A 43,550-nucleotide genomic window follows, 5' to 3' on the forward strand; every position below is an offset into this window, starting at 1 on the left:
TCCCGAATATGAAGAAGCTGCTCTTCTCGAAAGATTAACTGAACCTGAAAGAGGAGTAACTTTCAGAGTTGTTTGGGTTGACGATGCTGGTAAAGTACAGGTTAATAAAGGATACAGATACCAGTTCAACAGTGCAATCGGACCTTACAAAGGCGGTCTCAGATTCGCGCCAAACGTATATCCCGGAATCATCAAATTCCTCGGATTTGAGCAGATTTTCAAAAACAGCTTAACAGGGCTTCCTATCGGCGGCGGCAAGGGCGGTTCCGACTTTGATCCTAACGGAAAGTCAGACGCTGAAGTAATGAGATTCTGTCAGGCATTCATGACTGAATTATACAGACACATCGGACCTAACACTGATGTCCCTGCAGGAGACCTCGGTGTCGGCGCCAGAGAAATAGGTTACCTTTTCGGACAGTATAAGAGAATCGTTGACAGATATGAAGGCGTTCTCACCGGCAAAGGAATTCCTTACGGCGGACTCCTCGGAAGAGCAGAAGCTACAGGATTCGGTATCGTATGGTATGCTGAAGAAATGCTAAAGGCCAATGGCGAAGACATTAAAGGAAAAGATGTTGTTATCTCAGGATTTGGTAATGTGGCATGGGGTGCTGCATGGAAACTGCAGCAGTTAGGCGCTAACCTGATTGCATTCTCAGGTCCGGACGGATACATTTATGACCCTGACGGCATCAACACTGATGAAAAGGTTGATTTCCTTCTTGAACTCAGAGCATCAGGTAAAAACATCTGCTCACCTTATGCTGAAAAATTCCCTAATGCTAAGTTCACTGCAGGCAAAAAGCCTTGGGGCGTTCATCAGGACTTCGGAGCTAATGTTGATTTGTTCATCCCATGTGCAATGCAGAACGACGTACATATGGAAGATGCTAAAAACATTGTTGAATCAGGCTGCAAATTCTATTGCGAAGGTGCTAACATGCCTACAACTAACGATGCTCTCGTTTATCTGATGGATAAAATGATTGCTGTAGGACCTTCTAAAGCTGCTAATGCTGGCGGCGTTGCCTGCTCATGCATCGAAATGGGTCAGAACGCAGGACACACTGTATTCCAGCATGAAGACGTTTATGCACAGCTGCACCAGATTATAAAGAATATCTACAGCGCTTGTGCAAAAGCCGGAGAAACTTATTTTGGCAATAAAAACGCTCTGGTACAGGGTGCTAACATCGCCGGTTTCGAAAGAGTCGCTGAAGCTATGATGGCTCAGGGATTAGTATAAACCAATAGCCATTCAAAAAATATCAGCCCAGTTCAATTAATTTTGAACTGGGCTTTAATAATATAGTAAAACTTATTTCACAACACAGCTACTCCCCGTCATTTTATAATATTTGTTTAATTTTTGAGCAGCTCCTTTTACCAAAACTCCACCTGCCAAACTCAGACAAGCACATATTACAATCATAGGGATAAATTGAACGGATAATCCCAACTGAGGGCCTATAGCGCCGACTACAGCATATGATATTCCTATCAGCCCCAATATGGTTCCCATATCTTTTATGCTATAGCTGTCGGTTATCATAATCGGATTAAGTGTTGTCATGCCGTTATATGTAAATCCCTGTATTATGCATATAACAGCATATGCCGTAAAACTATTTACTCCGAGAACTACAAACCCTATCAATAATATGCCATTTATTATTCCGAGAAAAAAAGTTGTCCTATATGGCCCTATCTTATCTGAAACGATACCTATGATAATTCCTCCCAATCCGGCACCTACTCCGAATGCAGAAACCACCCACGCAGAACCCATTTCATTGATACCATATATATTTTCTGCCAGAACAGCAATATCAGTTACCAACACATTACCTATCATCTGAATGGTAATAATTGAAAAGAAAATCATGTAAAACGCCGGGTGAGTCAATGCCTTTTTCCAGCCCATAGACGGCAATGCCTTCTCGTCTCTGCCTGCAATGGTCTCTGCTATTTCCTGTTCATCTGCCGCTTTTTGGATCTCTGCCTGCAATTTTTTATCTCCTTGTGTAGGATCGTATACCAACATAGTGGCAATAAGCAAAACTATGGTAAATACTGCACCTTCTCCCACAAGAACGCTGCTAACCGGAAAGGACTGTATATAATATGCCAATACAGGAGATATTACAATGCTCCCTATTCCCTGTGCACCAAACATAATACCCATAACAAGCCCTTTATTACGAGGAAACAAGGAATTTATAAGCGCTACATTACATATATACACACCATACATTGCCAATCCTGCCATAATTCCCTGCATAATCGCAAATATCATAACATTTGATGTCAGTCCGCTTATAATTATTGCCACACCATAAAGTATGCCTGATGTTACCTGTACTTTTTTCACACCGAATTTATTCATAAACCATCCGCCTATTAAAAATGCAGGAAACTCACAAAACATAGTTAATGTATATGCCAAGACTATTTTATTTTCAGACCAACCGTAAGCCTCATTTAACGGTCCGACAAAGACTGCCAATGAATAAACAGAACATATACATAATTCCATCAAAATAATCATTACAAGTGATATAGCTTTTCTACTTTTGGGAACCTTTAATTGAATCATTGAAGTAACCATAATACTTCCTCCTTAATATGATTTTTATAATTCTTTCAGTTCTTTATCTATTGCTGCTAAAACTTCCCTGTTAAGTTTAGAACCGACAAAAGGGGCAACAGATTTAAGCTTCATACCCATCGCCATATCTATACGCGGATCCTTTGTAAGGCCTGGCGCATATTTTTCGATTATCCTTACCGCCTCCTCATTTGATAATATTTCTTTTACCGTATTTGATATACCTTTAGAAAATTCCTCTGTACCTTTTTTTTCTTTTGAATTTTGATTAACCTTTCCTGTTCCTGCAGCTGCCTCAAGCGCAATTTCCGCAAAAGCTTTACCGACAGGTTCCAGCTGATCAATAGGAATTCTGTCAGGTTTATCAGACGGATGATAAATATACATCTGAGGAGAGACCATGCTGACTATGGGAATTCCATCTTCATTAAAACAATATGCATCCGATATTACTTCGTTTTCTGAAAACTCATATTCTTCCTGATCAAGACCTCTCCCTACATCTGTTTTAACAAACAGAGTTTTATCAAGACCATACTTAACATATTTTTCCTTTACGATATCATACAAGCCGGATTGATTAGATACATACACAATTCTAAATTCAGGTTCTCCTGTTTCATATTCATTGTAATTTTCATCAAAAGCAGTTTCTTTTCCTATATGTTCAATACAAAGATCGAGTATAAGCTTTTCACCATTGGAATGTCTTGTACGTATGAATTCTTCATGCCCGACATAATTAGCATAATGAGTATCTGTAGCTGCAAACATCATAGTTTTCTTGCGTTCTTCCTCAGGTATCTGAGAAAAATATTTAGCAAGAGCCATCATCTCCGATATCCCTGAACCATCCTGAACCGCGCCTGTGAAAACAGCATCATGATGTGAATGAACCAGTATTATCTCATCAGATTGACCCGGCAGTTTTCCGCTTACATTCCTTGCAGTTCTGTAATTATAATCAGAACGCAGTTTCATAACTCCCTTCAGCACTTCTTTTTTCCTGAATTTGTCTCTGAGAATATTTCCGCTGCTTCTTGATATCCAAACTGCCGGCAAAGCCATATATTCCGTTTCCAAAGGAAGTCCGATATCCGTATAATCTTCATTGTACCAATACGGATCATCATAATAATCATCCAATATCCCTATAAAACCTTTTGCTCCTGCTTTAGAAGCATTGATATAATTAAAAGGCCATGTTCCCGGAGTAAAAATATTGTATTTTTTCAGCGTTTTTTTAAGCTTTCCTTCAGGATCAAAAAGCTCCGCCTCTTCAAAGATATCCATACGCATATCAGCACTCATTTTCTGAAAACGCATATCACTGACAACAATTTTCCCGGTCAGATCTAAATCTTTTACATCTTCCTCACTACCTTCTCCTATATATACGAATTCTGCTTCCGATCCGTCAATTCCAATCTCAAAAATACCTGTCTCTGCTTTTCTGTTAGTTCCATTTCCCGCAAAACATTCAAAATCATCGCCGTCTATATTCAAACTGCATATATCGGTATTTAGAAACACTGCGGGAACCTCCTCGATTTTGATATCCTCAAGTCCAAATTCATTGAATTTGGAAGCAATATATTCAGCTGACTTTCGCCCTTCCTCTGAGCCTGTTTTTCTGTGCCCCCACTGCGATAAATCACATATCCATGAAAAAATTTCTTCTTTTTTAGGAAATAATTTTTCTTTAAACTTTATTTTCATCTTTTAATCCTTTCTTAATATTTTAAGCACCCTTCTTCAACAACTACTTTTCCATTTTGTATTACATAACGAATATTTGAATTATCACATAATATTTCTATATCTTCTGCAGGATTCTTTATAAGTACCAAGATATCTGCTAATTTCCCCACTTCTAAAGTTCCTGTCTTATGATCCATTCCTAACGCTTTTGCAGAATTCAGCGTAGCAGAAGTAATTATTTCCGAAACAGTCATCCCTATATGCTTCAAGGCCTTATATTCCTGCATAGTATATTCTCCATACGGAGTCACTGGTTCGTATACAGTATCCGAACCCATCGCTATCTTCACACCCTTTTCCTTTGCCTTGGAAAAATTGTCGATAATCATATTAGTATACATTTCAAGTTCTTCATCTGAATACAAAGATGTTTCAGGGCCACCATCACTTCTCTGATGAAATGCAAATGTCCTTATGGGTTTTTCCTCTTCTGAACCCAAATCAAAACTGCCGCTTGCATTTGTCAGAAGATTTATCGTTGGAACAAGAATAATTCCTCTTTCAATCATTAGCTCCATACATTCCTCATCTAACATTTCTCCATGTTCTATTGTATCTACTCCTGCTTTTATACACTGTTTAATTGATTCCAGGTTCTCAGCATGAGCACACACCATAGTTCCACTGATTTTATGTGCTTCATCACATATCATTTTCATTTCTTCAAAAGTATAATGTACATCAAATACATTATCTGTAGCCCAATTCCCACCTCCTGAAGCCCAAAACTTTATCTGATCTGCACCTTGCCTGAGTATCCTTCTCACCCATTTGCGGCATTCCTCGGGACCATCTGCCAGCACAGCCCACTGATGCCGTTTTTGCACCATCTCCTCAGAAAACTGAAATGTATCACAGTGTCCGCCTGTTCTCGCAAGACCCGGACCACAAGCTATGATTCTCGGCCCCACTATGCGTTCCTCTCTGAAAATTCTTTTTAAATAAAGGCCATTCCACGAAATATCCCTGCACGATGTAATTCCGCTTTTCAGCAACGTCTGAGCATCTCCAACAGAACGCATTCCTCTCATAAGATTCGGTTCTGAAATAATATCTCCATCCAAATAAAGTCCTTCTCCACGTCCTCCTGATAGATGAATATGTGCATCTATCAGCCCCGGCATCACATAATGACCTGCAAGTTCAATTTCCTGAAATACGTTGTCTGCTTTGTATTCAGACATATCATCAATCTGCATGATGTGTCGCCCGCTTACCGCTACAAACATATTTTCTTTTATTTCTTTTCCGTAACCATCAATCAAGTTTACATTTTTCAACACATAATTTTCCTTCAATTCCATGAAACCCTCCGCTTTAAATAGATTCCTTTAAACACCTTATCATTTTTATGCCTTTTTTTATGGTTTTGAATTCTCTCTTTAATTCGATGATGAACCTTATCATTTCCCTGCGTATCGCTTTGCGCATCATCTTTATTTCCTCTTTAAAATCTTCATCCCCATTTTCAATTTTTTGTTTTAACTGTGTCATCAAAGGATAAAAAGTATAACAATTCAGCTCCTTTCCTGATGCCCACGTTCTTCTTTTTTCATACTCTTTTCCATTTATCTGATGACACATTTTCTCAGATATCATCTCGCTGAAGTAATATGAAATCCCCGCCATATCAACTTGAAAAAGACACTGTTTTGCCTTTTCAGGTTCTTTATTTCTTAAAAATTCCTCCGCTTCCTCCATTAGCCCTATGTTCATAAGATATTTTCCGCTTCTGGAAATGAGAAAATCCGACGGAGCAACCGCATCTATTTTAGTTTGAAAAAAGTCGAATATCTTCAAGATATACGAATTATATCTGCGAGCATTATCATAAAACTCTCTCTGCTTATCTGTGTCAATTCCAGAATCCACTTCCATAAAATATTTTTGATTTTTATCCTTTAATTCTTTAAGCAATATTTTCGAAGCATCTTCTAAAAGTTTAAGCTTATATTGCATTCTTCCCGTTTTTATCCCCTGTTCTTCCAGAGAATCAAAATCTGATTCAACACGTATACGTTTAGACTGTGCCGAAAAATCAATTTCCAGATATGGAAGCGAATCCAAATATATCCCTAATCCCCCATAGTACCGAATTGAATCTCTTAATGCATCTGGATTGTAGCTTTCCCAGTTATCATGATTTGAATGGTCTCTGCCTATATATGCTGATTTTCCCTCAAGCTGTTCTGTAATAATATCATTGGTATATACCGGAATTCCCGCTGTGCAGTATGAAATCCCGTCACACCAGGATAAACCATTATATAGCTGTGAACCCGTGCCTGCTGATTTTTTTTCGAAACCTCCGGTAAGCTCCGGAGAATAATTGATATAATCAAACAAATTAATCTCATTCCCTATTGTGGTAACAGCCTTCAATTCTTCAAGAGCAAGAGCTGCATATTCAAAATTGATATCAGCAATCACTTTATTTTTCCATTCTGTCATCTTCTTTTTTATAGTCTCGTATGAGCCGGTAATATAAGGATATTTTGTATCAATCATCCCACACTCATGTGCCCCATGAAAAGCAAAGATCATACTCCTCTTCGGTCTGTATCCTGAACGCATAACGGCATGAGCTATACCCAGCAAAGCTGCACATGACGATATATTATCCTGAATACAGCGAAAAAAATGGTCAAGATGAGCAGAAAAGACTATTTTTTCTTCACTCATACTCCCCGGTATTTCTCCCAGCACATTATATGTAACTCCTACATCAGGAGTATAAACAGCATCTACAGTCAAATTGAGTTCTATTTCTCCGACTTTTTTCAAAATACCTTTCAAATAATTAGCATGTTTTAAACTAATACCCATTATAGGAATAGGCGATTTATTCATGGGCGTCTGTACACGTATCGTTTCTTCATTGAGTACACCCTCCCCTGCATAAATCAACAGTGCGGCAGCTTTATTTATTACAGTTTCCTCAATCTGTGCTATCAGATTCCCAGCTTCTAAAACATCCATGCCGCAAAAAAGTGCTATCTTACCCTCTATATTCAAATTTTTCAGTTCATCTCTCGTTGCTGTACCTACATCTACCAAGCTTGCAGTTATACCGTTGCTGCCTGTTCCCGGAGATCGATAACCATAAGGTCTAATTTCCATATGTTCAATATTATCGATATCTGAAATCACACGAAGCCGGGCATCATTAAACTGATATTTGCTTACAGGGGTTTCTACAATTTCTACTTTTTCTACCCCTATACTGCGAAGCTGCTGCGCTATATATTCAGCACCTGCATGTTCAGCATCACTGCCTCCATGTTTTCCGCCATAAATCAAACTGTCTCCTATAGCTGAATAATCTCTGACAAATTCTGTCCACCGGTCAGTATCAACCTTACTGCAATAACGTTCAATATTCTGTTTCAGTGTCTTACATTCCAAATTATCACTCCTTTCTCATATGCAGCCTCTTTCAAAACTACACACTCATAATATTCCGAAAAATCTTTTTTTAAACATATGTTGATTATTTTTTGTGATCTTATTATAATTAAGATCTGACGTAAAAACCATATTCAATATCAACCGAAAATGTCAATTAGCAGACAGTTAAACAATCCTCTGTCTATTAACATGTTTTAAAAGGAAAAAAGGAGTACAATATGAACAATTCCGACAGACGTGTAAAAAGAACAAAAAGACTCCTCAAAGAGTCTCTTTCAAAATTATTGCAAACAAAGGAACTACATAATATTTCTGTCAAAGAGCTGACAGATCTCGCAGATGTTTCACGAGGAGCTTTTTATACCCATTACCAAGATATCTATGATTTATATGATCAGATGGAAAGCGATCTGTTTAAAGAAATAAATAATATTATTATTAAAGAACCCACCCATAAATATAATGAAGTGTATAAAACTCTGATCAATTACATATATGATAACGCCAATATATGCCGCATTTTTATGTTAAGAAATTCTCCCGGAACCTTTAGAAATAAGATGACAAATTTTTTTGAAGAAAAATTCCACTCTATCGTCCTCTATGAGATGGATATGCCTGAAATGAAAGAAGAGTGGAAATTCATATCACGATATCAAAACGAAGGATTTATTTCAGTATTAAGTCTTTGGCTTGAAACAGATCTTATTTATCCAAAAGAAAAATTATTAAGATTACTTATAGATATAGATTCAGTCTGTGATCCTCTATATACATAAAAAACGATACTTTTATAGGTATCGTTTTTTACATATTTATTTTATCGCTTATTTCACTCCTGCCTGAAAAATAACTGTTCCGTCTTTCAGCTTACCTACTATTATCGTTTCCTTATTTTGAACCTCCGTGTACAGAAGAATCTCATCCCCCAGCATTGCTTCTTTCGAAAAGTTCATGATAAAACTGCCATAATTGTTTTTTCCCAGTACGCCACTTATAATATCAGCATATCTACAATTATTGACATGTCTGTTAACATCAAGATCCGCTTCTGTTACAACATGACTGCCTGCCTTCACAGGATCTACAGCCTTTATCTTTTCTATTCCTTCCTCAAAAGGAACGTGATCTATATATTCTCCGTCAAAATTTATATCTGTTTTCTCCAGCTTTCTTGTCCTGAAATTTATTATACACCAGTGACTCATTCCTGCTGCTGTAAGAATACCCTCACCATCACGAAGGTAATAATCCCTAAAAAAAGTCAATCCCTTTTTGGGCCTTGGGTATGTGGAGAGTATATACTCCTTCTCCGAGATGAGCTTATCATATATCTTAAATTTCAGTTTAGACAAGACCCATATCCTGTCGTCTCTGATTAACCCATCATACCCATACCCCAGAGAATCAGCATGATGAGATGCAATCTCCTGAAAATGATACATTATACTCGAGGCTTTCACATTGCCATTCTCATCCAGATCTGATCTGTTAAAACTTATTTTCTCTTTTAGTTCAAGCATATTTCCTCCAGAATTTTTTAATAAAACTTTATTCTATTCCGCAGATTTCAAAGCTTCTGCCATATTTATCCGCTTAAGCTTCTGCCTCAGTATCACATCTACTATAAAAGCGAATCCTAAAACTACAACTACAGTCAAACCGAAACTGACAGGCTCTATTACCTCATTAAAGGACACAGCATCAACTACTATCCTGCTCATAATAAACTTATGAAGAGCAAATCCCGAAGGCAAGCCTGCCGCTATTCCCAAAAGTACAAGGATAAAATTCTCACGAAAAACATAAGAGCCTGTTTCCCTCGGATAAAATCCCAACACCTCTATAGTAGCTATTTCACGCTCTCTTTCTGTTATATTTATATTCCCAAGATTAAAAAGCACGATAAAGGCCAAAGCTCCGGCGCATCCGATCACCAATATTATTATATAATTCAGACTTACCATCATATCATCTACACGGCTTTTGGCATCTTCATTTATGGATATACCTATAACTCCATCAAACTCATTGATACTCTCTGATATATTATGAATATCGATTCCATCTTTAAATGATACAAACAAAACTGATGGTTCATACGCTTTCCCCATGTCCTGCTGATAGGTTTCCTCATTAATATATATATAGTTGGAAACATAATTTTTATATATTCCCGCGACTTTAAGTGTTGCTGTTTTTGTATCATCATAATTTAATTCTATAGTATCGCCAGCTTTAACCCCCAACATCTCAGCCAGTTTATTGTTTATAAGAGCTTCTCCTTTTCCCGGATAAGATATTTTTTTTCCGTCTTCGGTAAAATTCACAGCTTTAAGAATATCTCTGTCATCAGAAATCATAAGGCTGCATGATTTGTTGGCATCAGGACCTTTTGCATTTACAGATGTCTGCTGTAGTAATGCTGCATTGGAAAGTTCTTTTCCATATTCATCCTCAAATCGTTTTTTCAAATCTTCTCCCGATTGTTCGAAGGCCACTGTCATATGATATTTCTCTATCTCAGAATACTGATGGTCAGCAATTCCCGCCACAGAATCATTTATTCCGAATCCTGCCAGCACAAGCGATGTGCAACCTCCTATTCCCAGAATCATCATTATCATCCTCTTTTTGTACCGGAAAATATTTCTGGCTGATACTTTATGCAGAAACTTCATATGTTTCCAGATAAATCTAACTCTCTCCAAAAATATACGTTTCCCTGCTTTCGGGGCTTTCGGCCTCAGGATCTCCGCAGGCATATGTTTAAGCTGACCCCTGCATGCCAAATACGTAGTTCCTGTAGAACACAACAGTGACACAGCAAGAGATACTAAAGCCAACTTCCAGTTAAAATAAAATTCAAGAGGAGCAAAACCAAACATCATCCCATATGCCTTCCATATGAAAGACGGAAAATATTTTGATCCTGCAAAAAAACCTACAGCACACCCTAAGATAGCAGCAGACCCCGAATATATCATATATTTAAGCATTATCCTGCCCGGAGTATATCCAAGAGCACTGAGAGCACCTATCTGCGTTCTCTCCTCATCTATCATTCTGGACATAGTAGTCGAGCATACAAGTGCTGCTATCAGGAAGAAAAATACAGGGAATATTTTTGCAATGCTGTCTACAATATCAGCATTGCTCTCAAATGAACCAAAACCCAGATTATCCTCTCTATCCTGAACAAATATTTCCGGTTTTTCAAAATTTTCCAGATCTTCTTTCGCTTTATTTATTTCTGTCTGCCCATTGGAAAGCTCTGCCTCAGCCGAAGCAAAGCTTCTTTCAGCTTTGCTTTTATTGGAATAATAATCACTGTATCCGTTTTTTATCTGCCCTTCAGCCAAATCCAGTTTCTTTTCGCCCTCTGAAACTTCCTCCAGTCCTCCCTCTATTTGAGAGAGATTTTCCTCAAGCTGTAAAAGTTGTGTCTTCAAAGTTTCCTCAGTCTCCGCCGGAGCCTGAGGATCAAGAGATTCGATCTGTTGTTTTACTTCAGCTATCGCTGATACTACCTGTTGTTTTTGAGAATTAAGAGAATCTTTCTGAGAATTTATCTGTTCTCTGGATGAATTCATCTGAGAACTTTGTTCATCAAGCGTATTTTTAGCACTGTTTAACTGCCCATATACTGAATTTTTTTCCTCTTTTAGCCGCTGTCTTCCCTCATCAATTTCCTGCTGTCCTTCATCGATCTCCGACTGCGCTTCATCAACTGCCTGCTGATATCTTTTTGAAGCCATGCTTTCTGCAGCATTGATAACCGCATCTTCCGTTTTGGCTATATTACTGTAATATTCGTCACTGAACACAAACCCTTGTTTCTCAGATACCGCAAAGATCTCCGTGAAATACTGAGAAGTAAACCCCTTCGCAGGCATATATACATAAGCTTCTATCTTCCCATCACCTAAAGATGTCGTCCCCCTGTCTGTTTTCATCATATAATAAGGAGAATTTACAATTCCTACTATCTTATATTCTTTATATGTCAAAGCATCACTTGTCTGCTTACTGTTTTCACTCGTTACCTCAAGAGTCTTTCCTATATCACTCTCTCTAAAAAAATGACTGTCTGCCACACATTCGTCATCACTTTCGGGCATACGGCCTTTTAAAAGATCTACCTTATTTACTTTATCAGTTATAGAATGCGCTCTGATTATGATGGAATTACCTATCCTGTCTTCCGAAAAGAAATCTGCTGTCACAGATCCTTCTGCTTCCGATACCTGTTCTACATCACTTACAGCAGAAACATCTTCTTCTGTAAACCCATATGTTGATACGATACGAAAATCATACATATTATATCGATTAACATATTCATTACACGTAAGCATCATAGAACCTTTAGTATTTTTCACGCCGGCAAAAAATCCCACTCCCAACGCAATAATGGCAAAGATCGCTATATATCTGCCCATACTCTGGAATATAGTCCTTCTTATATTCTTGAAATAAATATTCCCCGACATCTTTTTCGCCTCTACCATTCTATCTCTTCTACGGAAACCACATTATCATTAAGCTTGACTGATGCTACGGTACCATTCTTTATCTTAACTACCCTATCCGCCATGGCAGTAAGAGCCGAATTATGGGTTATTATCACTACTGTCATACCACTTTTTTTACAAGCTTCCTGCAAAAGCTTCAATATAGATTTACCCGTCTCATAATCAAGAGCTCCTGTAGGCTCATCACATAAAAGCAGCTTTGGATTTTTTGCTAAAGCTCTGGCTATAGCCACTCTCTGCTGCTCTCCCCCTGATAACTGAGCCGGAAAATTATTCATTCTGTCTTTAAGACCTACAGCGGCTATTACCTTCTCACTGTTCAAAGGATTTTTTGAAAGTTGAGAAGCAATTTCTACATTTTCAAGAGCGGTCAGATTAGGTATGAGGTTATAAAACTGAAAAACAAAGCCTATATCTAACCTTCTGTATGTAGCCATTTGCTTGGTGGAAAGAGAAGATATATCCCGTCCGTCCAGAATCACATTTCCTTCAGTAAGAACATCCATACCGCCAAGGATATTGAGCAGCGTAGTTTTTCCTGCTCCTGACTGCCCTACTACTACACAGACTTCGCCTTTCTCTATTTCAAAAGTCACTCCATGAAGCGCTCTCACCTCCACATCTCCGGACTTGTATATCTTTCCTACATTTTCAAATCTCACAAATGACATATCACGAATACACAGATTCATATCTGATTCTGCGCTCTCCTTTCACCCATCAGTTATTATATTTATTTTACTCTTATATTTTGATTATGACAACTAAAATTGACGATCATGTCTTTATACTGTGTTTATTCTATAAATAATAATACTTTTGACTCCTTGTTACTCTGTAATTCCTTATGATATAATTCTAATATTAATGTGTTTTAGAAAGGATAATCATTATGAACAACGAAGTGCTTATTTCCGGACTGGGGCTTCTGGCCACCTTTATCGGTATGGCTGTATTGATCTTCAAAAGAGTCTCCCCCATCATAATAGGCCCCTTGGCCGCTATACTTGTTTGCCTTACCAGCGGACTGCCTCTATTCAAAGGAGTAACGGAAACCTATATGTCCGGTACCACCGGATTTTTCCTGTCATACTTTTTTATCTTCCTTCTGGGAAATATTTTTGGAAACATATATCAAAATTCAGGCGCCGCCGCAAAAATAGGCTCTCTCATTTCCAAAAAATTCGGAGCAAAACACTGTATGCTGGCCTGTATGATGTCCGCAGCAATCCTAAGTTACGGGGGAATAAACAGTTTTGTCATTATTTTTTCCGTATATCCCATAGCTCTTAAACTGTTTGAAGATGCTGATCTTCCCACATATCTGCTTCCCGGTATAGTCTGCGGAGGTATGTGGACTTTCGCCATGACCGGTCCGTTTACACCTCAAATACCTAATGTTGTGTCTATGCAATACCTTGGCACGCCTTCCTATGCAGGACTTATCCCAGGCATTACAGGAGCCGCAGTAATGGCAGTATCCATAATAATATTCATGAACCATTCAGCTAAAAAAGCACGGCTTCGCGGAGAACATTTTCAATGGCCGGAAGGCGTCAAACGAGTAGAGGAAGAAGACGATTCACCCAACGGAATATTGTCAATAATACCATTAGCTCTCGTATTAATACTATTCAATATTACTAAACTGGATATAATCATATGTCTGCTTATAGGCATAATAACGGCTCTTATCCTGTTTCACAGACATCTCCCCAAGCCGGAGATGTTGGACATGTTCAACAATGCCGCAGTCTCTTCTGTAACTGTAATCATAAATACAGCTGTAATCGTAGGATTTGGTTCAGTCGCAAAAGCAACGCCTTTTTACCAGTATGCCACAGACGTACTGCTTAACTCAGATGCCAACCCCTATATAGTAGCCGCTGTTGGAGCCAACATATTTGCAGGAATACTGGGTTCTGCCTCCGGCGGTATATCTCTCATGTACGAAACACTTGGAGACACTTTTATAGAATACGGAAGTCAAGGGTATAATCTTGGATTCATCCACAGACTTTGCTCTGACGGCTGCGGAGGACTGGACTCTCTGCCGTGGAATGGTTCGATAGTATCAGTATTCGCTATATGCAATACCACTCACAAACTTTCATACAAATATAACTTTGTTACATGTCTGATTGTCCCGGTAGCTGCCACCTTCCTCGTCGCTCTGCCGTTATGTATCATAATAGGATAACCTCAGGAGATATAAAATGGATAATGTAATATTTGAAAAAAAACAACATACGGCCCTCATAACTATAAACAAACCTCATACGCTCAACGCTCTCTGCGAAAGCCTTATTTCCCAGATCAATACGGCTCTGGATACCGCGGAAAATGATCCTGAAATATATACAGTTATCATAACCGGTTCAGGCAAAGCTTTTATAGCAGGTGCCGATATAAAAGAAATGTACAGAAAAAATGAAACAGAGATAGCCGTATGGGCTGCTCTGGGAAGTGATCTTAATATGAGACTTGAAAACATGGATCTTCCTGTCATCGCAGCTATCAACGGATATGCACTTGGGGGAGGTCTGGAGTTAGCTCTCGCATGCGACATCAGGATAGCATCCGAAAATGCCCGCATGGGACTTCCCGAAACAAGCCTCGGTGTCATCTGCGGTGCCGGAGGCACGCAGCGACTTCCCCGTACTGTAGGTGAAAGTATAGCAAAGGAAATGATATTCACTGCAGAAATCATAGATGCACAAAAAGCATTGAATATAAGACTAATCAACAAAATCACCTCAAAAGAAAATCTTCTTAATGAAGCCATCAGTCTGTGCAGAGCAATAGAAAAAAACGGTCAAATAGCCGTAAAATCTGCTAAAGAAGCCGTCAATATATCACGAAATTCCAGCATACAAGGCGGCTGTCTGATAGAAAGAAAAATATTCAGTAAACTCTTTTCTACAGACGACCAAAAAATAGGAATGGGCGGCTTTCTCGCAAAAGAAAAAAATATAAAGTTCAAAAACAAATAAACTGGAAAGGTTGAAACATGACTGTCAAATTCATAAACGCTAAAGAAGCCGCTTCTATGATAAAAGACGGCACCACAGTTGCTATCGATGCATTTATAAGCTTCTGTCTGGCCGATGATATACTTAGTGAAATAGAAACACGTTTCATAGAAGAAGGACATCCCCACTCACTGTCCGTAGTAAATGTAGCTGGCATCGGAGGTGACGGCAAAAACCGCGGAATAAACCATTTTGCCCACAAAGGCCTGATGAAACGTTTTCTGTGCAGCAATCTCAGCCTCGCCAATAAGATATATCCTCTTATCACAGAAAATGCCTTCCCCTGCTTCATGATCCCTCAAGGTGTGCTGTCTCATATGATGAGAGCCATCGCCTCTGGAAAACCGGGAATAATCACCGAAGTAGGTATGAAAACATTTGTAGATCCGCGTATAGACGGAGGCTGTATCAACGATGCTGCGAAAGCATGCAGTGATATCCCTGTACAGCTCATTTCCCTCAACGGATCCGAATGTCTCTTCTACCCTGCCTTCCCTATAGATATCGCAATAATAAAGGGAACTAAAGCTGATAATAAAGGAAATATTTCCCTGGAAAAGGAAGCTATGCACTTAGAACAGTTAGAAATGGCTACCGCCGCCAGAAATTCAGGAGGTATAGTCATGGTTCAGGTTGATGAAATCGTTGAAAGTGGAGATCTTCATCCTCAAATGGTAACGGTGCCTTCCACCCTTGTTGATTATGTGATACTCGGCTCACCGGAAAACACGGGGCAACATTTTATCCAAGGACTGCCTAAGCCGATCAATTCATGGTGTGGAGACGAAAAAATACAGCTTGAAGAAATAAAGACGCTCCCTCTTACAAAAGAAAAAGTGATATGCAGAAGAGGAGTTTTTGAACTTAAAGAAGACTCATTTATCAATCTCGGAATAGGTCTTCCTATGAGCGTTTCTAACGTCTTAAATGAAGAAGGCCTTATCAAAAAAGTATCTGCCAGCATAGAGTCCGGCGTTATGGGGGGTGTCCCTGCTCCGGGAATAGCTACAGGAGCAGCATACAATCCCGATGCCATATTAAAACAACCTGATATGTTTGATTTCTATGACGGAGGCGGTATTGACTTTGCCTGCCTTGGATCAGCAGAAATAGATATGCACGGAAACGTGAATGTATCAAGGTTCGCAGGAAAAGTTCCCGGCCCCGGAGGATTCATAAACATAACCCAAGGAGCGAAAAACATATGTTTTATGGGAACATTTACCGCAGGGAAAAGCGATATACGAATAGAAAACGGAGGTATCAGGATAATCAAAGACGGACCTCATATAAAATTCAAAAAGAACGTAGATCATATAACATTTTCAGGAGAAAATTCTCTTGATAAAGGACGGCAAAATGTACTTTATATAACTGAGCGTGCCGTTTTCAGGCTTCAGCCAGAAGGTCCGGTCCTCATAGAAATTGCTCCCGGAGCTAATCTGCAAAAAGATATCCTTGATAAAATGGAATTCACACCTCACATATCAGAGAATCTAAAACTGATGGATACACGACTGTTCATAAATAAACCCATGGGAATAATCCTTAAATAACAAAAACAAAAAGACCGGTAAGAATCAATTATTTTCTTACCGGTCTTTTATTATCAAGAAAATATCCTAAGCTGTCGGATCAGCTGGTTTAGGAAGTCTTTCCATAATAACATTCATCAGACTGTCTGTGCACTTTATCGGATCTGCAAATTTTCCATCCTCAACAACAACAAGTCCTGCATTTTCTGAAGGAGTAAGAACTCCTCCAAGAACTTTTCCTACCTCAGCATATTTGTATGCCGGAACTGTATCGTTCATCTCCATGGAAATATCCTCAGTATCTTCCCATTCATAATCTACTTCCAGTACATGAGCAATTTCTGCAGCCACCTCCCAGTTACTGAGAGCTACGTTTTCATCAATAGCCGCTAATACCAGCTGCATTCTTCGCTCAGTGTTGGTATAGGTACCATCCGTAGAGGCGAATCCCGTTCCCGGTATCACCACATCTGCTTTAGCTGCAAGAGACGTCACATGTGTGTCACACACTGCCAAGAACTCCAGAGCATCTATATCTATATCTGCTTCCTCACCGAATACTAAAAGTGCTTTCACCCCGTTCAGTTCTTCTGCACCTGATGTTATTCCCATATCTATAAGGCCTTGTGAATTATTCTTCGGTTTAACCTGAAGCATACCGTCTCTCGGACTTCCGATATGCCCGCTTATCACAGCTATATCAGCCAATAAAGCTGCCGCATCGGAAGTTATAAGATTCTGAGTGAATACTATCATTGCCTTTTTAGCATTCATATATACATCAGCCACAGCCTTTGCCGCCTCTCCTACCTTTACAGACTCAAGGCTTTCTGCAAACGCTTCGTATCCCTCCGCATTCTTAGCTTTTCCGCTGTCTATTATTGCTTTGGCGATTTCCTTTATAAAAGTCAGATCATTGGCAGTGTAAATCTCATCGTAAAGGTAATTCATCTTCTGCGGATATTTCTCCGGATTAACCAGTATTACCTTAGTTCCTCGTTCAGATGCCTGCTTCATCTTAAGCTGTATAACAGGATTATCTGTGGCATTAAATCCTACGGCCAGAATAACATCTGTAGAAAGCAGCTCATCTATAGTATTAGGCGAAGCATCATGACCGATAACCTGTTTGATGCCGCTCTTTCTGCTGTTCATACAGAAAATCTTTGCCCCCATAGCCTCTGCCATCTTCTTCATAGCATAGGCCTCCTCATTGGTATATCTGTCTGAAACAGCAACTCCTATGGCATCTTTTCCATATTTGGCACCAACTGACTGGCATTTCTTGGCAATCATTACAAGAGCTTCATGGTAATCCGCCTCTCTAAAACCTTCCGAAGTCTTAATAAGTGGCTCTTCAAGTTTATCTTCAAGCATTGAACAGTCAAAGCCCCATTTCCCCTTGCCACATGCAAGACCTGCATTTACAGCGCCGTCTTTTGCAGGATTTGCCTTTATAAGCATGTCTCCACAGCTTTCCAGCTTGAGACTACAGCCTACCGAACAGTATGAACATGTGGTGTCTGTTTCAAGAGTTTCTACAGGAGTTTCTTTTATCATGGTTGTTCGCTCCTGGAGAGCACCTGTAGGGCAGACACTCACGCACTGACCGCACGAAATACATCCTGATTCAACAAGAGGTTTTTCCATATTTGGCTTAACTACAGTATCAAAACCCCTGTTGACAAGACCAAGCGCTCCCACTCCCATCACCTCATCACATACTCTCACGCAGAGACCGCAGAGGATACATTTGTTAGGATCTCTCACGATGAAAGGATGATTGTCTTCGTATTCAACCTTGTTCTTATCCCCGGCAAATCTGTCAGGATCAACATCATACTGATGAGCCAGATCTATAAGCTTGCATTCGAAGTAATCATGACATCCGCATTCAAGACACCTAGACGCTTCAGCCTCGGCCTCTTCTGCAGTATATCCATCAGGAATAACCTCGCTGAAATTATCCTTTCGTTCTTCAGCTCTGAGCTGAGGCATCTCCGGCCTGCACATTCTCTCTCTGTCTTCAAATGTTTTTTCTGTAATATCATCTCTCTCTACGAAATACGGCTTTTCATATTTTATTACTTCACCGTCCAAATAGGCGTCTATAACCTCCGATGCTTTCTTTGCGTCAGCTATTGCCTCTACAGCTATGGAAATCTTGTCATTACCGCAGTCTCCGCCTGCAAACACACCCGGAATGCTGGTCATGAAGGTTTCCTTATCGTAAGCGATCGCATTCTTTCTGGTCTTATCACAGTCAAATACAGATGCGTCAACTGCCTGACCTATAGCCAGTATCATAGTATCTATAGTTATCGTTTCGGTTTTTCCTTTAACAGGTATAGGTCTTCTTCTCCCTGATTCATCAGGCTCACCCAGTTCCATTACCTGAAGAATTACCTCTTTAACATGACCGGTCTCATCTTTTACCACCTCAAGAGGATTTGTCAGGTTCTTGAATATAACGCCTTCTTCTTCCGCTTCTTCAATTTCTACCATATCTGCAGGCATTTCATCCTTAGTTCTTCTGTAGATATTATAAACTTTTTTCGCTCCAAGCCTTACCGCTGTTCTGCAGGCATCCATAGCAGTATTTCCTCCGCCCACTATAGCAACTTTTTCTCCAAGCTGTATCTCCTCATTTCTTACAACTTTTCTCAAAAAGTCAATACCACCGATAACGCCTTCCGCATCCTCGCCTGTGCAGCCCACGCCTGTGGATATCCATGCACCTATACCAATAAGAACCGCATCAAAATCTTGTTTTACAGTTTCAAACGGTATATCCTTGCCAATCTTAGTGTCTGTGATTATCTCCACACCCATTTTCTGAATGGTAAAAATTTCATCATCGAGAACCTCTTTAGGCAGTCTGTATTCAGGTATCCCATATCTTAACATACCGCCCGCTTTAGGCATAGCTTCAAACACTGTAACGGCGTGGCCTTTCTGTCTAAGAAAATATGCTGCAGACAGTCCCATAGGGCCTCCGCCTATAACAGCCACGCTCTTGCCTGTATCCGGTTCGCATTCCGGAATAAAAGCATCCTCATTCATCAAATCCTGATCTGCTGCAAATCGTTTTAACCATTGTATAGAAATAGGTTCATCTATAAGCCCTCTTCTGCACTCTGCTTCACAAGGATGCGGACATACTCTGCCTAATGAAGCCGGAAGCGGCAGTTTATCTTTTATAAGCTCAAGAGCCTCTTCATATTCTCCGTTGGCAATAAGTCCTACATATCCCTGACAGTCAGTCTGAGCCGGACATGCCAATACACATGGCGGTCTGCAGTCTCCCACATGATTTGAAAGGAGTAATTCCAAATTTGTTTTTCTTGACTCTATTACACGCTGTGTATTAGTCTTTATAACCATACCCGGAGCTATTTCCGTAGCACAAGCTTTACAAAGTTTAGGATTGCCCTCCACCTCGCACATACATATACCGCACGCGCCGTATACCTTCGTTCTTTCATCGTAGCAGAGAGTTGGAATGAAAACGTCATTTTCTCTGGCAACTTCAAGAATGGTCTGTCCCGGAACACCCAGAACTTCTTTGCCGTTTATATTCAGTCTGAATTTATTCATTTTTTCCTCCTCCCTTACTTCTTCTCTATAGCGCCGAATTTACAGGTTTCAAGACATTTACCGCATTTTATACATTTATCCTGATCTATCATATGCTTTTTCTTCACACTGCCTGAGATAGCCTCTACAGGACATTTCTTGGAACACAACGTACAGCCTACACAGGCATCTGTGATATTATAAGTTATGAGAGCCTTACATGATCCCGCAGTACATTTTTTGTTGTAGATATGATCCTCATATTCATTTCTGAAGTATTTCAAGGTAGTAAGCACGGGATTAGGTGCCGTTTGTCCAAGACCGCACATAGAACCATCTTTTATTTTCACGGCTAATTCTTCAAGAAGCTCTATATCACCATCTTTGCCTTTGCCTTCAGTTATCCTCTCCAGAATCTCCAGCATCCTCTTGGTTCCTATTCTGCAGTAATTGCACTTACCGCATGACTCGTCTCTCGTAAAGTTAAGGAAATATCTGGCCATATCTACCATACAAGTATCTTCATCCATTACGATCATACCGCCTGAACCTACGATAGCTCCGGTTTTATTGATATCCTCATATGTTACAGGAGTATCTATAAGCTCTGCCGGTATACATCCTCCTGAAGGACCGCCCATCTGAACAGCCTTGAACTTCCTGTCGTTCTTTATTCCGCCGCCTATGCCAAAAATAACTTCTTTTAAGGTAAGACCCATAGGAACTTCCACAAGTCCGCCCTTTTTTATCTTTCCTGCCAGAGCAAATACCTTGGTTCCCTTGCTTTTCTCTGTTCCCATGGCTCCGAAGGCTCTTCCTCCGTTATATATAATCCACGGAACATTTGCCAAAGTCTCCACATTATTTATATCAGTAGGTTTCTGCCAGAAGCCTTTTGCCGCAGGAAAAGGAGGTTTCAGTCTCGGCATACCTCTTTCACCTTCCAGCGAAGCGATAAGAGCAGTTTCCTCACCGCATACGAATGCTCCGGCTCCGGCTTTAATGTAAATATCAAAATCAAATCCGGATCCAAAAATATTCTTTCCAAGAAAGCCCCTTTCTCTTGCCTGTGCCATTGCTATTTCAAGTCTCTTAATGGCAAGGGGATACTCAGCTCTGCAATATATGACCCCCTGGGTCGCCCCCATAGCATATCCGCCTATGATCATCCCTTCTAAAAGAGAATGGGGATCACCTTCAAGAACCGATCTGTCCATAAATGCGCCGGGATCACCTTCATCAGCATTACAGACAAGATACTTCTGATCTCCCGAGTTCTGCTTTGCCGCATTCCATTTAAACCATGTAGGAAAGCCTGCTCCGCCTCTTCCTCTAAGACCCGAAATCTTTATTTCTTCAATAACTTCATCGGGAGTCATTGAAGAAAGCACTTTTTCTATAGCCTTATATCCATTCATGGATATATATTCTTCTATATCCTCCGGATTAATGACGCCGCAGTTTCTGAGAACTACGCGCTGCTGCTTTTGCACAAATTGCTTATCTTCATCAGAAATAGCATATTCATTAGCAGCCTTATTCCCTACCAGATGATCTTCTACTATTTTTTCAACTTTATCAGGGTGAACTTTTACATACCTTGTCATATGTCCGTCATCATCATAAATATCTACGATAGGTTCAAGATAACAAGTCCCTACACAACCTGTAATGTCCACTTTTATATCTAAATGTCTGTCTGCTATCTGTCTTTCAAATTCAGCAGCTGTCTTTTTAGCGCCTGTAGCGACACCGCAGCTTCCCTGTCCGACTACTACTTTCATACAGTCACCTCCTACGCTCTTTCTCTGATTTCAGTCAGGATCTTTTTAACGGAATCCTTTGTAAGGCTCCCGTATGTCTCATCGCCTTCGGCACTCTTTACCATCATCACCGGAGCCAGTGAACAGCAGCCAAGACAGGCTACATTGTTCAATGTAAAAATGCCATCTTTCGTAGTCTCTCCGTCCTTGATTTCCAGATACTCGCACACAGCTTCCTCTATCATCTCGGAACCGTTGACATGACACGCAGTTCCCTGACATAGCATTATCAGGTACTTTCCAATCGGCTTCAACCTGAACTGCGCATAAAAAGTAGCTACTCCGTAGATCTTCGCAGGCTTTATGCCTGTGACTTCTGATATATAATTTATGGCATCTTTCGAAAGATATCCATATATATCCTGAGTCTTCTGCAAAATAGTGATCAAGCTACCCGGCACCTTTGCATACTGCTCTAATACAGGAGACAGCTCTTTAAACTGTTCCTCTCTGTTTTGAGCGCAATTGCAATTACAACCTTTTTCACTCATGTTAGTTCCTCCTCAAAAATTTATCTGTTACACTAAGATTAGCAAGCCATTAATAGTTTAATTTTATCAAAAGTACTTAAAAAAAGCAATATAATTGCCTTTTGGCGTTTTGGTCAATATAAAAGACTGTCACTGTGACAGTCTTTTACCAACACTTTATCAATGCACTAAATCTTCGATATAAAATATTCTAAAGCAAGATGCCCTTCCAGCAAACCTGTCTTTATATTCTCGTCCACCTCATATGCCGCACAAAGAGCACACTTAAGATCATTCATAGAATACAGTCCTGTTACAGCCATAGCCTTCTTTATTCTGAACTGATGAACTCCGAGAGTCTTTTGTATCGCCGATATTTTCAACCCCTCATCTTTCATTTCTTTCACAGACAATATCAGTTCAAGCTGATTTGTTATCAGCCTGAGTAAATTGAATATAGGAGTTCCTGCATCAAGGAGATTATGAAGCAGACGAAAAGCTTCATCTTTCCTGTTTCTTCCAATAGCATCAAGCATGGCAAAAACATTATTCTCCGGATTTGCAGCTATTATATCACTCACATCCGCTGCGGTTATCTCAGACGAATTTCCACTGTGAGCTATTATTTTTTTCAGGTCATTCTCTAAATTGTATAGACTGTACTCTATCGCCTTGTTTCCATAACCGCTCTCTGACATTATAAGATTTATTACAGACGCAGCATATGTTTTGCCGGCAAGATTAAAGCGCTTTTCTATAAAACTTTTCAGTTGCCCATCCTTTAAAGGCTGAAAATCATATACTCTTCCTATTTTTTCCACTGCCGTTTTTATTTTGCTTTTCTTCGATTTTGTTTCTTGCTGCTCAGAATATGTAATGAGAAGCATACTGCCTTCCGGGATCATCTCGAAATAATCTATGAGCTCCTTTATTTCAGCTGTTCCGAATCCTTTTATTTCCTTACCTGCAACCGGAGAAAAATCAGGAAGCATAACAACTTTTCTCTCAGACATAAGACTGACCGTTTCAAGACTTTCTTTTATCTTATCTACCGTAGCATTTTCTCCCTCAAGAATCACAAGATCTATCGGCATGCACGCTTCAGAAACGTATTTCTTTATAAGCACGTCTGAATACCATCTTATGAGATATTCCTCTTTACCACACATTAGAACAAGAGAAGGTATATTACCTTCTTTAATATCACGTCCTATAGTTATAAATGCATGTTCCTTTTCTTTGTAAAAATCCGACGCCATTAACTACCTTCCCTTTATCATGGTCTTCACTTCTGCTCTTCCGTCAGGCAAAAATTCAAAAGCGATAGCACCGTCATTATCATTTCTATACACAATTATACCTTGTCCCTGATAATTTTCAACAACTCCTTTATCAGGATGTCCGAAATTATTCTTGCCCACCTGAAATACAGAATATAAAGGTTTCGCTCTTTTTATAAATTTATCACAATAACTATATTTGCTCCCGTGATGCGGCACTTTCAATACACTGCATTTAAGCTTACTTCCCCAAAGCGCTTCTATTTTTTTCTGACACGCTTCATCAATATCTCCAGTCATCAATACACCGGCTTCTCTTACTGTAATTTTAAAAACAAGACTTGAAAGATTCTCATCTTCCTTATTTTTCAAATCCGCCTCATATTCTTTCTTACTTTTCTTCTCCGGCCATAGTACTTCTACGGCATCTTCCTGAGACAAGCTTACATTCTGTCCCCCATAAAGATACGTAATTGCATCTTTTTTAAGGCCGGTTTCCCTCAGAATCTTATCTTCATCAAGACTATTGGCTTCATATAAAAACAAACGGTCTGCCATCCCTTCACGGCAAAGTTCCGCTGCACCTTTATAGTGGTCTGCATGAAGATGTGTGACAAAAATCCCATCCAGTTTTTTCACGCCGTTTTTCAGCAAATAAGGTTTTAATATTTTTTTACCGATATTGTAATTAATACTGCCGCCTCCATCTATCAAATAATTTCCTCCGTCCTTTGTCCTGAAATGTACACAGTCTCCCTGACCCACATCTACGAACACCATATCTGCATCCCTAAAACCTCGGTCACTTAATTGCCCTAATATACCTGCGGCTAAAATCACAGCAGCGATCATTACAAATATAAGCTTTTTGCGTCGCCTCATTATCACCAGTCGCCCCTCTTCTGATAAAAACAATGCTAATGACAAATAATATACCGCCAGAAATCTTATGTCAGGACTTATGACTGAAAATACAGTTTCCCCATCTACTGCTGTCATATGATTTAAAGATATTAGCATGCTACACAGACCACTCATCAGCCTTGCCGATACTTCAAAAACTATGTTCGATATATTCATGACAGCAACAGAACATAACCCGACAGGAACAATGATTCCTGTTAAAAATATTATGGGGACATTTACAAACACTGCGGACAGAGAAATGTAATTGAACACATATGCAGTATAAGGCGCCAAGCCCAGTTGTACAGCTATACTTGAAAGAAATATTCCACTGTAAACTTTTTTTACTAAAGATATCATTAAAGCCATCGTAAGAACCGCCAAAAACGACATCTGAAACCCTGTATTGAACAAACTCATAGGATTCTTCACAAGCATTGCAAGAGCTGCAGAAAAAGCTGCAGAATTCATATCGTATCTTTTGTTCATCATCTTTGACAATAAATGTATTCCTACCATCAACACAGCCCTCACGACCGAAGGCGCAAATGCAGACATGGCAGAATAACACAGAAAAAACATAATCACGATGACAAAATAAAACCTGCCTTTTCTCCAACGCCATATCAATGATATGAATCCATACATTATCCCTATATGCAATCCACTTACCGCTAATACATGCGCTGTACCGTTTTTTTGAAATTCTTCTAAGATTTCCTGATCCATTCCCTCTTTTTCTCCCAGCAAAACAGCCCCCATCATAGCAGCTGTTTCCTTTCCCGCTGCTGATTCAAGTCTTTTAAGAAAAAGAGTTTTTATCATATGCATTCTCCCTGATAAAGTTCTCGCGCCTTTATATTCTGTCACTCGTACAGATTCAGCTTTAAATATATATGTTACACCTACCGATCTCAGATAAAGAGCATAATCAAAACAACCTGGATTCCTTCTTCCTGAAGGAATCTCCATTACTCCCGATGCTGAAATTACATCTCCCGGTATTGCCAAAACGTCCCGATCTTCATCTCTCTCAGATCCATAATAATCAATTAGTACTGTCTGTTCTTTTTCAGCAGACCTTCCATTAATCTCAGATACTCTGATTTTCACAGAGTTCTTTACAGAACCGTCATCTCTGATATTCCTATCGATCTGCAATACGCAGCCCGATATTTCGGATTGTTTTCCTATCTGACTTTCCATCATATCATCAGACATATTATGAAAACAGAAAGCCGCTGTTCCCGACAAATATGAAACAGATAAAAGTACAACAGAAGCTCCTACTTTAACACCACACTTTTTCACGGATAAAATGCTTGCGACAATTATCAAAGCTGCAATTCCCGAAAAAACTGTTCCCAAATAATATGATGTCGCAATAGACACCGCAAACGAAAAAGTTATATAAAAAAGAGGTCTTCTTACCATGTCAAAGTTCCTTTATCATTCAAAATAATAACTTTTTATTACTTTTTTACCATTTTATACCATATAATTATTTTTGTCAAGGAACTGTGAAACTTCCTTATTTTCTTTTACTTTTACTTTTTTTAATGTTATAATTATGAGGATTAATTCAAAAATACTAGGAGGAAAAAATCTTGTCTGATAAATACAATAACAACAATAAGCATGACGATATAAATGAGTTTTTCTCTCAATTCGATCAGGCTACAATCGATCAGAATCGACGCAGTCATAATGATGAAAATTATACGGATTCCAGAAGAAGCAGACGAAGTCAGTCCACACGCAGCGGCGGAAGAAGTTCACGCTCGGCAAACGTCAAACAAGACAGCACCGCATCCCGAAGCCAGAAAAAAAGTTCTTCAAGATCAGCTTCAGGGAAAAGCGACAATGGTAATACAAAGAAATTTTCCGAAAAAAAATCATCTATAGTATTAAAATCAATAGGTCTTGTATTTCTCGGAATAATAATGGCCGCCGGTATATATGTAGGTTTCGTTTTTACTACAGCTCCGAAAATAGATACGGATGATATATATTCCATGCTGGCACAGCGATCAGTAATGTACGATTCCGACGGCAATGAAATCGAGAATCTTTACTTTTCTGACGGTAACAGGACAGTCGTAGATTATGACGAAATACCGGAAGATATGGTAAACGCAGTAGTCTCCATAGAAGATAAAAAATTCTGGTCCCATAATGGCTTCAACTTTGTAAGAATGCTCGGAGCCGTTAAAGACAGTATTTTCGGAGGCGGACAAATAAGCGGTACCAGCACTGTTACACAGCAGCTCGCAAGAAACGTGTATCTTTCGGAAATAAAAAGCCAGCGAAGCTTGAGCAGAAAAATTTCCGAAGCATACTGTACTATAGTACTCGAAAAAAATCTGACAAAAGAAGAAATAATGGAAGCATACCTTAATACTATTTATCTGGGGTTCAACTCATACGGTGTTCAAGCTGCATCTCAGGCATATTTCTCTAAAAATGTTCAGGATCTTAATACACTGGAATGCGCTGCTTTGGCAGCTCTGCCTCAGTCACCGGATACTTACGCTCTTGTAAAAGCCGATTATGACAATACCAATACTTCCTTACCTACGGTTTCCAGTACAGATTCGGTAACATATCTGTACAATGGAGAAATTTCAAAAGACAGAAGAGATATGGTCTTGAAGAACATGGCGGACTCAGGCTTTATAACAGATGAAGAAATGACCGGTTATCTCGGTGAGGATCTTAAATCTTACATAAAGGTCGGAGTATCTTCAAGCGGAAGCATGTCTTCATATTTCACAGATTATGCTGTAGAACAGCTTACCGACGATATAGTTTCCGAATACGGTATTGATCGATCAGACGCTCAGAATATGATCTATACCGGCGGTCTTAAAATCTATACGACAATGGATTCAAACATACAGTCTATCGTTGAAGATGAATTCAAAGATGACAGCAATTATGCCGGTATCGCATATGCAAAAACTAACAGTTCCGGAGATCTTCTCGGAGACGACGGTGAAATATTGCTTTATGATTATTCTCACTACTTTAATGATAAAGATGAATTTACACTGAAAAACGATGAATATACTGCGGAAAGTGACGGCAGTATTAAAATCCTCGCCGGAAAGCGCCTTAATATATATGAAACGCAAGTAAACGGTGAAGATGATGTCAGCATAGAATTCAAAGGAATGTACGTCAAGAAAGACGGGACCTTCTACTTTATAGAAAACGGAGCTCTTTCCATACCCCAAGGGTATAAAAAAGTAGACGGAGACGGCAATGTTATCATTTCAGCACAATTTTTCAAAGATTACCCTGACTTTTTCGTAAAGAGCGGAGATAATTATATCGTGACAAGTGAAAACTACAGCCTGAAACAACAAACAAGGCAACCACAGGCAGCTACAGTAATAATGGAAAATTCCACCGGTGAAATAAAGGCTATGATGGGAGGAAGAGGAACTACAGGAAAACAACTGTTCAACAGAGCTACTAATCCAAGACAGCCCGGATCTTCCATTAAGCCTATTGCAGTATACGGCCCTGCTCTCCAGATGAGCTACGAATATGAAAAAGACGGCAAAACTATGAGTCTGGATAACAGCGACGGCAGCAACTGGGGAAAATATATAACTGCCGGCAGCATCATAAATGACGCAGCAATGAAATACAATGGCAGAACATGGCCTAAAAACTCATATTCCGGATACAGAGGACAGATGACCTTAAGAACCGCAGTCCAGCAGTCGGTAAATGTATGTGCAGTGAAAACATATCAGCAGATAGGCCCTGATTATTCAGCTTCAATGCTTAATAAAGTAGGCATATCCACACTTGATGACGAAGGTGACGTAAATGACCTTAATCCTGCCGCACTGGCTCTGGGAGGAATGACAAATGGTATTTCCCCGCTTGAACTTACTGCTGCATATGCCACATTCCCTAACGGAGGAGAATACAAATCACCTATCGCCTATACGAAAGTTCTCAACTCACAAGATGAAGTCTTGTTCGAAAAATCTGCAGAAGGTGAACAGGTATATGATGAAGGTGTAGCATGGATCATGACGGATATCCTCCGTACCGTAGTAACAAAAGGTATCGGTAGCGGAGCTGCTATAGGTTCGCAGCCTGTAGGGGGTAAAACAGGTACTACGGATAATAACTACGATGCATGGTTTGCAGGATTCACGCCTCAATATACCGCAGCTCTGTGGATGGGTAATGACGTCAATATTGAACTAACCTCAGGAAGTGCCAAGTCCGCAAGATTCTGGTCTCAGATAATGAGCCGAGTATGCGAAAACATCCCCCGCGGGTCATTTAAAGAAAAACCTGACAATGTTATAAGCTCCGGAGGAGAATATTACACAGAAGGAACATATTCAAGAGTAAGCCTTACGCCATCTACTACTGCTCCTGAATCAACAACCCAGCCATCGACTACAAGACCTTCAAGTGAGACTACTGAAACGACAAGGCCATCTGATACAAAACCATCTACTACAGAAAAGGAAACGGACCCTATTTCCCCTACAGAAACACCTTAATAAATAGTATAAAAAAGACGATCTGATTTGAAGATCGTCTTTTTTGTCTATCTTACTGATCTAGGATTGAAAATAATAGCTATAAGATATCCCCATCCTATAGCTATGGTGATTCCTCCTGCAGCTGCTTTAACCCCTCCTGTTATGGCTGAAAGCAATCCCTGCTGAGCACCTTCCATAGCCCCTTTTGCCAGATTATATCCAAAACCGGGAAGAGGTACCCTCGCCCCTGTCGCTGCAATTTCCACCAACGGTTCATACAGATTGAATGCCTGAAGCAGCGCTCCGGCAATTACAAGTATGACTAAAACTCTGGGTGCAGTCAGCTTTGTCGCATCCATCAATATCTGACCTATGACACAAATCGCCCCACCTATTAAAAAAGCATATAAATATTCCATAAACTCCTCCGCATTTTCATTCTGTTTCCAGAGAGATAGCATGAGCTATCCCCGGTATTGATTCACCCTGAAACGGACTTATTGTAGACAGCAGCGCTCCCGTAGACATTATAAGAACTCTGCTCAACTCGCCTCTGACCATCTTTTTATACACATATCCTGCAAATATGGAGGCTGAACATCCGCACCCACTTCCTCCACTATGCACATCTTGTTTTCTCTCATATATCATTGTTCCGCAGTCATCATAGACTCTGTCAAGAATCTTAGGATCTACTCCTGCATCAGCTAAAAGATCAGTAACTATACTCTTTCCTATGAACCCTAAATCTCCTGTGAATACTGCATCATAATAATCAATAGGACGTTTCATATCCTGTAAATGATTTAATATAGTGTCTACCGCCGCCGGAGCCATCGCGCTCCCCATCTGATTTGCATCTTTAATTCCGGCATCGATTACCTTTCCTATAGTTCCGCACTCAACTCTCACTTTTCTGAGTTTTTTTATATTACCTTTATGATCTGACTCGAGCTTATCATCGCGATTCTCATAAGACAACATCATTGCTCCTGAGGCTGTGGCAGTCCACTGAGCTGATGGCGGTCTCTGATTACCATGCTCTAAAGGCATTCTAAACTGCCTTTCCGCAGTACAATAATGGCTCGATGCCCCTATTATGACATTATTACTGTATCTTCCATCAGCCAGCACGGAACCCAGCATGAGAGATTCTGTCATCGTAGAACAGGCGCCATACATACCAAGAAAAGGAATATGCATATCACGTGCCATAAACGATGAAGACATAAGCTGATTCAACAAATCACCGCTGAGTATAGCTCCTACATCCTCTTTGCTTTTTCCGGCACGTTTCATCACTTCAGTCATAGCGGTTTTAAGCATTTTGCTCTCCGCCTTTTCCCATGTTTTTTCCCCGTACATATCATCATCTAAACATCGATCAAACCATTTCCTCATCGGACCTTCGCCCTCTTTTTTCCCTCCCATGGAGTAAGAACTTGTGATGTAAGGTTTATTTTTAAAAATCAACGTTTGCTTTCTTTCAGCCATTATTTCCTCCTATTATAACAAACCTATGATCCAGTATATAAAACCTATGATCATCGATAAAGTAATTCCTGATACAAGAACAGGACCTGCAAGCGAAAACAGTTTAGCTCCCACTCCCAGAACAATGCCTTCTTTTTTATACTCAATGGCAGGGGCAACCATAGAATTAGCAAATCCGGTTATAGGAACAATGACACCTGCACCTGCAAATTTACCAATAGTATCAAAACACCCTAATCCTGTCAACAACTGAGCAGTCATTACAAGCAATATGACTACATATGCTGATGCTGACTTTTCCGATAAACCAATAGAATTTATAAACCAATTCTCAAGCCATAAAGACCCCGTGCAGAGCAGTCCTCCTATAACGAAAGCTTTAAAAGAATTAAAAAAATATTTAGGTTTAGGTGTAAATTGATCCGCATATTTCTCATAAGCTTGAGCCACCTGTTTCTTATCCAGACCATTTATACTGCTTTTATCATTCATTTTGCCCATAATCATTTCCTCTTTCTACTTCATCATCTTTGGTTTATTATTCCCGATTGTAAAATAATTATAGGTATAAAAAATCTACTGTGTTAAATAAAATAAGCTATGATATAATAATAAAATAATATAAATTACGGAGTATTTTATTATGCAAAAAATTATACTGGCATCTGCATCGCCAAGACGGATAGAAATTATGAAAAAACATGGCTTTAAGCCTGAAATAGTCCCTGCGCATATAGATGAGGTGCTGCCTTTTTCCATGTCTTCAGAGGCTTCTGTAATGTATCTGGCCTTAAAAAAAGCCCTAAATGTATCATTACGTGTCTCCTATTCCAATAGTATTCTCATCGCTGCCGATACCGTTGTCATTTTCGAAAATAAAATCATTGGAAAACCGAAAACACAGGAAGAAGCCTTTACAATTTTGAAAGATATGAGAGGAAAACGTCACCACGTTATTACCGGAGTATGCATATTAGAAACATACAATAACCTTTTTATATCCAAAACATGCTTATATGAAAAAACTGCTGTCTATTTTAAACAATACAGTGACGCCGAACTAATTTCCTATACAAAAACCCCCGAACCTTATGATAAAGCCGGAGGATATGCTATACAAGGGACATTCGGCAAATATGTAGATCACATCGAAGGCGATTATAACAATGTCGTTGGTTTACCTTGGCATTCCATAAAACCTTTTCTGACATAATATATTACATAAAAAAAGACCTCGTATACGAGGTCTTTTCCTTTTCTATTCTTATTTAGTTGTTGCATCATAAAGTGCTTCTGCGTTATCCCACTCTGCAATAATCTCAGGAATTACTTTATAGAGATCTCCTACAATACCATAATCAGCAACTTCAAATATAGGAGCATCCGGATCTTTGTTGATAGCAACAATTATATCCGATGTCTGCATTCCGGCTAAATGCTGAATAGCTCCGGAAATACCGCAAGCAAAGTAGATTTTAGGTTTTACAGTAGTTCCTGTCTGACCAACCTGGTGTGAATGGTCAATCCAGCCTGCATCAACAGCAGCCCTTGACGAACCTACGACCCCGCCAACCTTGTCAGCGAATTCTTTAATCAATTCAAACCCGGAAGGATCTCCAAGTCCTCTTCCGCCTGAACAAATAATATCAGCATCTGTTAATGATACCAATTCTTTTGCAGATTTAACGATATCAACAATCTTAGTTCTTATATCGCCCTCTGAAATGGCAGGCTTAACATTGATGATCTCGCCTGTAGCGCCTTCCATTCTCTCCATTTTCTGCATTACTCCCGGTCTTACCGTAGACATCTGAGGTCTTGTTCTCGGGCAAATGATAGTAGCCATCAGGTTACCGCCAAAAGCAGGTCTTGTCATCTTCAGACCTGTATCAGGATCATCCGGATCCAATGAAGAAGTATTAAGAGTAGTATTTTCATTAGCAAACTTAATATAGTTAGCAACTTTAACATCCAGATGTGTACAGTCAGCTGTAAGACCGGTATCCATTCTGGCAGCAACTCTTGGTGCTAAATCTCTTCCTATATGTGTAGCCCCATACATTACAATCTCAGGTTTATACTCATTTATAGCATCTGAGATAACTTTTGTATATCCGTCTGTAGTAAAGTTCTTAAGTAATGGATCTTCTATAAGATATACCTGATCCGCACCATATTCAAAACATTCTTGTGCTAAATGTCCGATGCCGTCTCCAACAATTAAAGCACAAACTTTCGTGTCAGCACTAATATCTCTTGATAATTTATGACCTTCGCCGATAAGTTCTAATGCCACATTCATCAACTTGCCATCACGCTGTTCTGCATATACCCAGATATTTTTATAATCCGCAAAATTTGTTGACATGTTCCTTCTCCCTCCTTAAATTACGTGCTTCTGCTTCAGATGGATAAGCAGATTCTTTGCAAGATCTTTTTCAGAATCGCCGTCCAGCATGATCCCCTTGCCCTTTGGTTTTGGTGTAAATGAACGGAATACATTTGTAGGAGATGCTTTAAGTCCTACTGTTGACAGATCAACCTGAATATCAGCCGCATTCCATACTTTAATATCCTTATTCTGATTATAAATACCGGATATTGACATATATCTAGGTGTATTCAGCTCTTTGATAGCAGTCAGCATACAAGGGAGCGCTATTTCTATAACTTCATATCCGTCTTCCAGCTGTCTTTCTACTGTTACTTTCTTTCTGTCATCACTGATTTCAAATTTCTGAACATATGTAACCTGAGGAAGATCCATCTTCTCAGCAATCTGAGGTCCTACCTGAGCAGTATCTCCGTCTATGGCCTGACGACCTGCGAAAATCATATCGAAATCCCCATATTTCTTTATCGCTGCAGTTATTGCATTGGAAGTTGCCCATGTATCAGATCCACCAACAGCTCTATCACTTATGAGTATCCCTTCATCAGCGCCCATAGCGATACATTCAAAGAGCATTTCTTCAGCCTGAGGAGGTCCCATAGTAATAACAGTAACGTGAACATCATCAAATTTATCTTTTATCTTTAATGCTTCTTCCAGAGCATTGGCATCATCCGGGTTGAGGATACTCGGCACACCATCTCTGATCAATGTTCCTGTTTCAGGATTGATTTTTATCTCATTCGTGTCAGGAACTTGTTTTGCGCATACTAAAACTTTAAAAGCCATGTTTCTTTCCTCCTATTACTATTTACCAAGAACAGATGCAGAAATAACCATCTTCTGAACTTCTGATGTACCTTCATAGATTTCAGTGATCTTAGCATCTCTCATCATTCTCTCTACCGGATAATCCTTCGTATAGCCATATCCGCCGTGAAGCTGCACACACTTAGTAGTTACGTGCATAGCTGTCTCTGCGGCAAATAATTTAGCCATAGCAGCATTAGGTCCGTAAGCCAGTCCTTTGTCTTTCATATCTGCAGCCTTGTATACAAGAAGTCTTGCAGCTTCAATCTCTGTAGCTAACTCTGCAACAGTAAACTGCAGAGCCTGCATCTGTGATAATTTCTTACCGAACTGTTTTCTCGCCTTCATATATTCAACAGTTACATCAAGCGCACCCTGAGCAATACCCAGAGCCTGTGAAGCGATACCTATACGTCCGCCATCCAGCGTAGACATTGCAACCTTGAATCCCTTGCCTAATTGTCCAAGAAGTCTGTCCTTAGGAATCTTACAGTTCTGGAAAATAAGCTCGGTAGTAGAAGATGCACAGATACCCATTTTATCTTCTGTCTTACCTATTGAGAAACCTTCATCACCTTTTTCTACTATGAAAGCACTGATTCCATGATTTCCCTTTGATTTATCCGTCATAGCCATTACCACGAACACATCTGCATATCCGCCGTTAGTAATGAAGACCTTAGCTCCGTTAAGCAACCAATAATCGCCTTTATCTTCAGCCCTTGTCTGCTGGCCTGAAGCATCTGTACCTGCATTAGGCTCTGTTAAGCCGAATGCACCCAGTTTCTTTCCTGAAAGAAGATCAGGAAGATACTTTTCCTTCTGCTCTGCTTTGCCGTATTTGAAAATAGGCCAGCAGCAAAGGGAAGTGTGTGCTGAACAGATAACGCCTGTCGATGCACAAACCCTTGACAGTTCTTCAACAGTGATCGCATACGAAATGTGATCTCCTCCTGCTCCGCCGTACTCAGTTGGGAATGGTACGCCCAAAAGACCATATTTTGCCATTTTTTCTACAGTTTCAACAGGAAATCTATGCTCCTTGTCGATATCCGCAGCTAAAGGTTCAACCTCGTTTACGGCAAACTCTCTTACCATTTTTCTTACGAATTCTTGCTCCTTCGTCAGTTGAAAGTTCATGTACATGCCTCCTTAATTACTAATAACGTTTTTAATCATATCCTTACCGTATTTTCTCATCGGCAAGTCGTTATGTTTGTAACAATCTACATAACCATTAAACCATTTTTTATATTTCATTTCAAGTTGTTTTTAATCAAATTCAGTATATTTGCAACAATTATGTATTTTACTTTTATTTGTACTTATTTTACAACAAGTTTATTATTTTAACTGTCACAATTTACCGCTTATCTTTCTTTCAGTTTTCCTGTTCTATATGCTTTAACTAACTCTTTCAGTTCCCTGACTTCCTGCTGCAGCTCTTCTCCCAAGTCAGTGTCCTTTATAAGCATTCTCTTCTGTAAAGTCCTCACTGTCCGTATCGCCGGCGTATGAAATTCCTGAGTGCCGTCCTTTTTCAGCGGACTGTAAGGTTTATGCTCAGCAAGCGCCATATACCTCGAGTTGAATATAAATGTATAACCTGCTATTCCGGTCTGTTTTTGATAAGCTTTTGACATTCCTCCATCTATTACTATGAGTTTACCGCCCCCCTTTACAGGGCTCTCACCATCTTTTATCTTTACAGGTACATGTCCGTTCAATATTATAGAAGTCTTTGGATCCAGACCAAATTCAGTCAGTATCTTTTCACAAATATCCTTCCTGTTTATCAGTTTATAATAAGATACCGTATACTCCTTATGAGTCCTTTTGTCAGCCACAAAACAACGTTCAAAAGTTGTCATCTGATCTTTTCCAAAAAGAGGAGATTTGCTTCCCAGCCACAAATACCACATTAAGTCTCCTGAACGTCCCGTTTCCTCCGACTCATCAGGATTAAAATAAGCATTCCTCAGCTGGGTATCCAGATAATCCATATACGCCTTTCCCGACGCAGTTATACCATTGACTGTACAGTTTTCAAAGTTACCATCCTCATCCATAGGTATGCAGCCATGATACATAAGATTGCCATTGACTATAGTATATAAAGCTCCGTGACTGTACATAAACTTTATATGTGCCTGCAGCTTCTCACTTTGAAGAAAAGAAGCCTCAAGAGCATTAAGAACATTTCGCTCATCTTCCGTAAGTTCATATGGATTATTAGGATTCACAGTAGGAAAATTAGCGTCTCTCAGCGGAAATTCGCCATCTCTGAGCATCACCGTACCTTTATCAAAATTTATCTTATCAAGAAGCAGCCTGTTTTCAAGACCATATTCAGGATGAGCTTTTATCCTCTGCCCTTCCACCTTAAACTGACATATAGAAATAGCTTTGTTCATTTTAGCAGCAAGCATATCATCTATAGGATCAAATTTATTTTCCTCAAGACGCTTAGGCATAAAAAACTCACACGGATCATCTCCATATATTTTTTCCGCCATGATAGCTAAAGGTCTGAGATTTATCCCATAACCGATCTCAAGCATATCAAAATTATTATAGCTTATATTCATTCTCAGGACATTGGTTATGCAGGCCCAATTTCCCGTCGCTGCGCCCATCCATACGATATCATGGTTGCCCCACTGAAAATCCACGTCATGATGTCCCATAAGATAATCCATGATAGCATCCGGATGTGACCCTCTGTCCCATATATCACCAATTATGTGAAGTTTATCCACTGCCAAAGAGCTTATGACATCTGTAAAGGATATAATGAAATCCTCGGCTATTCCGCATTCTACGATAGTAGCTATTATCTGTCCGTAATAATTCCCTTTATTGGCTTCATCAGATGTATGAAGAAGCTCATCCAAAACATAAGCATATTCTTTAGGCAAACGTTTCCTTACCTTTGACCGAGTATATTTATTAGTAACCGATTTAAAAATAAGCACCAGTCTGAAAATCGACATTTTACACCACTTGCCGAAATCTTCCTCACTTTTTTTTCTTCTCTTTATTTCAGCTTCTGCATTATATATAAGAGCAGCCAAAGCATCTCTTTCATCTCTTGTAAGTTCCGGTCCGAAAATTTCTTCTACCTTCGATCTTATGACCCCCGAAGCACTCTTCAGCATATGTATAAAAGCTTCATGTTCTCCATGCAAATCACTCAGAAAATATTCAGTTCCTTTGGGCAAAGATAAAATCGCATTTAAATTTACAATTTCTTCTGTTGCCGCTTTGACATTAGGGTACTTCTTAGACAAATGCCTAAGCAGCTGCTGGTCAATCATGATGAATCCTCCTTATTTAATTCAATAAAGATATTATACATCATATCAGAAGCTTTTGAAACAATTTAAACACCCCTCATCTTCTCTTCTGTTAAAATTTTATTATAATTGTCCGTTTCGCATTAAAGCAATATTAAAATAACAAATAAAGGGTAGAAATCCCATTGAAAAAAAACTATAATCCCATCAAATACTATTACAGAAAGAAGGTTTCTTTTATGAAATTCTACCCCGCATGGGCGGAAATCAATTTAAATTCTTTAGATGAAAATATACAAGCTATTCGCGATGAAATAGGATCCAATGTAAAAATTGCTCCTGTTCTTAAACATGATGCCTTTGGTCATGGAGCAGTTACCATAGCAAAACGGCTCATGCAGACCAAAAATATTGCCATGTTTTGCCTTGAGACTGTCGAGGAATGCCTCGCTCTGAGAAAAGAAAACATTAAAGTGCCCCTCCTTCTTCTCTCGGAGTTTTACGAAAAAGAACTTCCTCTGATCATGGAGAATAATATCACTGTAACAATATACGATCTGGAAGGCGCTCAAGAACTGAGTAAATTTGCAAAAAAATCAGGAAAACGTTGTAGCGTTCATCTCAGAGTAGATACTGATGAAGAATGTGATGGAATTGACATGGATGAATTCAAAGAAATCTATGCACAAATGCGCCAGATAAAAAATATAAAAATTGATGGAATATATACACAGATCTATAGTAGCTATTCTGATGACGAACAAGACAGAATAACAAGTCAAATAGAAGATTTCAAGACAGTTGTCGAAGAAATACCTCAAAAACAGAGAAAATCCATTCTCGTTCACGCAGCAGGATCGGAATGCCTGTTCAAATATCCACAAGCATACTTCGATATGGTTCGACCCGGAATGACGATGTTTTATAAACTGAAATCCACCGTTATAAAAGAGAACGGTCAGCGCCGCCAAAGCTTTGAAATAAAACCTATCATGAAGATAAAAACACGAGTAGAAGCAATATACAACGTTGACCGTGAAGTCCGTCAGTGCCTTGGACGTCTGGATCTTACTGAAAGCTGTCAACGCGTGGCTGATCTTTCCATAGGATGGTGGGATGTATGTTATCTTTTTATGGAAAAAGACGGTTATGCTATGATACGTGACAAAAAAGTACGAGTTTTCACATCTACACAAATGGATCGTGTTCTGATTGATATTACCGGGGTAAAAGATGCCCACATAGAAGATGAAGTCACACTTCTCGGTGAACCTGACAATAACTTTGCGGACTCAAGAGAAACTCTGGAATTCAACAACTTCAGGCGAATACTACATACTGGAGAACGCATGCCTAAAAGATATACCAACTGGTCCGAGCATGCAATAGAATTTCCTGCTTTCGTCTTATACCATATAAGAAGAGAACTTCCTAAATTAAACGAGCTTCTGGATGATTACGGAAACAAATCTCTGGAACAATATTTGGCATCTCTGGATGTGGCTGGAACCGAAGCGCTGGAACCAAAAGAAGATATGGCCCAGTCAGCCTATGAACACACATTACCACTTTTCGGAGCAGAAATCGCCGAAGAAGTAAAAGATTATTTCACTACGCCGGACTGTCTGGTATACACAGCCCTTCACCACGGCGTGGATTTCGATTCAAATCAAATACAAAGTAACTTGATTTACTATCGTTATCTTCAGCGAAGCGGTCGTAGCAGTACGATCGTACCTATGCTTTCATGCGGAGGTGTCGACATGTCTTCTGCTACATACCCAAGAGGACTCGAATGCTACAGTACAGTTACTCCGAAAACAGATAATGACATGGAGGTTTTCCGCCTTCCTATATTCGACAACAGATACTCAAACATGGTTGTATATGATACACCTTCGTATACAAAAGAGATGGTAGAAAAAGTTATAGATGCATTAATGAAAGATGAAACCAGAGCATTCCTTAAAGAGCCTGTTTTAGATGTATTTTTATCAGTTTTAAAAAATGATTATCTTGACCCCTATATCATAAAGCAAGATTCTTATGCTAAGCAGGCTTCTCTTCTTAATCACCGTATTCAGAAAGGGTTCATAGACGGGAAAACCTCGCCTGATTTTATTTATCTGCAGATGGAGGATATCGTCACAGATTTAATAATAAAAGATATCCAAAAAGAGACTTCACTCACATGGAAAATACTGTTCAACGATAAAGTGCGCCGGGAAGTTGCAGCACAACTCGACGGAGAAACAGGCTGCTGGACGAAAACCGCTTTGGAACACATGATTCAGAACCCGCAGGAAAAAAGTACTGTACGGCACCATGGTTCATATTTCTTCTGGGGTATAAACAGCAGTAAAAAAAGGATCCCTCTCTTATTGGAAGAACATGAAGGAAAACCATATCTAATCACAGTAAGTGGAGGAGAGGAAACAGAAAAATGGCTTCTTTCCCCTGAAAACATATCATTTCTTCTCAAAGAGAAACGTATATACCCGGGAGTTTTCATGATTATGTTCATGCTTAAATTTGTAAGAGGTTTTGCTTTAGCAGGAGGCTGTTTTCAAATCGAATATACAAAAAAAATGAAAACAGGACTTTGCAAAGCCCTCCGCAAATTTTCAAAACTGCAGGATACAGCAGAGCAAATAAATCTCGCTATGGATGATCATTATATCAATGGCCCTATGTTTGGACTTGTTGAAGATGCTTTTGGAGGATATGTTCAGGCAGGCCCTGCTGAAATTCTTGCACGCGGCGGAATAAAAGAAAATGAATTTCACAAACTTCTCAATATCAGTTTTCATGATGCAGCTATGATCGGAACACTGACAATGTATTCCGATGTGTTTGCTCAAAAAGACCGAATGAAAAACTGGCACAGCGAACTTTCCGGAGGTCTTGAAAAATTATATCAGCAAATTTGTCTTTCATAGATAAAACACCTTATATAAAAACAGTGCGGATAAAACCGCACTGTTTTTATTCTTCTTCAAACTCCCTATCCAAATTTTCAAGTATCTGTTTCAAGAAAATCCATACCTTATTTACAGATGAAACACTCACACACTCATTTACTGAATGGAAATACCAGCAGTTAGCCCCTATTGAAATAGCATCAAGATGAGGCAATTTTTCCAGCAAACATCCGCATTCTATACCTGCATGTACAGCTACCGGTTTAAGTTTCTCATGGAAAAGTTCCCGATAAGTACGCACAGCAAGCTGCCTCAGATCCGATCTCCTTCTGTATTTCCATGCAGGATATGGGGCAAACAGTTCAACTTTAGCCTCCAACAACTCAGACAGAGCCATAATTTTTTCAATGATAAAATTTCTGGAAGAAATATGCGAATATCTTATTTCTCCTACCAAAACAAAGAAATTATCACCTGCACGCATCACTCCCTGATTGATGGAACTTTCCACGAGCCCCTTCATATCAAGTGCCCCATTCATCTCCATAATACCGTTAGGTACCAGATATACCAACTTTAAAAGCTTCCTTAAACTCGGATGATACATATATTTTCCCTTATACGGACCTAAAGGCCGGATCTTTACATTCAACTCCGGTGCCGTAACCTGATATTCCGAACGAAATTCATTTTGAAGTCTAAACGTCAATTCCTCAAGCTGCCCGGCCTGTTCTTCATCAATCAATATAACCCCTTTTGTCTCTCTTGGTATGGCTACACGTGAAGTCCCTCCTTCAATAGACACAAGCTCGGCATCCAGATCCTTTTCATACAAACTTAAAGTTCTCCAAAACAGCTCATTGGCATTTCCTCTGGCTTTATGTATGTCGCCCCCGGAATGCCCTCCCGTAAGATTCTCAATCTTCACCTCATATGCCATCATCTCATAATCCGTAAGCTCATATGAAATAGGAAGTTTTATCTTTACACCTATTCCTCCGCATCCGCTCACAAGCACTTGATTATCGACAAAATAATCAAGATTGATAAGATAATCTGCATTAAACCATTTCGCCTCTACAGTCTCTATCCCTTTAAACGTAGACTCCTCCTGGACAGTAAACAATACCTCCAGTTTTGGATGTTTCAGCATTTTATCTTCAAGAACAGCCAACGCCAAAGATACACCAATTCCATCATCTGCCCCAATACTTGTTCTCCCCCTGCTGGAAAGAATATCATCATCTAAATAAAGTTTAATAGGGTCCTTTTCAAAATCATGATCACAATCAGATGCTTTTTCACATACCATGTCCATATGAGCCTGTAAGATAACAGAAGGCAATCCTTCATAACCTGGCGAAGCCTGTTTGTATATAATGATATTCAGATTTTCGTCCTGCACACACTCCAGTTTCCGACTCTCTGCCCACTCCTTAAGATAATCACTTATAGCTTTCTCATTCTTTGTGCCGTGAGGTATCTGGCACAGTTTGCCGAAATGATTAAAAACCGGATGTTTCATCAAATCATCCATATTTGAAAACATTACTTTTCCCATCCCTTACACCTCCGTTTCGCTCTCCATATTCAGGCCAAAATCAATCTTCTCTCTTACTACACAGTTCTTCAAGATCATATGGCGTATCCTGATAAACATAATAATTAAGCCAGTTGGAAAAAAGAAGGCTGGCATGACTTCTCCATCTGAACAAGATCTCATTTTTAGGATCATCATTTTTAAAATAATTCTTAGGAACATCTATTTGAAGCCCCTTATTGATATCCCTGAAATATTCTCCCGCTAAAGTCTCCTTATCATATTCCTGATGCCCCAGTACGAAAATCTGCCTGCCGTTCTCTGTAGATATGATATGGGGCCCTACTTCTTCAGAATCCGCCAGAATACGAAGTTCTTCATGCTTTTCTATATCTTCACGCAAAACTTCCGTATGTCTTGAATGAGGTGCATAAAAAGTCTCATCAAACCCACGCACAAGAGGATTATGAGGCCTTATTACCCTATGTTCGAATATCCCGAAAACTTTACTGTCCAGCAAATGTTTGCCTATGCCATAATGATAATAAAGGCTGGCCTGAGCTCCCCAGCATATGAACATATTACTGTACACATGTGTTTTGGCAAATTCAAAAATTTCACAAAGCTCTCTCCAGTAATCAACATCTTCATAAGGCATTTGTTCCACAGGCGCCCCCGTAAGGATCATCCCATCAAAATAATCTTCTTTGATCTCATCTATTGTTTTATAGAACGAATCCATATGTTCCTGAGATATATGTGTAGACTCATGAGAATCCATCGTGATCAATGTCATTTCAACCTGAAGAGGGCTGTTGGATAAAACCCTCGCAAGCTGCGTTTCAGTTGCTATTTTAGTTGGCATAAGATTAACTATAACTATCTTAAGGGGTCTTATATCCTGAGTAACGGCCCGACCCCTGTTCATGGTAAATATATTCTCACTCTGCAAAGCTTCCGCCGCCGGAAGCCCATTAGGTATAATCAATGGCATCGAGTTCAATCTCCCTTTCATCTATTTGGCCACTAAATACAGCCATTTGCTAATCTTTACAAAATCGCTATTTTAAAGCCTGCTCAATATCTGCAATCAAATCTTCAGCGTCTTCCAGTCCGCATGAAAATCTCACAAGATCAGGACTCACACCCGCTGCAGCAAGTTCTTCATCGCTCATTTGCCTGTGAGTCGAACTTGCAGGATGCAGACAGCAAGTTCTCGCATCAGCTACATGAGTTTCTATAGCAGCAACTTTTAATTTCTGCATAAAATCCTCGGCAGCCTTTCTGCCTCCCTTTACTCCGAAACTTACCACACCGCATGAACCATTAGGCAGATACTTCTGTGCAAGCTCATAATCTGTGTCACCCTCAAGACCGCAATATTTCACCCATGAAATTTTCTCATGGCTATTGAGGTATTTAGCTACAGCAAGACCATTTTCTGCATGTCGTTTCATCCTAACATGCAGACTCTCAAGCCCCATATTAAGCAGAAAAGCATTCTGAGGCGACTGAATAGACCCTAAATCTCTCATAAGCTGTACCGTCGCTTTAGTTATGAACGCTCCCTCAATGCCAAATAATTCGGGATATGTAACGCCATGATAACTATCATCAGGTTCACATAGCCCGGCAAACTTTTC

The 43,550-nt window shown here is 39.6% G+C and carries 30 protein-coding genes; 8 read left to right on the forward strand and 22 right to left on the reverse strand.

What is annotated here, in order from left to right:
- Positions 1–1,249, forward strand: a 1,249-nt coding sequence (gene gdhA, locus ACLR96_RS06205; protein ID WP_412265440.1) for an NADP-specific glutamate dehydrogenase, incomplete at its 5' end; no start/stop codon positions are given.
- 72 nt (positions 1,250–1,321) lie between these two features.
- Here gdhA and ACLR96_RS06210 read toward each other — a convergent pair.
- The 4 genes from ACLR96_RS06210 to ACLR96_RS06225 are packed head-to-tail and all read right to left on the reverse strand — an operon-like array spanning position 1,322 to position 7,777.
- Positions 1,322–2,611, reverse strand: a complete 1,290-nt coding sequence (locus tag ACLR96_RS06210) for an MFS transporter (protein WP_177268497.1) — start codon at positions 2,609–2,611, stop codon at positions 1,322–1,324.
- 24 nt (positions 2,612–2,635) lie between these two features.
- Positions 2,636–4,330 carry a M28 family peptidase gene (locus ACLR96_RS06215; RefSeq protein ID WP_177268499.1) on the reverse strand — a complete coding sequence of 565 codons (1,695 nt, stop codon included), beginning with the start codon at positions 4,328–4,330 and terminating at the stop codon, positions 2,636–2,638.
- Between the two features lie 14 nt (positions 4,331–4,344).
- A complete protein-coding gene (locus tag ACLR96_RS06220) occupies positions 4,345–5,676 on the reverse strand; it encodes an amidohydrolase family protein (protein WP_177268501.1) in 1,332 nt (443 codons plus the stop codon).
- A 13-nt stretch (positions 5,677–5,689) separates the two neighbouring features.
- A complete protein-coding gene (locus ACLR96_RS06225) occupies positions 5,690–7,777 on the reverse strand; it encodes a M28 family peptidase (protein WP_177268503.1) in 2,088 nt (695 codons plus the stop codon).
- Positions 7,778–7,998: 221 nt separating this feature from the next.
- Here ACLR96_RS06225 and ACLR96_RS06230 point away from each other — a divergent pair, with 221 nt between their 5' ends.
- On the forward strand, positions 7,999–8,559 hold the full coding sequence (locus ACLR96_RS06230) for a TetR/AcrR family transcriptional regulator C-terminal domain-containing protein (RefSeq protein ID WP_177268505.1): 561 nt from the start codon (positions 7,999–8,001) through the stop codon (positions 8,557–8,559).
- A 48-nt stretch (positions 8,560–8,607) separates the two neighbouring features.
- Here ACLR96_RS06230 and ACLR96_RS06235 read toward each other — a convergent pair whose 3' ends face one another.
- From ACLR96_RS06235 to ACLR96_RS06245, 3 genes are read right to left on the reverse strand one after another with little or no spacing between them, the layout of a single operon-like run.
- Positions 8,608–9,303: an acyl-ACP thioesterase domain-containing protein gene (locus tag ACLR96_RS06235; protein ID WP_177268507.1), complete on the reverse strand. Its 696-nt coding sequence runs from the start codon at positions 9,301–9,303 to the stop codon at positions 8,608–8,610.
- Positions 9,304–9,336: 33 nt separating this feature from the next.
- Positions 9,337–12,291, reverse strand: a complete 2,955-nt coding sequence (locus tag ACLR96_RS06240) for an FtsX-like permease family protein (protein WP_177268509.1) — start codon at positions 12,289–12,291, stop codon at positions 9,337–9,339.
- Complete coding sequence (locus ACLR96_RS06245; RefSeq protein WP_412265443.1) at positions 12,285–13,007, reverse strand: ABC transporter ATP-binding protein; 723 nt, start codon at positions 13,005–13,007, stop codon at positions 12,285–12,287. Before ACLR96_RS06245 ends, ACLR96_RS06240 begins: the two co-directional genes overlap by 7 nt.
- 200 nt (positions 13,008–13,207) lie before the next feature.
- Between ACLR96_RS06245 and ACLR96_RS06250 the strand changes: the two genes are divergently transcribed.
- The 3 genes from ACLR96_RS06250 to ACLR96_RS06260 are packed head-to-tail and all read left to right on the forward strand — an operon-like array spanning position 13,208 to position 16,903.
- On the forward strand, positions 13,208–14,515 hold the full coding sequence (locus ACLR96_RS06250; RefSeq protein ID WP_177268511.1) for a GntP family permease: 1,308 nt from the start codon (positions 13,208–13,210) through the stop codon (positions 14,513–14,515).
- A 16-nt stretch (positions 14,516–14,531) separates the two neighbouring features.
- On the forward strand, positions 14,532–15,308 hold the full coding sequence (locus tag ACLR96_RS06255; protein ID WP_177268513.1) for an enoyl-CoA hydratase-related protein: 777 nt from the start codon (positions 14,532–14,534) through the stop codon (positions 15,306–15,308).
- A 17-nt stretch (positions 15,309–15,325) separates the two neighbouring features.
- Positions 15,326–16,903 carry an acyl CoA:acetate/3-ketoacid CoA transferase gene (locus tag ACLR96_RS06260; protein WP_177268515.1) on the forward strand — a complete coding sequence of 526 codons (1,578 nt, stop codon included), beginning with the start codon at positions 15,326–15,328 and terminating at the stop codon, positions 16,901–16,903.
- Positions 16,904–16,969: 66 nt separating this feature from the next.
- Here the strand turns inward: ACLR96_RS06260 and ACLR96_RS06265 are convergent, their stop codons facing one another.
- The 5 genes from ACLR96_RS06265 to ACLR96_RS06285 all read right to left on the reverse strand — a co-directional run bounded on the left by ACLR96_RS06265 (position 16,970) and on the right by ACLR96_RS06285 (position 26,371).
- Positions 16,970–20,479 (reverse strand): FAD-dependent oxidoreductase, encoded by a 3,510-nt coding sequence (locus ACLR96_RS06265; protein ID WP_177268517.1) that lies wholly within the window; start codon positions 20,477–20,479, stop codon positions 16,970–16,972.
- A gap of 14 nt (positions 20,480–20,493) precedes the next feature.
- On the reverse strand, positions 20,494–22,242 hold the full coding sequence (locus tag ACLR96_RS06270; RefSeq protein WP_177268519.1) for an NADH-quinone oxidoreductase subunit NuoF: 1,749 nt from the start codon (positions 22,240–22,242) through the stop codon (positions 20,494–20,496).
- Between the two features lie 11 nt (positions 22,243–22,253).
- Positions 22,254–22,772: an NADH-quinone oxidoreductase subunit NuoE gene (nuoE, locus tag ACLR96_RS06275; protein ID WP_177268521.1), complete on the reverse strand. Its 519-nt coding sequence runs from the start codon at positions 22,770–22,772 to the stop codon at positions 22,254–22,256.
- A 167-nt stretch (positions 22,773–22,939) separates the two neighbouring features.
- Entirely contained in the window at positions 22,940–24,010 is a 1,071-nt protein-coding gene (gene holA, locus ACLR96_RS06280; protein ID WP_177268523.1) for a DNA polymerase III subunit delta, read from the reverse strand.
- 3 nt (positions 24,011–24,013) lie between these two features.
- Positions 24,014–26,371, reverse strand: a complete 2,358-nt coding sequence (locus ACLR96_RS06285) for a DNA internalization-related competence protein ComEC/Rec2 (RefSeq protein ID WP_177268525.1) — start codon at positions 26,369–26,371, stop codon at positions 24,014–24,016.
- Between the two features lie 173 nt (positions 26,372–26,544).
- On the opposite strand from ACLR96_RS06285, the gene ACLR96_RS06290 reads away from it, so the two are divergent.
- A complete protein-coding gene (locus ACLR96_RS06290) occupies positions 26,545–29,472 on the forward strand; it encodes a transglycosylase domain-containing protein (RefSeq protein ID WP_187525441.1) in 2,928 nt (975 codons plus the stop codon).
- A 47-nt stretch (positions 29,473–29,519) separates the two neighbouring features.
- Here the strand turns inward: ACLR96_RS06290 and spoVAE are convergent, their stop codons facing one another.
- The 3 genes from spoVAE to spoVAC are packed head-to-tail and all read right to left on the reverse strand — an operon-like array spanning position 29,520 to position 31,449.
- Positions 29,520–29,873, reverse strand: coding sequence for a stage V sporulation protein AE (spoVAE, locus tag ACLR96_RS06295; RefSeq protein WP_177268529.1), 354 nt, complete (start codon positions 29,871–29,873; stop codon positions 29,520–29,522).
- A gap of 16 nt (positions 29,874–29,889) precedes the next feature.
- Positions 29,890–30,948: a stage V sporulation protein AD gene (spoVAD, locus tag ACLR96_RS06300; RefSeq protein ID WP_177268531.1), complete on the reverse strand. Its 1,059-nt coding sequence runs from the start codon at positions 30,946–30,948 to the stop codon at positions 29,890–29,892.
- Between the two features lie 12 nt (positions 30,949–30,960).
- On the reverse strand, positions 30,961–31,449 hold the full coding sequence (spoVAC, locus tag ACLR96_RS06305; RefSeq protein ID WP_243206955.1) for a stage V sporulation protein AC: 489 nt from the start codon (positions 31,447–31,449) through the stop codon (positions 30,961–30,963).
- Between the two features lie 142 nt (positions 31,450–31,591).
- Here spoVAC and ACLR96_RS06310 point away from each other — a divergent pair, with 142 nt between their 5' ends.
- Positions 31,592–32,161: a Maf family protein gene (locus tag ACLR96_RS06310; RefSeq protein WP_177268533.1), complete on the forward strand. Its 570-nt coding sequence runs from the start codon at positions 31,592–31,594 to the stop codon at positions 32,159–32,161.
- A 51-nt stretch (positions 32,162–32,212) separates the two neighbouring features.
- Here the strand turns inward: ACLR96_RS06310 and ACLR96_RS06315 are convergent, their stop codons facing one another.
- The 4 genes from ACLR96_RS06315 to ACLR96_RS06330 all read right to left on the reverse strand — a co-directional run bounded on the left by ACLR96_RS06315 (position 32,213) and on the right by ACLR96_RS06330 (position 37,467).
- The gene (locus tag ACLR96_RS06315; protein ID WP_177268535.1) at positions 32,213–33,316 is read right to left on the reverse strand and encodes an electron transfer flavoprotein subunit alpha/FixB family protein; all 1,104 of its coding nucleotides are present in this window, start codon (positions 33,314–33,316) and stop codon (positions 32,213–32,215) included.
- A 15-nt stretch (positions 33,317–33,331) separates the two neighbouring features.
- Positions 33,332–34,129 carry an electron transfer flavoprotein subunit beta gene (gene etfB / locus ACLR96_RS06320; RefSeq protein WP_177268537.1) on the reverse strand — a complete coding sequence of 266 codons (798 nt, stop codon included), beginning with the start codon at positions 34,127–34,129 and terminating at the stop codon, positions 33,332–33,334.
- A gap of 18 nt (positions 34,130–34,147) precedes the next feature.
- On the reverse strand, positions 34,148–35,290 hold the full coding sequence (locus tag ACLR96_RS06325; protein ID WP_177268539.1) for an acyl-CoA dehydrogenase: 1,143 nt from the start codon (positions 35,288–35,290) through the stop codon (positions 34,148–34,150).
- A 230-nt stretch (positions 35,291–35,520) separates the two neighbouring features.
- Entirely contained in the window at positions 35,521–37,467 is a 1,947-nt protein-coding gene (locus tag ACLR96_RS06330; RefSeq protein WP_177268541.1) for a fructose-1,6-bisphosphatase, read from the reverse strand.
- 218 nt (positions 37,468–37,685) lie between these two features.
- Between ACLR96_RS06330 and alr the strand changes: the two genes are divergently transcribed.
- Positions 37,686–40,385, forward strand: coding sequence for an alanine racemase (gene alr / locus ACLR96_RS06335; RefSeq protein ID WP_177268543.1), 2,700 nt, complete (start codon positions 37,686–37,688; stop codon positions 40,383–40,385).
- Positions 40,386–40,431: 46 nt separating this feature from the next.
- Here alr and pepD read toward each other — a convergent pair whose 3' ends face one another.
- The 3 genes from pepD to ACLR96_RS06350 form a co-directional block, all read right to left on the reverse strand.
- Positions 40,432–41,928 (reverse strand): beta-Ala-His dipeptidase, encoded by a 1,497-nt coding sequence (gene pepD, locus ACLR96_RS06340; RefSeq protein WP_177268545.1) that lies wholly within the window; start codon positions 41,926–41,928, stop codon positions 40,432–40,434.
- 40 nt (positions 41,929–41,968) lie between these two features.
- Complete coding sequence (metA, locus tag ACLR96_RS06345) at positions 41,969–42,901, reverse strand: homoserine O-acetyltransferase MetA (protein WP_177268547.1); 933 nt, start codon at positions 42,899–42,901, stop codon at positions 41,969–41,971.
- Positions 42,902–42,968: 67 nt separating this feature from the next.
- Positions 42,969–43,550 (reverse strand): PLP-dependent transferase (locus ACLR96_RS06350; RefSeq protein WP_412265447.1); only part of this gene is annotated, 582 nt, incomplete at its 5' end.

This window comes from Lentihominibacter sp. (genome assembly GCF_046951855.1).
GTDB lineage: Bacteria > Bacillota > Clostridia > Peptostreptococcales > Anaerovoracaceae > Lentihominibacter > Lentihominibacter hominis.

What these genes read in the sequence shown, in the direction of transcription:
- holA (WP_177268523.1), bottom strand. Translation starts at nt 24,010, where the DNA reads ATGGCGTCGGATTTTTACAAAGAAAAGGAACATGCATTTATAACTATA.
- ACLR96_RS06250 (WP_177268511.1), top strand. Translation starts at nt 13,208, where the DNA reads ATGAACAACGAAGTGCTTATTTCCGGACTGGGGCTTCTGGCCACCTTT.
- ACLR96_RS06230 (WP_177268505.1), top strand. Translation starts at nt 7,999, where the DNA reads ATGAACAATTCCGACAGACGTGTAAAAAGAACAAAAAGACTCCTCAAA.
- ACLR96_RS06240 (WP_177268509.1), bottom strand. Translation starts at nt 12,291, where the DNA reads ATGGTAGAGGCGAAAAAGATGTCGGGGAATATTTATTTCAAGAATATA.
- ACLR96_RS06330 (WP_177268541.1), bottom strand. Translation starts at nt 37,467, where the DNA reads ATGATTGACCAGCAGCTGCTTAGGCATTTGTCTAAGAAGTACCCTAAT.
- etfB (WP_177268537.1), bottom strand. Translation starts at nt 34,129, where the DNA reads ATGGCTTTTAAAGTTTTAGTATGCGCAAAACAAGTTCCTGACACGAAT.
- ACLR96_RS06270 (WP_177268519.1), bottom strand. Translation starts at nt 22,242, where the DNA reads ATGAAAGTAGTAGTCGGACAGGGAAGCTGCGGTGTCGCTACAGGCGCT.
- ACLR96_RS06325 (WP_177268539.1), bottom strand. Translation starts at nt 35,290, where the DNA reads ATGAACTTTCAACTGACGAAGGAGCAAGAATTCGTAAGAAAAATGGTA.
- ACLR96_RS06210 (WP_177268497.1), bottom strand. Translation starts at nt 2,611, where the DNA reads ATGGTTACTTCAATGATTCAATTAAAGGTTCCCAAAAGTAGAAAAGCT.
- alr (WP_177268543.1), top strand. Translation starts at nt 37,686, where the DNA reads ATGAAATTCTACCCCGCATGGGCGGAAATCAATTTAAATTCTTTAGAT.
- ACLR96_RS06245 (WP_412265443.1), bottom strand. Translation starts at nt 13,007, where the DNA reads ATGAATCTGTGTATTCGTGATATGTCATTTGTGAGATTTGAAAATGTA.
- spoVAC (WP_243206955.1), bottom strand. Translation starts at nt 31,449, where the DNA reads ATGGGCAAAATGAATGATAAAAGCAGTATAAATGGTCTGGATAAGAAA.
- spoVAD (WP_177268531.1), bottom strand. Translation starts at nt 30,948, where the DNA reads ATGGCTGAAAGAAAGCAAACGTTGATTTTTAAAAATAAACCTTACATC.
- ACLR96_RS06255 (WP_177268513.1), top strand. Translation starts at nt 14,532, where the DNA reads ATGGATAATGTAATATTTGAAAAAAAACAACATACGGCCCTCATAACT.
- ACLR96_RS06235 (WP_177268507.1), bottom strand. Translation starts at nt 9,303, where the DNA reads ATGCTTGAACTAAAAGAGAAAATAAGTTTTAACAGATCAGATCTGGAT.
- ACLR96_RS06260 (WP_177268515.1), top strand. Translation starts at nt 15,326, where the DNA reads ATGACTGTCAAATTCATAAACGCTAAAGAAGCCGCTTCTATGATAAAA.
- ACLR96_RS06265 (WP_177268517.1), bottom strand. Translation starts at nt 20,479, where the DNA reads ATGAATAAATTCAGACTGAATATAAACGGCAAAGAAGTTCTGGGTGTT.
- nuoE (WP_177268521.1), bottom strand. Translation starts at nt 22,772, where the DNA reads ATGAGTGAAAAAGGTTGTAATTGCAATTGCGCTCAAAACAGAGAGGAA.
- metA (WP_177268547.1), bottom strand. Translation starts at nt 42,901, where the DNA reads ATGCCATTGATTATACCTAATGGGCTTCCGGCGGCGGAAGCTTTGCAG.
- ACLR96_RS06220 (WP_177268501.1), bottom strand. Translation starts at nt 5,676, where the DNA reads ATGGAATTGAAGGAAAATTATGTGTTGAAAAATGTAAACTTGATTGAT.
- ACLR96_RS06285 (WP_177268525.1), bottom strand. Translation starts at nt 26,371, where the DNA reads ATGGTAAGAAGACCTCTTTTTTATATAACTTTTTCGTTTGCGGTGTCT.
- ACLR96_RS06315 (WP_177268535.1), bottom strand. Translation starts at nt 33,316, where the DNA reads ATGTCAACAAATTTTGCGGATTATAAAAATATCTGGGTATATGCAGAA.
- ACLR96_RS06310 (WP_177268533.1), top strand. Translation starts at nt 31,592, where the DNA reads ATGCAAAAAATTATACTGGCATCTGCATCGCCAAGACGGATAGAAATT.
- ACLR96_RS06215 (WP_177268499.1), bottom strand. Translation starts at nt 4,330, where the DNA reads ATGAAAATAAAGTTTAAAGAAAAATTATTTCCTAAAAAAGAAGAAATT.
- spoVAE (WP_177268529.1), bottom strand. Translation starts at nt 29,873, where the DNA reads ATGGAATATTTATATGCTTTTTTAATAGGTGGGGCGATTTGTGTCATA.
- pepD (WP_177268545.1), bottom strand. Translation starts at nt 41,928, where the DNA reads ATGGGAAAAGTAATGTTTTCAAATATGGATGATTTGATGAAACATCCG.